The organism is Persicitalea jodogahamensis, assembly GCF_014651615.1.
In the GTDB taxonomy this organism is placed as follows: Bacteria; Bacteroidota; Bacteroidia; order Cytophagales; family Spirosomataceae; genus Persicitalea; species Persicitalea jodogahamensis.
Genome location: NZ_BMXF01000004.1, coordinates 230,685 through 288,355, shown reverse-complemented (window position 1 = coordinate 288,355; position 57,671 = coordinate 230,685). Strand labels below are relative to the sequence as shown.

Below are 57,671 nucleotides of genomic sequence, written 5' to 3'. Positions count from 1 at the left end.
AGAATTGGCCGAGGAAAACCGAACGATGATCTTTTACGAATCACCCCATCGGTTGTTGAAAAGTCTGGCACAACTAGCCGAATACTTCGGCGAAGACCGGCAGGCCAGCGTTTCGCGGGAATTGACCAAACTCTATGAAGAAAACGTCCGTGGAACTTTAACCGAAATAATCACTTACTTTGCTGAAAAGACAGTCAAAGGCGAGATAGTTATTGTAGTTGCCGGAAAAAAATCATAGTTTGAGTACGATAGTATGAGAAGTGCGTTGTTTTGCTCCAATCGGGGTTGTTGCCAATATATCAGCAAGATAAAATCTGCTTTTCTTCTTTTCTTTTTTTTAACTGCTGCGCTTGCCGCCATGGCGCAAGCGCAGCTTAGTCCTCAGGCCAAAGTCAGTCTTATTACCGTGGGTCCGGGAGAGGAGCTTTATTCCAGTTTTGGGCATAGCGCTTTGTGGATTTATGATCCGATTTACCAGCTTGATCGCGCGTACAGCTACGGCACATTCAGTTTTCAGGAGGGGAACTTCTACGTAAAATTCTTGCGGGGTACCCTACCCTACACCATTTCCGTTAATCCGCTGATGCCGCAGTTTTACTATTGGCAGCAGGAAAATCGTAGCGTGAAGGAGCAGGAATTGAACCTTTCGCCAACCGAGAAGCAGCGGTTGTACGAGTTTCTGGAAACAAATCTTCTTCCCCAAAATCGCGAATACCAGTACAAATTTTTCTACGATAACTGTTCCACCCGACTGGCTGATGCACTCAAAGCCGCCACGGGTGACCGCCTGATTTTTCCGGGCTACACGGCCGAAACCAAAAGTTTCCGTCAATGGATTGACAAGTACGCCTACGAGCAAAAGCCATGGTCTGACTTTGGAATGGACTTGGCCATTGGTTCACCAGCCGACGAGGTTGCTACGCCGGAACAAGCCACTTTTTTGCCCGACAATCTCAGTGTGGCATTTGACGCTGCCCAGATTAAGACCGATAGTACCGTTATGCCTTTGGTGGCAGACACCCGTGCCCTATATACCGCTACACCCGAAGCTGACAATGGCTGGCTTACGCCGAAAATTTTCTTCTGGACTTTGGCAATTCTGGTAGCCTTTTACACGGTCTGGCAGATAAAAATGGAGCGTCTCAATTTCCTGCTTGACAAAATCCTCTTTACAATCGTGGGATTGACCGGTTGGCTCATAGTAGCGCTCTGGTTCGGCACGAACCACGGCGTCACTGCCTCAAACTGGGATATCCTTTGGGCATTTCCGCTCTGGGTGCCCATCATTTTCATGTTTTCAAAATATAAAAAACCCGTCTGGCTTTCGTGGTATCTGATCGTCTATGGCGTCCTGTTGCTAAGCGCTACGGGCAATCTGTTGAAACACAACTACGTCTTAATTCCAATTTTACTTATTTTAATATTGAGGGTTTACTATCTGAACAATTCACTGGAAAAAATTCCAACCGCCTAAGGGTGTACCAGACGATTTGTAATTCTGTGGCCAGCAGTCATTTAGTACACTCAATATTCACCTTGCGCCTTTGACGCCTCCCAATAAATGAATCTCGAACTACTTACCCAACAAACGATTGATGTCGTTAAGCGTGCTTCCGCTTTCATTCAGCAGGAAGCTGCTATTTTCAAGCAGGAAAAAGTTGAATATAAAGACGTCAATAATCTGGTGTCCTACGTGGATATGGAGGCAGAAAAAATGCTGGTAGAGGGCCTTAAGGCTATTTTGCCCGAGGCAAGTTTTATTACCGAGGAAGGCACCACCGGGCAGGCACCTGATCTGGATGCACTCAATTGGATTATTGACCCATTGGACGGGACTGCCAACTTTGTCCACGGCCTGCCAATTTATTGTGTCAGTGTTGGGTTGGCACGAGGGAAAGAACCACTATTGGGGGTAATCCACGAACCAAGCCGCGACGAATTGTTTTATGGCTGGCAAGACGGAGGTGCCTGGTGCAATGGGGAACGACTTCGGGTGTCACCGGCCAGCCATCTGGGAGAAAGCCTTTTAGCTACCGGTTTTCCATACTACCTATTCGATAAACACGATCGGTATATGAAGATCCTGGAGACTTTGATGCGCCAAACTCACGGCCTCAGACGATTGGGTGCAGCAGCCGTAGACCTTGCCTACGTGGCTGCCGGACGGTTTGAGGGTTTTTACGAATACAATCTTCAATCATGGGACATGGCAGCGGGGGTGTTGCTAGTGAAAGAAGCAGGGGGAATAGTCACCGATTATTCTGGCTCTGACAACTTTTTATTTGGCGGTGATGTGATAGCAGCCGGTCCTGTTCACGCAGAACTTCTAGAAGTAATCGAAGAATTATTTTAGTATAATTACAAGTAATGTGTACTTTGTACTACTGAATTGGTAAGAACCATTCAAAAAATCAGGACAAATTTGTAAGAAACTATACACCGTATTCATGCCAAGATTGCTAGAACTGAACACTTTTCATTCTGAATCGGGAAATCTGACTGTTTTTGAAAAGCTGATGCCCGGCACTATCAAACGTGTTTTTTATATTTACGGAGCAAGCCACATCCCTCGCGGCGGACACCGCCACCATAAAACCTGGAATGCGTTGATTTGCCTGCACGGCAAGTGTCGGGTATATGTCAACAATGGAAAGGAAGAAAGTCACTTCAGCCTCGACAAGCCCAATTCCTGCCTTATCCTGGAACCCAAAGATTGGCACACGATGGAGGATTTTTCAAACGATGCCATCCTTCTTGTCCTGTCCAACGAATATTATGCTGTAGAGGATTACATCGACGAACCCTACGGAGAGGTGCATTTTGCAGATTCCCCAGTAGACAGTTCTCTCAACCAATGAATTCTTGGGCGGCAAGTACCCCCCCCACTGTTCAGTCGTGTATCCGCATGATTCCTTTCCTAGATTTAAAGCAAATCAACTACCCGCACCAGGCTATGGTCGAAGATGCCGTGCAACGTGTTGTGCGGTCGGGCTGGTATGTGCTGGGGGTAGAGGTTCAGAATTTCGAAAAGGATTTTGCTGCCTTTTGTGGAGCCGATCATTGCATTGGCGTAGGCAATGGATTAGACGCCCTGCAGTTGATCTTGCAGGCATACGATTTCCCCAAGGGCAGCGAGGTCATTGTTCCGGCCAACACCTATATTGCTTCCGTATTGTCAGTGAGTTTTTTGGGGCTGACTCCAATTTGGCTGGAACCTGATCCTGTGACAATGCTCCTCGACCCGTCTCTGATTGAATCGAGGATTACTGAAAAAACGAAGGCAATCATGCCTGTTCACCTCTACGGCAGAAGTTGTGAAATGGATGCTATCGTGCAGATATCCACTAAATATGATTTGAAAGTTATCACCGATGCTGCGCAAGCTCATGGTGCTACGTACCGGGATAGTCGGAGAGCTATTCTTGGAGATGCCTCGGCATTCAGCTTTTATCCTACCAAAAACCTTGGGGCGCTCGGTGATGCGGGGGCAGTGGTAACGTCCGATCCCAATCTTGCTGAAAAAATAAGGCATCTTCGAAATTATGGCTCTCTTAAAAAGTACGTCAATGTATACAAAGGGACCAATAGCCGCCTTGATGAGATTCAGGCAGCGGTTTTGAATGCGAAGCTGCCATTTTTAGCGCCTGAAAATAATAGGCGGTGCCAAATCGCTAAACGCTACCTGAATGAAATAAATCTCCCGGCCCTCACTCTGCCTCCTGCTGACCGGCCGGATGAGGATGTATGGCATTTGTTTGTCGTTCGCCATCCTCAACGGGAAATGTTCATCAATTTTTTAGAGCGCCACGGTATTCAAACGAACGTTCATTACCCGCTTCCCATTCACCACCAAAACGCCTACCGGGAATATCGCCACCATTCATTCCCGATTACGGAACAAATCCATCGGGAAGTGGTCAGTCTGCCGCTAAACCCCGTCTTGTCAGATATTCAGGTAGATCACATCATAGAGGTTGTAAATCAGTATTCTGAAAATAACTAAGCTCTGGCATCAAGGTTTCTGCCTTCCACTTCTTCTAAACAATCCACTGACCATTGACATCTGTCAACTTCCTTTCGGTAATTATTCCCGTTTATAACAGCGAAAACAGCATTGAGCCGCTACTGAATCGGTTGTCGGACGCAATGGTGGATCTCGATTTTGAGGTAATCCTGGTAAATGACGGGAGCAGAGATGATTCCGAAGCCATCTGTATGCGACTGGCTATTGAGCGGCCAGAGGTAAAGTTGCTTTCCTTACGACGGAATTTCGGAGAATTCAACGCTGTAATGTGCGGGCTCAACTATGCCCAGGGGAAATATTGTGTCATGATTGATGATGACTTTCAAAATCCACCCGAAGAGATTCTAAAACTTATTGAAAAAGCGGAGTCGGGCAACTGTGGCGTGGTGTACACATACTATGATAAGAAGGAACACGCAGGGTACCGGAATATTGGTAGCCGACTTGTCAACTGGGTTACCAGCTTTCTCCTGGACAAACCAAAAGAGCTTTACCTTTCGAGCTTCAAGTTGATCAGGCAGGAAGTAGTTCAGGAAATCATTAAATATACCGGGCCATTTCCTTATATCGATGGGCTAATTTTCCGAGTCACCCGCAACATTGGAACGGTCCAGGTGAAGCATAATAAAAGGGAAGCAGGCCGCTCCAACTACACGCCCCGAAAATTGATTTCGCTGTTTCTCAATATCTTATTTTGCTACTCGGCATTACCCATCCGCTTATTTATGCCGATTAGCCTCGGCCTGACCGGGCTGGGTAGTTTACTCCTTATTTTTCTCTTCGGTCAATGGATCCTTGGGCCCGACCCTAAGGGCTGGCAGGTAGTTACAGCCACCCTGATCTTCATTGGAGGCATTCAATGCACTTTACTGAGTGTCCTCGGCGAGTATATAGGAAAGAGTTTTATGGCTCAGAGTGGTCAGCCCCAATATGTTATAAAACACAAGATCGGATGGTAGACAATCGGGCTGAGTACCAAAGAATGCACGACCTGGAAGGTAGTTTGTGGTGGTACCAAATCCTGCATGAGAAAATTTTGCGTCAGATCAACCGCCGGTTTACTCCGGCAGACAATCCCTCTATTCTGGATGCGGCTTGCGGAACCGGAGGGCTACTATCCTATTTGCAAAAACACGGATTTCATGCTATTTGCGGTTTTGACTATTCAAGCCATGGTGTTGCTTTTTCACAAGGCCGCGGCCTTGACGTCTCATTCGGGGATTTGAGAAAAGTAGCTGATTTCAGACCAGGGAGCATGTTTGATGTAGTGATCTGCAACGATGCTCTTTATTTCCTGAATGATCAGGAAATAAAAGTGGCACTCACTGATTTCAAAGCAAAACTTAACCCCGGAGGAATCCTGCTCATTAATATCCATGCCCATGAGGCATTTAGCGGTACGCATGATGTAGCAGTGGGCAGTACCCGACGTTTCGTCCTGTCGGATTTCAGCCGCTATGCCAAGTCGGCAGGGTTACGTATATCGTATCACACTTATTGGCCCTTTATTCTATCCCTTCCCATATGGCTGGTTCGGGAATGGCAAAGGCGACAAATCCGTCGGGGGAAAATAGATATTCAAACACTCGAATCAGACGTCCAATATCCCGGACATTTTCTGAATAGCATCTTGCATTTCATAACAAAAACGGAACAATTCCTGATGCCGCGGGGTCCGTTTGGCAGCTCACTATTCCTGGTGCTACAGGTACCTTAATACTTGTACGTAGGTGCGGGCTTGCCGAAATGATTCCTTAAATTTGTCTATCACCGACCTTCTATTATTATTACCAAACATGGAACTAGAAGCATTAAAATATCCGATCGGCCGTTTCAATTCATCTGAAACGTATTCCCCTGAGGACACCAGGACAAATATTCAAATTATCAGCGCATTACCTTCAAAATTCATCAACCTGCTGGGTGGCTGGACTGAAGAGCAATACGACACACCTTATCGACCTGACGGCTGGACCGTTCGCCAGCTTATTCATCATGTTGCCGACAGCCACATCAATGCTTATGTTCGTTTTCGGCTGGCTTTAACCGAAGACAACCCCACCATCAAACCTTACAAGGAAGACCGCTGGGCCGAACTTCCCGATGCCAAAGCGGCATCCGTAGATTTGTCGCTGCAACTGATGAAAAACGTCCATCTCCGCTGGGTGCTGCTCATGAATTCCATGGACGCCGCCGACATGGCCCGTACCTACACGCATCCCGAATCGGGTCGCTCCATTCCACTCGAAGAGGTTATTGCCTTATACGCCTGGCATAGTGAGCACCATTACCAGCATGCATTTACTCTGGCTGACCGTGAAGGGTGGCGATAGTTAAGTAAACCTTTTTTGTTGGTTCCGGTCGTGATTTATTGGTCACAAACTAATTCCAGTGGTCAATTCTTGCTGGTACGGTTTTGTCATTCAGTATTTCATCAAAGTACGATGATTTAATAATGACATTATGGCTAATTTCAAGGAAATCATAAAATCTGAGCAACCAGTACTGGTTGACTTCTTTGCGGAATGGTGCGGCCCCTGCAAAATGATGAAACCTGTGTTGGAAGAGGTGGCTAAAAAATTGGATGGTAAAGCCCGTATTCTTAAAGTGGATGTGGACAAGAACCAAAAAGCCGCCGCACAATACAAAATTCAGGGTGTCCCAACCTTAATCCTTTTTCAGGGAGGGAAAATTAAGTGGCGTCAGTCTGGTTTCATTGATGCCAGGAAGCTAAATAGTGTGATTGAAAAATATACAAAGCAGGATAATTGATTCATTTTTAAAACCTCTACTGTTCCTCCTATAAAAATGAATAAGCTGTATAGCATCTTTACCAACACTTGTCCGAAATGCAATGTGGGCTCTTTTTTTAAGACCAATAATCCCTATGACCTGAAAAATTTCGATAAGCTCAATGCTCACTGTGAGTACTGCGGTGAGTCTTTCAAGCGTGAGCCTGGCTTTTACATCGGGGCCATGTACATCAGTTATGCGCTAACCGTTGCCATGACTGTTACGGCGTTTGTGGGTTTTGTTCTGATTTTTAATTTCCAAATAGAGTATGTGTTAGCCGGATTGATCCTGGCCATACTACTGCTGTTACCAATCCTTTTTCGCAGTGCCCGGATTATCTGGATCAACATCTTTGTGAAGTACAGTCCTGAAAAAGCCGAAATGGCGCGGCAAATGAAGAGCGCCGAAAAAGCTTCTTAACTTTCAGCACTTTCCATTAAATCGTAGGGAAGAAACTCGTCCACATTCTGACCATAGCGATGCAGGTCACGAATAATGCTGGAGCTGATCGGAGCCAAATGCGGTGAGGTAATCAGGAATACGGTCTCAATTTCTTCGTATACGAAGCGGTTGACTTGCGAGATACCGTTTTCATATTCAAAATCAGTTGTATTTCGCAATCCCCGGAGTAGAAAACGTGCTCCCAATTCTCGGGCCACACGAGCCGTCAGGTCATCGTAAGCGATCACTTTAACACTGTCATAGTCCGAAAAACACGCCTCGATGTGAAACTTCATGGTTTCCAGCGGAAAGTAGCGCTTTTTGTTGACGTTATTGCCTATCCCGATAATAACCTGATCAAACAGTGCCAGCGAACGCAATACAATATCTTCATGCCCTTTCGTGAAAGGATCAAAGGAACCAGGAAAGAGGGCAATTCTCATGGAGTTTTGTTTTATGTTTTGTTGTCCCTATTTATCCAACAAAGCTTGATCAGGAAACAAAAAGCACTTCTACGATTGAACCAGGTAGGTGTTTAGCAGAGCGAAGTAACGATGTTCGGGTATGTCTTCGAAGCTTTCCACATAAGTCAGGGTAGTTGGTTTTATGCCAAAGCGAAGAGAGGGCAGGAATTTTGCCAACTCGATATAAATGTCTGAGTAAGGCGTGATCTCACCGTACAGCTTTACTTTCACCTCATCTGGCAGAACCTCCAGTTGATTCATGCTGAAAAGTACCAGGTAGGTCAGCTCCAACGGATTTTGGTAAGGAAACCGATTACAAAATCTGAGTTGCTTATTGTCGGAATATATCAACGTGAAGTGGTTTTCCTCCATGTGGATCGTTAGCAGTTTCTTTTCCTCGTACTCGCTATGGCTCACCACAGTACCTATTACCAACGGGCTGCTAAGGTGGTAAAATTCAATATGCTGAAGGGGAAAGAGTCCCAATAGCCAGTCGGACCACTTATTTGGGATCGTGAACACAGTTTGGGCGTTGACATAAGGCACCAAATGGGAAAGTACCCGGTCTTTTTCGGACGTTTCATGCCCGGTTGCCATTTGCAAATAGTCGCCGGCGTACTCGCGGCGATACAGCGAAACCGGAACCATGGTAAAATCGTGGGTATTGACCGCAACCCGCACATCCTTCCACTGATCGGACAACAAGTGTGGATGCTCAAGGGCGATGGTTTTTAATTTATCGAGGTACTCTTCTTCGTTTAGAAAAGTATCGAATGCATAGTCTTCCAACCATAGGCAACGCATCGTATCCGACTGAATGAAACAAAAACGGAACCTGGATTCATCGATTTCGATGCAGAGCGTACAGTTGGCAATGCTACTGGCTTCAAAGTCCGGATCGGCCACTTTTACAGTGGGCCGAAGGGACTTTTCGACGTCTTTAAGCATTGGCAAGTCAGCACTCATAGTTACGCGTTGGTGGTCATTTCACTTGACAGGTACCCCCTCAGGGTAAAAATATCATCCAAAGAATCACAGTAGTGGAATAATCGGTGGACTTCGTTTTGGGGGTAGGATTTGATTTGTTCAAAAGTCATCAGCTCAACCTCCGTGATAATCTGTGTACCGTCCACCATTTCAGGATCATATCCTAATTTTATATCTCCCCCCAGAATCTGTACCTGAAAGAACAGTTCCATGGCGTGGAGCGGGGGGTGCATGAATTCACTGACAAACATCAGATCCCCCGCCTCAACAGCGAGCCCCGTTTCTTCCAGAAATTCCCGTACCAGCGCTTGATGCGCTGTCTCGGAAAAATGGATTCCACCGCCAGGGGGACACCAGAACGTATCGGTGACGCCGATTCCCCGGTGCCTGACCATCAGGATTTTTTCATCGATCACGCAAATCCCGCAAACCCTCGTCCGCAGGCGGTTTCCATAAAGTCGGAGTACTTCTTCCCTTGCCTTATCCACTTTAATTTTGGTAGTTGGGCTGCAAAGATAGACAAGTCCGGCGCAATGCGGAGTGCCTGTTTAATAAGGATTGCCTGTAATGTAGCTTTCAAGCGAACGAATGTGAGCCCTTTGCTCCCGAATGATCATCGTAACAATGTCATTGATGGAAATGATACCCACCAGCTCGCCATCCTTCGTGACCGGCAAATGCCGGATGTGCTTATCGGACATTATGCCCATGCATTCCTGCAGATTTTGCTCCGTCTCGACGGTAATCACTTTGCTGGTCATCACATCCTTAATGAGAGTATCTTTCGACGCACGCCCCTTAAGAATGCCCTTACGTGCGTAGTCGCGCTCCGAAAATATTCCCACCATCCTGCCGTTCTCCATTACCAGCACCGCGCCAATGTTCTTTATTTCCATTATTTCCAGCGCGTCATAGACGGTCTGCTCGGGTCCTACCGACCATATTTTGTCGATTTCCTTGCCAGCCAGGATTTGGTGTACTTGCATAATGCGTCAGGTTGAAAGTTAGGAGTTGTTTTTTCGAACTAATATAATGGTAAGATTCCATTAAGTCCAGATTTTCGGGTTTATACCGTTAATTTAGGCGCAAATTTCCCTATGCGCTTTCAATAATCCATATGTCTACCACAGATGACCTGCTGCCTTCCGAACTGCTAATCAAGCGTTTCCCTTTTCGACCCACTACCAGTCAGGCGCGTTTTTTTGAGAAAATGAATGACTTTCTGGTCGAAGAAGAAGGACTGGAACGATACAGGGATGCCTTCGTACTCAAAGGGTACGCTGGAACAGGCAAAACAACGATCATTAGCGCGATCATAAAATCAGCCCGCAAGTTTGGTTTAAAAGCAGTCCTTTTGGCTCCGACCGGACGGGCAGCCAAGGTGATGTCCAGCTATTCCAAGCGGAAAGCCCTGACGATTCATAAGAAAATATACCGTCAGACTTCCGATGCATATTCAGGAGCCTTCGCATTTGAGCGTCAGGAAAACTACCACGAAGACACGCTGTTTATCGTCGATGAGGCATCCATGATTAGTGACGATGCCGACTTTGGTAATCGTAGCTTGCTTTCCGACTTAGTCGACTACATCTATGCTAACCCAGGCAACAAACTTATGCTGGTGGGTGATATTGCCCAATTACCCCCTGTTCGCAAGGAAATAAGCCCGGCGTTGGACAAGAACTACCTGGAAAAAAACTACTACCTGTCAGTTTCGGAAGAAGAACTCACGGAGGTGATGCGTCAGGGTGAGGAATCAGGCATCTTGTCCAATGCGACCGATCTACGAAACCAATTAGCGGCAGAAACTCCCGAAATTAAGATCTCAACAAGAAGTTTCACGGACATCTACCGCATGACGGGGGAGAAACTGGAAGACGGGCTCCGTTACGCCTACGACAAGCATGGGGTGGAGAATACAATCATCATCACACGCTCCAACAAAGCGGCCGTGAACTACAATGAATACATCCGTCGCACAATCAATTTCAGCGAAGACGAACTTGATGCCGGTGATCGCCTGATGGTAGTTCGCAACAACTACACAGTACTTGACGAAGACTCTCCGGTGGGATTTATCGCAAATGGCGACTTTGTAGAATTGCTTAAACTGAAACGCACCGAAGAGATACACGGGCTGCGTTTTGCCGACGCTATCCTGCGGCTAACCGACTACGATGACCAACCTGAATTCGAGGCCAAAATCATGCTCGATACGCTGCACTCCTCCTCCCCTGCCCTCACGCAGGAAGAGAACAAGATGCTTTACGAGAGTGTGATGCAGGATTATTTTTTTATAAAATCAAAAAAAGAGCGCACCGAGGCATTGCGGAAGGACCCCTATCTCAATGCCCTTCAGGTTAAGTTTGCTTACGCACTGACCTGCCACAAATCCCAGGGTGGGCAATGGAGCGCTGTATTTGTTGATCAGGGTTATCTGCCCCAGGACCAAATAAATAGTGAGTTTATCCGCTGGCTGTATACGGCTATGACCCGCGCCACGGATGAATTGTTCTTAATGAACTTTCACGCCAACTTCTTCGCCTGATCCTTTTGACTCACGGCGCGTCTTTTTGTCGAAAAGCTTGACAAAATCCGGGCTTTCGGTATGCATCCACTTGTCCCAGAAGGTAAAGTACAATCCGTAATTGTACCGGAACTGCGAATGGTGCAGGCTGTGATGCGTGGCCCCGATCCACCAGCGCCCAAACCAGTGCCGTTGGAAATCGCGCGGGTAAAGTTCGGTGTTCAGGTGATTAACGGCGCTTGTAAAAGTCATGATCGTCAGCACGATACCAATCGCATAGACGTGTAAAGGCATAAAGAAAGTCAGCGCGGGAATAAAGAGGGCTTGAAAAGTACTCTCGATCGGATGAAAGGAAAATGAAGTCCAGGCAGAGGTTGTGATGCTATCGTGGTGCACTTTATGAACCAGCCTATAAACTTTGGGGCGATGCATCCAGCGGTGCAACCAGTAGTAGTACGTTTCGTGCAAAAACAGCACGATCAGAATACTGACTGGAAACCACGCCAGCGGATATGTGTCCCAATCCAGGTAAATTTGGGTGTATCCTTTTTGCCAGGCCACAATCATGAGCGTTCCGGCTATGGCGAACATAATTGAGGTCACAAACGACCATCCGATCTCTACCATATCCTGCCTGGAACGCCGGGGGCGGATTTGAACTTCACGATGGGCTAGTTTATGCTTGTACGCCCCTTTTACCAACAGATTAAATACCAATGCTGTGCCGACATAGCGACCAAATATCCCCAAAAAAATAAACAGCGCCGTAATCAAAAATGTCGATGGCGAAGTGAAGTCAATATCAGGAGTCATAGCTGATTTACTGGACGGGATTTAATGTCAAAAACTTGTTGTTTCCTCCCTTCAATTTAGCGGACAATACTCTGACAAGTACTTTTTCTATTTTCCGTTTTTGTGACAAAGGTAGTTGGTACACTATACGCTTGCGCGTAGTATATTCTCTACCGAACGATAAGGGTAAGGTATCCATTACTGAACCGTTATCTGAATCTACAAGCGTGAATTCCAAAGATAAGCTGTCTTTATACACACACTGCATATTTGAGGGGAGTCGGACTTCCAGCGACACCGTTACCTCATTTTCATTCTGCGTGTACTTTCCCCTCGTCAGAGAAACTAGATTCGTCGAAGTCAGATTCTCAATCATCGTCACGTTCTCGGTGCTATGGCTGCGACTCGCCACGCCGATTCCGGCAAGTCGTTGATTCACATAAGCCACGTCCCGATCGCAGACCAACGTATCGAGTTGCCATAGGCTGTATTGATTGCCCCGGTCGCCAATATTTAAAGCGGGAATGTAATAGTAAAGATCGGTATAAAAATTCAGCAGCGAGGTAGTTTTGTAGTTATTGGAAACAATCATTCTTTTTCCGGCTATCCGACTGACCTCTTTGCCTAGATTCCGGCTTCCATGAAAATCCCAGACGCGGTCTTTCTTCACATCGACCAGTGGATAAATCAAATGTATTTTAAGCAGGAGTAAAATTCCAGCGAACACCCAGGCCAAAGTACGGTAGGTCGGGTACCATCGGGCCATTTCTACGCTCCGATACCCCAGGTATAGGAGCGGAAAAATACAGAAGATGGTCCAGTTAGGTTCAATGTGTTGCCCTTTGGAGGTGACCAGAAAAAAGAAAGCCAGTGTTCCGTACAAGTTCCACTGTAAAGCCTTTTCCCAGACATTTGCCGGCTTGTAGCGAAATGAAGCTATTAGTAAAGCAACAGAAACCAGCCCACCGTGGTAAGGGATGTTCCCAAAAAGGTATTCAAGGGTTTGGCCAATGTTGTACGAAGTACCCCGATCTATCAGGTGGTACTGCAGCGACGGAAAATTGTTGGTCGCTTGCCACCAGATATGGGGCAGGAAAAATACCAAGGCCAAAATTCCGGCCAGGTAGAACCGGTAATTCGTCAACAGTTTGGGGTTGCTGAGAATTACAAAAATGATCACCAATGCTCCGTGGTACTTGCAGTAGAGCATAAGTGCCGCTGTCGTACCCAGGATCGCCCATCGGTACCAATCCCGGCTTTCAAGAAATTTTCGGTAGGCCAGCAGAAACAGGATGGCGAAGAAGAAGAATGGGGTATCGGGCAGAGCCACAAAGCCCGACAAATGGAAAGTAAGAAAAGAAAATAGGGTCAGGCAAAAAATCAGTGTATCCTTCGGCTTTACTACTGCATAGATGATCGTCAAAATTCCGGTCATTAGCAGGATGTTCACCAGCCTGACCGCCAGTTCGGTTTTTCCTAAAAAACTACCCAACCAGATCATCACTGCCACGCCCGGCGGATGATCGAAATAGCCCCAGGCCGGGAATTGCGAATACATCCAGTAGTAAGCCTCATCAAAATAAAGCTCCGTATGCGTGGCCGTGAATACACTTTGAAGAAACCAGAAAACAATAAAAATTAAAAAACCAAAGCGATCAGCGCGTATGATATTGAACGTTGTATTATTCATGATTTTTAGCTCAAACCGCAGCTGCCCGACGGAGCCTGTCGTTTATGGCTCTGCCTAAGTCCTTTTCGGGTAAGATCTCCGCCCTGATTTCCTGAACGTGACTGGCATCCAACTTTCTCAGGTAGTCAAACAGGTGTTGGGCCGCTTCCAAAAAATCGCCTGTTTCAGACAGGTAAAGGCAATTTTCTCCCTCAATACGCTCATGCCCTTTGTCAAAAAACAAATAGCCTACATTCTTGTCGTTTCCAGGCTCAGTCATTTCGGCCTTGGTGCACAAGAACAGTGGCTTTTGGGGCGCGTAATGACTTTTCAGCATTCCCGGGGCCAGAGGATTGGAGCTGGAATGCAATGATTTTTCAACTTTGCCAATTTTTGATTCTATATCTTCCAACCTTAAGCCGCCCAATCTCAATACTTTTGGTGTAGAGGATTCGAAGGAAACAATAGTGGATTCGATTCCGACCCGGCACTCTCCTCCATCCAGTATGTAGGCGATCTTACTCCCCAATTGCTGTTCTACGTGTTGAGCAGTAGTGGGGCTGATGTATCCAAATGGATTTGCACTCGGAGCGGCCAAAGGGAATTCCAGTGACTGGAGCAATGCTAAGGTCAGCGGGTGCCGGGGAACACGCACTGCCACGGTCGGCAGGCCGGATGTGACCAGTTCGGGTATGATTGACTTTTTGGGCAAAAGCAGCGTCAATGGCCCCGGCCAAAAGGCCTCAGCCAATTCTCTCGCTTTTTCAGGAATTTCCGTGACATATTCTGCCACAGCATCCAGCGATTTCACATGAACGATGAGGGGATCGAAGGTGGGGCGGTTCTTTGCCGCGAAAATACCTGCCACTGCCTGAATGTCGAGAGCATTAGCCGCCAAACCATACACCGTTTCGGTTGGGATTGCCACCAGTTGCCCGTCGTTCAGCAACAGCCCTGCTTTTTCTACGTTTGAACCTATAATTGACACAACACTTTCTTTTTTTTGCAAAGATAAGAGGTCATTCAGTAGTAAATAGGCTCTGTTTACTTATATTTAAAGGTCAAAATCAAACCCTGTAAAAACCAGTTCATCCATGAGTTTTCAAATAAAAGAACCGCCAACCGAGTTTGATGTCGTAATCGTCGGTTCAGGCGCGGGCGGCGGTATGGCGGCCTACCAGTTAGCCAAAGCCGGGGCAAAGGTTGCTTTGCTCGAAGCGGGCGGCTACTATGATCCCGCCGACCCCAAGTATATCACCCAATTGAAATGGCCTTATGAGTCACCACGCCGTGGGGCCAGCACACCCTTTCGGAACTTTGGCGATTTTGATGCCGCCTGGGGTGGATGGGAAATCGCCGGGGAGCCCTACACCCGCAAAAGAGGTACTGAGTTTGATTGGTTCAGATCACGGATGATGGGTGGACGGACCAACCACTGGGGCCGTATTTCGCTTCGGTTTGGTCCCGACGATTTTCGCCGGAAGAGCATCGATGGCCTGGGCGAGGACTGGCCGATCGACTACAAAACGGTAGCCCCATATTACGATCAGGTAGATAAGCTCATCGGTGTTTTCGGTGAAGCAAACGGACTGCCTAACGACCCAGACAGCATTTTCCTGCCCGCACCCAAGCCGCGCCTTCACGAGTTGATGCTCAAAGAGTCCGCCAAAAAATCGGGTGTACCCATCTATCCCAACCGTTTGTCAATCCTGACCAAACCCGTCAACAACGAGCGTGGATCATGTTTCTATTGCAGTCAGTGTAACCGCGGATGTCAGGCGTATGCTGACTTTTCGGCGTCGTCGGTACTGGTGATTCCGGCGGTAAAAACCGGCAACGTTACGCTCACTACCAACGCCATGGTTCGTGAAGTACTCACTGACCCGAATACAGGCATGGCTACGGGAGTGTCTTACGTCGATCGAGAAAAACTTACGGAGCACGTTGTCAAGGGCAAGGTGGTTGTTTTGGCAGCAAGCGCCTGCGAATCAGCCCGTTTGTTACTTAACTCCAAATCTACCCGCCATCCCAATGGTTTGGCAAATTCCAGTGATGTAGTTGGTAAGTACCTGCACGATTCCACCGGAGCTTCTCGGGGTGCTTTTATTCCTAAACTCATGGATCGGAAGCGCTATAACGAAGATGGCGTCGGCGGCGCACACATTTACTCACCCTGGTGGCTTGACAATAAGAAGCTGGACTTCCCGCGCGGCTACCACATCGAGTATGGTGGCGGAATGGGTATGCCGGGCTATGGTTTCGGTTGGGGGATGGAAAACACTAACGGAAAGTACCCCGGCCCGGACGGAAAAATGAAAGAGGCCGGTGGATACGGCGCATCGCTTAAAGACGACTACCGTCGTTTTTATGGTGCTTACATCGGTATGTCAGGTCGTGGCGAGGCAGTTGCTTCCGCGGACAACTATTGTGAGATCGACCCAACTACGGTGGACAAGTTCGGGATTCCGGTATTGCGGTTCAGCTACAAATGGTCAGACTACGAAATCAAGCAGGCCAAGCACATGCAGGATACCTTTGAGCAAATCATTGATGCCATGGGTGGTGTGGCTTCCGGCAATAAGCCTGGGGCCGACAGTAACTATGGGTTGGCCGCACCGGGACGAATCATTCACGAGGTGGGTACGACCCGCATGGGCAGTGATCCCAAGACCTCAGCCCTGAATGCTTTCAATCAGGCGCACGACGCCAAAAACGTATTTGTCGTTGATGGCGGTGCTTTCGTTTCGCAGGCAGACAAAAACCCCACCTGGACTATCTTAGCCTTGTCGTGGCGTGCCTCAGATTACATCATTGATCAAGTCAAGAAGAAGAATATTTAATCGGCTGCCGGCTCTTACAATTTTTTTGAGCAGCAGTCTTGCTCCATTTCGACTGCCGATTTATCTTTTTCTTATCCAACCACTAGGGTAGTTTGATCAGGAGCGAATAGTAAAATAACTACAATTAAAGGCTGTTAGTCAATTGCTGATAGCCCAAAGCCCCAAAATTATGAAACGCAGAGACTCATTAAAAGCGCTTACCCTGAGCTCGTTCGGGGTGGCGGCTCTCAATCCGCAGGAAGTACTGGCCGAGCGTCGGGAACTGGACAAGGCTATGAATACGCCCCCCGCAGAGGTGGGGTTTGGACGTACGAAAGAGGAGGCCGAACACGATGCCAAGCTTATGGCGGAAAAGTATTTCACCGATAAGGAACTGGCTACGCTAGCTGTGTTGTCGGACATTATCATTCCCAAGGATAGCAAGTCAGGCAGCGCGTCGGAATCGGGTGTGCCGCAGTTTATAGAATTCATGGTGAAAGATCAGCCTTATTGGCAGACTCCTTTCCGGGGAGGTTTGCAGTGGTTGGACCGGGAATCGGCCAAGCGCTTTGGTGGCAAAGTTTTCACTGCCTTGAGTAAGGAGCAGCGTTTACAGATTGTGGATGATATCGCATACCCTGAAAAGGCCAAGCCAGAAATGAGCCAGGGGGTATCTTTTTTCAATACCATGCGCAACTTTACAGCTACAGGATTCTTTTCGAGCAAGATAGGAATTGAAGATATTGGGTACATGGGCAATCGCCCCAATGTTTGGGACGGCGTCCCTGCTGATGTTCTTGCCAAGTATAAGGTGAGTTACGACAAATAGCAACTCACTGATAATCAGTAACTACAAAGCGTGGATGTAAATATCCCCGCTTTTTTTATTTATTTTGGGATAGAAATAATTTTGGTGAGCGGATGGAGCGAGGAAGAAATAAAGTGTTTACAGCACTCAGTCTGCTTTTCATTGGGCTTGTTTTCCTTCTGGGTGAATTGAAAGCACAATGCCCGGATACCATTCCCCCGCAAGCCAGGCTGGTCAATTGCAGCGGATCGACGGTAAAGCTAATCTTCGCAGAAACCCAGTCTGCAATCTACGAGTCACATTGGATTTCGTGGGGAGATGGCACTATACAACAGTCATTTCCCCGTTTGAAATCGGTAAGTCACACCTACCCTGATTCGTCTCCCCGATCTATTAGGGTTTGGGGTACTTCCAATATTTGCAAAAGCAACGAGCGTCTTCTCCGATACGAGCCGGGATCCGTTACGACAGCTAAGCCAAGCATTTCCGATTTCAGAATGCTTGCCATATCAAGCGGCGAACTGGCAATTAAAAATCCATCTACCATCGAACTTCTGCTCTACCGAAAGACGGGCAGTGGTGATTGGGAAAGTACCGGCCGCACTATTTCGAAAGCTGATCAGCAGCTCGAGGTAGTTGTAGATTCACTGGCATCAACCTGCTTTCGGCTCGAATCCACCGATACTTGTCTGGTTGAAAGTACCAGATCTGAGCCGGTCTGTTCAGGTACTCTGAAAATGATAAGCCATTCGGAATCCAATGGCTTAGTCTGGAAAACCATGGTTTTGGCACCAAATACCAAGCTGACTATTAGGAAAGACAATAATTCCTGGAAAGATATTACGTCCCAGGGAGAGAGTGGGACCCTGGATGATGAAGATCTCAATTGCGGTCGGGAACACTGTTATCAACTGCTTCTGGTTACGCCAAACAGTACTTTTTCATCTTTACCTGTCTGCCGGCTTACCCCTGCTTCCGTGTGTGGCGGGGGAGCCCCAATTTTCATTCCTGATGCCTTTTCACCAAATGGTGATGGTATCAACGATCTCCTTGAAATTAAAGGAGAGGTGACTACAGGCTATGAGCTGACCGTATTCAACGCATGGGGAACCGTAGTTTTCCATACGGTTGATTCTGCCCAAAGTTGGGATGGGAAATTAAACGGATCTATTCTTCCACCTGGCTCCTATCCTTACCGAATAAAGATTGGTAAAGAAGATTCTGTATTCATCAAAACTGGCTCGGTGTTAATGATAGACTAAAAAGGCTCCCAGGAAACATTCCTGGGAGCCTTTTTAGTCTATTATCAGCAAATGATTTAAGCTAAAACTCCTTCGTATAAAGCCTCGCGTTGCGCTTTCACGTAGTCATCCTTGATGAACTCATCATAAGTCATCAGCTTATCGATCATACCTTTCGGTCCGACTTCGATGACCCGGTTAGCAACAGTCTGTATGAACTGGTGGTCATGTGAGTAAAACAATACATTACCGGGAAAATCCATTAGGCCATTGTTGAGGGCAGTAATGGATTCCAGATCAAGGTGGTTGGTAGGATCATCCATAACCAGAACATTAGATCCTGAAAGCATCATCCTCGACAACATGCATCGAACTTTCTCTCCCCCCGAAAGTACCCCGGCTTTTTTCAAAGATTCCTCGCCGCTGAACAACATGCGGCCCAGGAAGCCCCGAATAAAGCTTTCGTCCTTCTCGTCAGAATACTGGCGCAGCCAATCCACCAGATTGAGGTCTACGTCAAAAAATTCGTTGGGGTCTTTCGGAAAATAACTTTTGGTAATTGTCACTCCCCACGTGAAAGTGCCGGAATCAGCCTTGTCTTCACCCATCAGGATGTCAAATAAGGTACTTACCGATTGCATGTTTCGGCCCACAAAGGCAACCTTGTCGTCTTTATTTACCGCAAAACTGAGGTCTTCAAACAGGATGCTGCCATCTTCAGCACGCTTGGTAAGTCCCTCCACGCGCAAAATCTGGTCACCCACTTCGCGGTCAGGTTTGAAGGCCACGTAGGGGTACTTACGGGATGATGGCTTAATATCATCCACAGTAATTTTTTCCAATAGCTTCTGCCGGGAGGTAGCTTGCTTGGACTTGGAGGCGTTGGCGCTGAAACGACGGATAAATTCCTCCAATTCCTTACGCTTATCTTCTGCTTTTTTATTAGCGTCCTGCTTCTGCTTCATCGCCAGTTGGCTCGACTCATACCAGAAAGAGTAGTTTCCGGTGTAAAGCTGCACCTTACTGAAATCGATGTCCACCACGTGGGTTGTAACCTGGTCGAGGAAGTGACGGTCGTGGGATACCACGATTACGGTGTTCTTGAAGTCGGCCAGAAAATTCTCCAACCACATCACTGTATCAACGTCGAGGTTGTTGGTAGGCTCGTCAAGCAGCAGTACGTCAGGATTTCCGAAAAGTGCCTGCGCCAGCAACACCCGGACCTTATCACTTCCGTTAAGATCGCGCATCATGGTTTGATGCAAATCTTCGGGTATGGCCAGGCCACTTAAAAGTTGTGCCGCTTCCGTTTCGGCTTCCCAACCGTTCAAATCTGCAAATTCGGCTTCAAGGTCGCCTGCTTTCACACCATCCTCATCAGTGAAGTCCTCCTTAGCGTAGATAGCGTCGCGCTCCTTCATCACCTCATACAGGCGCTTGTGACCAAGAATTACGGCATCCATTACCGTGTAGTCGTCATAGGCGAACTGATCCTGGGTGAGCACGGCGAGCCGTTCGCCGGGGTTCAGGCTGACGGTGCCCGTCTGCGCTTCGATTTCGCCGGAGAGTATTTTCAGAAAGGTTGATTTTCCTGCTCCATTGGCTCCGATGACACCGTAGCAGTTACCGGGAGCAAATTTTATATTTACTTCGTCAAAAAGAATCCGTTTGCCGTACCGTAGCGATACGTTTTGAACTGTAAGCATTTATAAATTGAATTTTTTTATGATTTTCAAACGCAAATTTACTAAAAAACTATCCGACAAATAAACAGCTATACAGGATTCTGGTTCCGTAAATCAAGTATTATCACCTAAATAAAAAAACAGGCCGATTTTGTCGGCCTGTTTTTACAAAAGATAGTATTTAGCACTAATCAGGGAATCACGCGAATGGTGTGGCATCCACGTTCCACGCTGATGCGGCCCATTTGCTTCGCCAGTGCTGGTGTACCGCCCTTGGTTACAGACCAGAACTCGATGCCACCTGTACGGCTACCGTAATCCAGGTACTCGTACACTGCAACGGCTACGTTTGAGCCATCTTTATCAAATACCACACTTTGGGGCAAAATTCCGGGAAAAGGATAATCTGCAACTTTAGTCAGAGCACCATCGGCGAGACTGAACAATGTCAGCGAGCTCGAAGAGCCAGCGCCGTCTTCTGTCCAGGGCATTGCGCTTTTACCAGAATTGGCAGCCACCACCATAGTCCCATCAGGGCTGATAGCGAACGCTCCGGGATTGATGCCCACAGGAGTGCTGCTGTTCAATTTATGCTCACCACCGGTCAGGGAAAACTCAACCACGTGCAAAGCGCCTTCACCGGTAGCCTTGCCCATAGCTCCTTTGTTATCCATTACATAGTAGTACTTTCCGTCTTCGGAGAATCTTCCTACTGTCGGTGAATCACCCACTTTCAAAGGAGTACCCAATTTTTCGATGTTCTTCAATTTGCCACCGTCACGAAGTACTTTGTATAAAGCCACTTCCTTAGTTGCCTCTAGCGTTACGGCCAGGAAGTTGCCCGTTGGGTGCCAGCTCAAATCGATTATACTGTTTGTGCTGTCCAATTCTGAAGGGAGAGCAAGGAAACGAGTAGGCTTTCCGGAGTCATCCGTTTCAAGGAAGACCAATTCTTTGCCAGCATCGCGCGTTGAAACCATCAACTCATTATTCTTGAAAATGTCGATGGCTGTAGGGTTTTTACCTACTGCAAAGCCAAAATTCACTTTCGGTTTTGCAAAATTGACTATATCGACAACATACAGTTTCTGACCAACGGGAAAACCCTTCATGGCGTCTGGATAGTCATTCACGGTTTCACCGGGAGCACCGCGAGACTCCAGCACGAATGCAAGGCCGCCCGTTTTGGGCACTGCCATGCTTTTGGAATAAGTAAGCGTAGAGTTTGGAACGACGATTTCGCCTATTGAGGCACCGCCTCGAACAAGCGGGAATTTAATGGAGGTGAGTTTATCCTTGACCGTATTGTCACGCAGGAGTTTGCCATCTACCAGAGCAGAGGCCGCCATATCCGCATCGGAAATAGCTACCATGCCCCGGGCATTGAATGATATGGACGGTGATTGGGCCGAAGCAGGGAAGGCTCCCATTGCTGCCAGCCCGGCAAACAAAACTAATTTTTTCATTCTTCGGTAAGTCATTATGTGATTAATGGTACTAAATAAAGTTTTTTTTGGTATTAATTCTTCCAAAAGAAACCTTGTGACCGAAAAACGACCACAAGGTTTAGAATCTTATTCGCAATATAGGGCAAATTAAAGAATTTGCCAAAGTTAATCGAACTTCATATCCCAGCGTTCCTTCTCCAAAATCGTCCTTCCTTCACTCATCCAGCTGGGCATTGGAGCGGCTTTCAGGTAGTGGTCAAAAAATTGGTACATCCTTAGGCTAAGGTCTTTCATATTGGGCCTTTTAGTCAGGTTATGGTCTTCGTCGTTATAGACCAGCATCCATACGGGTTTGTTCAAACGCCGCAGAGCGGTGAAAAATTCTATTCCCTGATACCACGGCACAGAACCATCCGCGTCGTTGTGCATCATCAAAACCGGTGTTTGTACACGGTCGGCGTAAAAAAGAGGAGAATTCTCAATATAATAAAGCGGTTTTTCCCAGAGAGTACCGCCAATACGACTTTGCGTCTTTTCGTATTGGAACATTCGGCTCATGCCAGTTCCCCACCGGATTCCGCCGTAGGCACTCGTCATGTTGGCCACAATGGCCCCAGCCATGGCAGCCTTGAACAAATTGGTCTGGGTGATGAGGTAGGCCGTTTGGTAGCCTCCCCAGCTTTGCCCCTGAATGCCGATATTGTTCCGATCCACAAAGCCTTTGTCCACCAGATCCAGCACGCCCGACACAATGCAATCATAGGCATTCTTTCCAGGTGTTCCGTTGCCATAGACGATATCGGGCACAAATACCAGGTAATCGTTGGAGACGCAGTAGGGAATGTTGATCGTTGAGCGACTCGGGGCAGGAGCACGGAAGGCATAAAGGGACGTGGCGTTTCTTTCGTAATAGTACACCAGCATGGGGTATTTGCGGCTGGGGTCGAAGTTTTCAGGTTTGAAAAGCAACCCTTCCAGATTTACTCCCTGACTCGAAACCCAGCTAACTTGCTCTGCACTCCCCCATTTGATTCCATCGGTTTGGGCGAAAAGGTTGGTAAGCGGTTGTGGGTTTTTCCAATCCCTCACATAGTACAGTTCATTGGGATGAGCGAAATTCCCTTTTTCGAAAACATACACCTTTGCATTCTTCGCTTTCTTGAAAGAGTTTGGGCTAAAATAATAAGGCTCCTTGACCATAATCGCCGGTTCACTGCCTGACTTCCAGGAAAGCAGACCGGTCTCCTTGTCGCCCTCCCACTGCCCCCAGAGAAAGTTCTCCTGTGAGAGATCGATAGCCGGGTCATCATCTTTTTCCCGCATTTCAAGAAATTTAAGGCGAACCTTCTCCTTGCGCCCATATCCCATGGTAAGATTTACCGGCTTTTCCTTTAATGTAGGGTCGATTTTCCAGATATCGTAGCGGTCATAAATCAGTACGTATTTGTCGTCCTTTGTCCAGCCCGCGATACCGTACGCGTCAGGGGTGTCGGGCGTGTCGTGCTCTTCGTCGTGAAATGCTACGTTGAGACCCTCGGTTAATTTTCTAAGGGTAGTTGCCGAATGATCGTGCAACTTCCAGAGCGTATCCCGCTCATCGAACCAAATTGCGTACTTGCCAGCTGGTGACGCTTCGGATTGCCCCAATACATCTCGGGCGATGAGCGAATTTTTACCTGTCGATGCCTCAATCCAATATAAGTCTGAGTGGCCGGGCTCCCAGGAGCTTGACCTCTGATAGGGCTCGAAAGATTTACCAAGCAAAAAGGACTGATTGTCCCGGTAGTTAATAGTAACGAATGCCATTTCCTCATTCGCCAGCGGTATCACTTTCCGGCTGTTCACATCATAGTACGTCCAGTAATCCTTTTCAAGCATCTCCTTACGCTGTTTGTCCTGCATAGGTTGCAGCCTGGTGTCCGTATAACTCCAGACATCCACACGGGATAGTTCCTCGTCGAGCATAGTGGTGTCTTTCAGCGAAGGTTTTCCCACCGGAGCGGCTCCGAAGTATAGGCGTCTGCCATCATCGGAAAACCTGGGCTTTTGAAATTCGGATGGTGCCCAATACTGGGGCAACCCTTTCGTAACGGTATCGGCAACTACCACATTACTTTTTTTGCCTAAATCCCGAAACACCAGGGCAAATCTTCTTACGTCCGCTTTGGCGGAATCCGGAGAACTCATCCAGACCGCCTGCTCACCTTTTTTATCCAAAGAAAGGTTCTTGTATACCTCGACCTTCGAACTTGTGTCAAGAGTTTGAATTTTTTTACTGGCAAACATATACTCGAACACTCCCCGGTAAACAGCTGTGTCCTTGGACATCTGTCTGGTGAAGATCACACGATTCCCCTGATCAGACAAGGCATACTCATCTACATTTTCAAAGGATACGGAGTCGCTGCCAGCCATGTTCAGAAGGGTCAGGAGATCGCCTTTGAGCTTTTTGAGCTTTCTGTCCTTAGCTTTCTTATCAGTCTCATCCTTATTTACAGTTGTGTCTTTTTTTGCCTCAGGCATTTTAGTAGCCATGGCTAACCACAGCCCCGACTCGTCAGGAATAGAGAAGGATACCAAGTCGCCGTACGTCTTTTGGTTGCCAGTAGCCAGGTTGAGTATAACCAGGCTGTCCTTTGGCATTTTCTCTTTTTTTGTTTTTGCCTTTTTGGCTTGGCGTACCGTTTCGAGTTGTGGCTTTACTTTGGCTACTAAAAACTTGGCATCGGCAGAAAATCTGGCATCATAACCACGGGGAATCACAATTTTTCGAGCAGCCGCTGGATTTTTCACTAAAAGCTGACCATCGCCTTCCTGCGGATTCACCTCGTAAGACACCCATTCACCATCTTTGGACAAGGTAGTTTGCCTGACGCTTTTCCAGGAATCGTAGTCGTCGGCATTGAGCGGTCGTTTGGTGTTTTGAGACCAGGCAGCCGAACAGGCAATAAATAGAACGTAAAGAGTTAGGTAGATTATCCTCATTGAAATAAAACGATTTTATTAAGCCTAAAAATAGAAAAACCCCGATGGCTTTCGCTATCGGGGTTATAAATTTCCTGGGTAAATTATCAGGCAGCTGACAGGGATTTCACGTACTTGTCAAGCTTCGACTTCTGGTTGTTAGCCTTGTTCTTATGAATAACATTCTTTTTGGCCAACCGATCCAACATGGATGAAACCGTTTTGTACACCTCACGTGCGGCTTCTGGATCAGATGTATCGCGCAATTTGCGAATGTAGGTACGGGTGGTTTTGTGTTGGTAGCGATTTCTCAAACGCTTGGTTTCGTTGGCGCGAATTCTCTTTAATGCCGATTTATGGTTTGCCATTTGGTCTTGATGTTGTTGCTTTTCTTAAAAACGTTTGCAAAAGTAAGTAGAAAAAAAGTCAACGACAAGCCTTTACCTCATTTCAATAAAACTACCTATGTTCCTTGGACCCAAATACACTATCAATCAGCTCATTGCCATGAAAATTTTCTATCAAAATCAACTATGTTTTTCATCAATCAGCATTCAGATAGTCGGCCAGACGGGTTTCAAGCTCATTGGTTGAAATATTACCGATGAGTTTTCCTTCCACGGCAAGCGATATCCTCCCTGTTTGTTCGGATACGACCAACACAACTGCATCGGTAGCCTCGCTCATGCCCAGAGCTGCGCGGTGACGAAACCCAATACTGGGTGGAACATCAATCCCATCCGCAACGGGCAGAATACAGCGGGCAGCGGCAATGCGGCCATCGGACACGATGGTAGCTCCTTCATGAAGCGCACTGTATTGATTGAAAATGGAGATGAGCAAATTCCGCGAAATAGTGGCGTCAAGTACCTCACCCGTCTGGACAAATTTTTCCAGGTCATCATTCTTTTTGATAACGACGATTGCCCCGTTGAAATCGGCAGCAATATTCCGGACGGCGTCGGCAATTTTCTTTAAATGCTGCGCCTGCCCCTCCGAATCCGATTTACCAAAAAAAGTGTTGAATAATCTGTTGTTTGAAAATGCAGTGGACTTCCCTATCATCAAAAGAAAACGGCGGATTTCTTGTTGGAAAATCACGATGAGGGCTATGGCACCAACGCCCATGAAATACTGTAAGATGGTCGTCAGCAATTCAAGCCTCAGCCCTTTCACGATCAGATAAAAAACGTAGACAAAAATGCAGCCTAAGAATACGCGACTGGCGATACTGCCTTTAACAAGGTAATATACCTGGTAAAGCAAGAACGCGACCAGGGTAATATCGAGCAAATCGGTCCACTCAACCGTCAAGAAACCAATACGCATAATTTTTCAAATCAAAATTTTGCGAATCTAGCTAAATTTCAATTCCGCAGTGTGGTTAACTTCCATAGCTTTATAGTTTCGACAGCTTCTTTTACATCGTGAACCCTGAGAATGTTTGCGCCTTTTTGAAGTGCCGTCATGTTCAGGGCGGTAGTGCCATTTAATGATTCATCAGCGGTAGTCTCTAAACTACGCCAGATCATCGATTTGCGGGAAAGTCCTATTAACAGGGCGGCATCCAAATTCTGAAAATATTCCAGATTATTCAGTAGCTCGAAATTCTGTGGGACATTTTTGGCAAAGCCAAATCCCGGATCAACGATCACATCGGCCACGCCCAGTGAATTCAGCTTATCCAACTTAGCAGCAATTTCTTGCACCACATCCCGGATTAGGTTATTGTACCGATTTTGTTTGACCATGGTCTGCGGCGTTCCGCGCATATGCATCAGCACATAGGGTACTCCCGATTCAGCGACAACTCCGAACATTCCTTCGTCAAGATTCCCACCCGAGACGTCATTGATGATAGATGCTCCCGCCATCACCGCCTTTCTGGCAACCTCGGCCCGAAAAGTATCGACCGAAATAATCAGGCTGGGGAAACTCTGGGAAAGCGCTTCGATTGCTCCGAGCACACGATCACTCTCCTCCAATTCTGACACTTCCGCTGCGCCAGGACGGGTTGAGTAGCCTCCCACATCCAGGATCTTTGCACCATCCGCGATCATCTGGCCGGCTGCTTGAAGCAATTTGTCCTGATTGGCTTCGAATCGGCTACCTTCATAAAACGAATCCGGCGTAAGGTTGATAATTCCCATTACCACAGGCGTGCTGAAATCCAGCAATCGCCCAGCAACTTTGATCGTTTTCTTCTTAAATTGCGACGCTAATAAGGTTCCTGGCTGTTGTAAGTCTACCATTGGCTCTACGCTTGGTACTTTAAATCTTCCATTTCTTCCTCTCCGGCATTGAAATCAACTGAAATCGAATACGAGGAGATCATGAATTATTGCCGTGATCTTTTTGCCAAAAAAAACAAGGATTATGGCACATCGTGGCGAATTCTGCGGCTGCCCTCCATTACGGATCAAATATACATTAAGGCTCAACGCATCCGTACTATACAAGATAAAGGTAGTCAAAAAGTGGAGGACGGAATCACAGAAGAGTTCATTGGTATCATCAACTACTGCGTGATGGCGCTCATTCAAATTGCTCTGAAAAACGCCAACCATGAACTAGGACACGAAAAGCTTTCCACGATGTACGAAGAGCAGGTAAGCGAAGTAAAGGAATTGCTTTTTAACAAAAATCATGATTACGGCGAAGCCTGGCGTGACATGCGAGTCAGTTCAATGACAGACATTATTCTGATGAAACTATTAAGGATTAAGCAAATAGAGGATAATCAAGGAATCACGCTGGTCTCAGAAGGAGTCAAATCCGGGTATCAGGACATGATTAATTATGCCGTGTTTTGTTTAATCAAATCCAATGGGTTGCACACCAATTAGAGGTGGTGTAATCAGATTTCTCAAAAGTTGATTAACAAATTTCTGAATTTTTGTGCGTATTGGAGTCCGGTATTCACTAATTCACTCAATCACTAATTCAAAATTAATGAAGCTTGCTGCCCAAATTGCCAAAGTCATCGTTGGCGTACTTTTTATTTTTTCAGGGCTGATCAAACTGAATGATCCCGTCGGTACTGAAATCAAGCTGGAAGAGTATTTCGAAGTTTTTGCGCAGGATTTGCCCGCCCTGCATGATTTTTTCATCGGGCTCATTCCGTTTGCTCTCTATTTTTCGGTGATTCTGTGCGTGGCGGAGGTGGTACTTGGCGTTGCCCTGCTGGTAAGTTACAAGCCTAAAACCACCTCCTGGTTACTACTCATCACGATCATATGCTTTACATTCCTGACATTTTATTCCGCTTATTTCAACCGCGTCACGGACTGTGGTTGTTTTGGGGACGCTATCAAATTGAAGCCCTGGACGTCTTTTGGAAAAGATGTGTTTTTACTGGCGCTGATTTTATTCCTTGTCTACCACAGAAAGAAGTTTCGTGCCATGCCCACGGGCATGATTGTCGCCGTGGCGACGGTGGCCTCGGTAGGTGTGGCTTTTTACGCAATCCGGCATCTGCCGATCATCGACCTCTTGCCATACCGGGTAGGCGCCAGCATTCCAGAGCAGATGAAGCCTTCCGAAGAAATGAAATACAAATATGTCTTTGAGAAGGACGGGAAAGAGGTTGAATTCGAGAAGTTTCCGAGCGACACAACCTTGAAATTCAAGGAAATGGTGTTGCTGAATGAAAGCGCAAAGCCCAAGATCACCGACTACCGTGCCTGGAACGATGAAGGAGATTTTACGCAGCAAACGTTCGAAGGAAACAAACTATTTATCATCGTTAAGAACCTCAACGATATTAATATTGCCGCCTTCCCTGAAATTAGAAAACTGGTCACCGACCTGAAAGGCAAAGCAGTAGAACCGATTATTCTGACTTCGGCAAGTAGTGACGAAATGAACGAGTTTCTGAAAACCCAGCAACTCACTCTCCCCTACTACTATGCCGACGCAACCGTACTGAAAACAATTTCCCGCTCCAATCCAGGCATCTGGTTGTTGCAGAACGGGGTCGTGAAAGGCAAGTGGCATTTCAATGATACTCCCGATGCGCAGGTCGTTTTGAGTAAGCTATGAAAAACGTTTTTCTGGTCGGAATGCCTTCCTCGGGCAAATCAACACTGGGAAGAAGGTTGGCAAGAGCCTTGAACTACCGGTTCGTCGATCTGGATAAATTGATTGTTAAAGATCAGAACAAAACGATTCCGCAAATTTTCTCCACACACGGTGAAGACTATTTTCGGGAAGTGGAAAGGAGAGTCCTGCAGGAAATAGGTCCAGAACAAGCCACTGTTATCGCGACCGGCGGTGGAGCCCCCTGCTTCTTCGACAATATGCAATTCATTAAAAATAATGGCGTGAGCGTTTTTCTGGACGTAGAGCCCTCTGAACTTGCTGCGCGCATCATCCATCATAATCGGGATGACCGTCCACTCTTATCGGGCGTTACCGATCTGGAAACAGAACTTAAAGCAAAGCTGGCAGGGCGATTTCCGTTCTACGCACAGGCTGACATTACCATCTCCAACAAGACCAGCATTCAGGAAATAATCGAGTTGATCAACCAGCATGCATAGAAAAGGTCGCAGCGAATGTTTGCACATTACACTACGACCTCTAATAATTTTCAACTCAATTTTAGAAAAAAGTACCCAGCGTGATAAGCAGGTTGATCGATTGGCTGGTGATTCTGGCAGAGGCATAGTCGCTCTGGTTGTTCAGGACATAGGGCGTGTAGGCTGCCTTGGCGGTATTATAAATCCCCGTGACATCGGCAAAGAATCGCTCATTCCGAAATCCTATGCCACCCGAAAGTAGTAGCTTGCTGCGATCAATATCATCCAGTTTCACCCGGTAAGGATCTCCCAGATAGGCCAGTCCGGCTCTGGCACGAAAAGTACCGGCACGGTATTCACCGCCTACCCGTACATTGACCCCACCCGTGTAAGTGTCCTCAATTTCTCTTTTGTTGTCCTGCCGAAAAGTGGAATTGTCCGCTGCGTTCAAAGTACCCGTGCTCACGCGCATTCCCCGGTAACCTACATATTCGACAGTGCCTGTCAAAAATCCGCTTTGGCCAAAGAAGTACGTAACTCCTCCAGACGCACGAAGCGGACTCTGGATGGTATATTCAAAATCATTGGGCTGCAAGCCCACGGTGGTCACATCAGGAACGAAGAAAACAGTCTGGCCGTTGGCATCGGTTTGAGGTATTCCGATGATGTCTGCCTGTACCAATTCATTAAAGGTTTCTTTCACATTCATGAATGTAGGGGATGTAATGGATGCACCAATTTGCAGCTGCGGAGTAGCTTTGTAGATGATCCCTATCGTGGCATTAATGCCATTACCCGTAACGTTGAGGTCCTCTGTATGAGTGGAACCCCTGATCACAGTGGCATTCGCATACTGGTCGGACAGAGTTGAATTATAATCGTACCTTATACGATTGAAGCCGATTGAGGCACCCACGTAAATCTTATCGTTATAATTACCGGCATAGGCGAAAGTCCACTGCGAGTGGGCGCCGGTGGATTCAAAACTACCTACTTGGTCCGTGGGATTGTTTCTTTCGTACCGCACATACGGGGGACCAACTGCAGTAGTGGGATTAATCATGTATAACTGGTAGTACGCCCCGGGTAAGGTAAAAGCTTGCCGGCTATTCACGTCAAATTCCTGATCCAGCGATTCTGCCGAAATATTCCTGCGGTTTGCGTCGTCTACCGCGGCATCGACAAACGCTGATCGCTCATTGCGGCCGGAGTACGAAAACAAGTTCTGAAACGATTGCTGCCGTGTGTAGGAAATACCAATCGAACTGCGTTTCCAGTTGCTGTTGTAACGATTGGGACTCCCCGCAATAATCAACGAAGCCTGGGTAAGGTTAGGATTTGTCTTACCATCCGATTGTACCCGACCCAGGTAGGTACTTTCAGTGTTGAGGTTTCTAAACGAAGGGCTGAGACTGAGCTCGGAGCGGTTGTAAAAACCCAGTCCGGCGGGATTGCCGCTAATAGTACTTGCGTCGCCGCCAAGAGCGGCGTGGTTGCCTCCAACACCCTGAAACCGGGCGGTACCCGTTTGATTGATTTCAGAAAAGCGAAAAGCGTCAGCCGCGTATTGACCCCGGGAGGGGAAGGCCAGCAGCAGCGCAGCGCCAGCCAGCAGACTTAATTTAATGATGTTCATTTTATGGGTTGGCTAATAATGAAAAACTGAAGTACTTGTTTAACGAAAGACCCCGCAAAATAGATCGTTTGCAGGGTCTTAAATTATTTCAAAAATCATACCGGAAAGATCATCTTGGTCCCCGCGATCGCGAAGAGCTTGAAGAACTGCTCGATGAAGAACTTGGCGTACTCACACTACCTCGGCTACTGGACCCGCTGTTGTAGGTGGGCGTCGACGTCGACCGGCTTGGGGTTTGATAGGTAGATCGGGCCGGTGCCTGATAGGTCGAGTTACTGTTGCCATAGCCACGGCTCGAATTATAATTGGGGCTGCTCTGATAGGTGCGCGAGGAGCGGCTGCTGCTACCAGAATTATAAGTGCTTGTTGAACTCGACCGCGGAGACGAATAGTAAGGGGTTTCACTGGTAGTCGAGCTACTTCTGGAACTCCGATTCGTGTAGGTACCCGTCCGACCGGCGGATGTACCATCTCCGTTGTAATAGGTCCCGCTACTATTGGCGCGGGGACGGGCATAATAGCTGTCAGAGGTGGTAGTAGTACCGCGCGAAGGAGCGCTGTATGCTTCACGACCACCGCTATTCCGTGAAGTCCGGGCAGTATTTGAGAAGCTGTTGTTGTAGCTTCCATTGCTGCGAGCCGTGCTGGAACGAGGTCCGTAGCTCCGTGTGGCGTTACCGTTGTCGTAATTATTTACAACCAGCACGCGATTTCCAAAGCTACCATAGTAAGGATTGAATGCATTGTAGCCTCCGAATCCACCAAAACCCCAGGGACTTCCCCAACTATTGTATCCTCCGTAGCCAAATGGGCTCATGCCGTACCCATAGGCCATACTTCCGTAACCAAATGGGCTATATCCAATAGGATCATATCCGTATGAACCAAACCCTGAGTACCCCCAGGGATTGTAGCCCCATGAATTGTACCCCATTCCGTACCGATTGAAGGGACTATAGCCGAATCGTAGTGAATTGTTGATTCCCATCTGGAAGCCCATGCTGAAGGCTGAGCCAGCCATTGGCCAGTATGAGCCGTAGTTGTTGAACATGTAATTGGAACCGAACCCGTTGTTCCGACCCGCGTAGTATCCTTCGCGGAATCCGGCATCATAGCCTACCCCATCTGAAACGCGTCTTTGAGCATTCCGTGAGGATAGATACGATTCGTCATAGTAGTCAGCATTTCCGTTTTGATTTCCGGGATCGTAGTCACCGGACTGATAGTCGGGATTGATGTTGCGGCTTTCTCTTGTGTTTACATCGCTTTGAGAAACTGCTACACCCGACGGGCCTCCGTAGAGATCATCATAAGCAGCACCGGAGCGCGAGGTAAGTTGGCTGGAGGAACATCCCCACAACCCAAGAAGAGCAACCACCGAAAGGTAAGTAAGTTTGTTAATGGCTGTCATGGCAAAAAGGTTAATTATATAGATACTATAAATACTACAATTTTCATTCCGTAGCTATAAAAACGTCGCATTGGCTTGGTTGAATACAAATATAGCATAAAAAACTATCTTTGCAACCTCAAATTCGACAATTACCTGACAATAAGTCACCTGTTTAGTTTAATTAAAAAGTACAATGAGCAAAGGATTACCCACCCGTAGCGAAAACTACTCCGAATGGTACAATGAATTGGTCAAAAGGGCTGATTTAGCCGAAAATTCTCCCGTGAGGGGCTGCATGGTCATCAAGCCGTACGGTTTCTCAATTTGGGAAAAAATGCAGCGGGCCCTGGACGATATGTTCAAAGACACGGGACACTCCAACGCCTATTTTCCCCTTTTCATACCAAAGTCTTTCCTAAGCAAAGAAGCTGATCATGTGGAAGGCTTTGCCAAGGAGTGTGCCGTAGTGACCCACTATCGTTTGAAGAATGATCCAAACGGTGGCGGAGTAATCGTTGACCCGGATGCCAAACTCGAAGAGGAACTGATTGTCAGACCCACCTCCGAAACTGTGATTTGGAGTACCTATAAAAACTGGATTCAATCTTACCGCGATCTCCCGCTCCTGATCAACCAATGGGCCAACGTAGTGAGGTGGGAAATGCGGACCCGTATCTTTCTTCGTACCTCCGAGTTCCTCTGGCAGGAAGGCCATACGGCTCATGCGACTCAGGCAGAGGCGATCGCCGAGACAGAGCAGATGCTGGATGTGTACGCTACTTTCGCCGAGGAGTGGATGGCCTTACCCGTGTTGCGCGGAATCAAAACGCCTAACGAGCGTTTTGCCGGCGCGGTGGAGACTTATTGTATCGAAGCCCTCATGCAGGACAATAAAGCCCTGCAAGCTGGCACGTCACATTTTCTGGGTCAGAATTTTGCCAAAGCATTCGACGTAAAGTTTCAGGATAAGGAAGGAGGACTTGAATATGTTTGGGGGACATCCTGGGGAACCAGTACAAGGCTCATGGGTGCACTCATCATGGCTCATTCTGACGACAGCGGTCTGGTTTTGCCCCCCAAACTGGCTCCGATTCAGGTGGTGATTGTGCCTATTTACCGCGATGAAGAGCAACTCGCCAAGATTTCTGATCGCGTTAATGGTCTGGTGAAAGAGTTAAGAAAGAAGGGCATCAGTGTCAAATTTGATGACAGCGATGCTTACAAACCAGGGTATAAATTCGCCGAGTACGAGCTTCGCGGTGTTCCGGTTCGTCTGGCAATGGGCATGCGGGATTTTGAAAACGGTACCGTGGAGGTGGCTCGTCGAGACACTAAAACTAAGGAAACCCTTCCCTTCGATGGCATCGTGGATCACATCGCGAATTTGCTTGAAGAAATCCAGCAATCGATTTTCAATAAAGCGCTTGCTTATCGCGAGGCTAATTCTTTCCGGGCTGATAGCTACGAGGAATTCAAAACTACCCTGGACGAAAAGGGAGGTTTTATATACGCTCACTGGGATGGCACCGCAGAAACGGAGGATAAGATCAAAGAAGAAACCAAGGCAACGATCCGCTGCATTCCACTTGATGCGCCCGAGGAAGAAGGTACATGCATTTATTCTGGCAAACCTTCATCGCGCAGGGTCGTCTTCGCCCGGGCCTATTAATGGCAAAATGAACGATTTTAGGGAGAGCCTCTGTTTCAACTTCTCAGTTTTATTTTATTCAAAAAACATTTCAAGATGAGTAAGGCAAAATCCGGAGACACCGTACAAGTACATTATAAAGGCACTCTGACCGACGGACAATTGTTCGATTCTTCGGCCGGGCGTGATCCGCTTTCTTTCCAATTGGGTACCGGTCAGGTCATTAAAGGGTTTGACGACGGAGTAACGGGCATGGAAGTAGGTGAAAAGAAAACCATCAATATCCCCAGCGCGGAAGCATACGGTCCGGTAAATGAGGACCTGGTGATAAATTTCGACCGCGCCCAAATCCCATCCGACATTCCACTGGAACCGGGCGTAACGCTGAATATGCACCAGGAAGGCAATGGACAGGTCGTTCCCGTTGTGGTAAAAGAAGTAGCTGAGAACCATGTTTTGTTAGATGCCAATCACCCTCTGGCCGGCCAGGATCTTACTTTCGAGTTGGAATTGGTAGGGATCCAGTAACAGGATAAACCACACTTTTATGTTACGCCTGTTCTTACGAACGACGTAGTATATGGCGAGTAACCGCATTCGCGGCTCACGGAAAATTCCGTGAGCCGCTTTTTTTTGCTGTTTTTTCTCATTTTTCCAAGCCCTGAAACAGCAAGGCCAAGTCACGAAATCCTCAAAGATGATATCCTTCAAAAATCGTCGGCAAATTATTCATTTGAAGGCCTGCCGGACACCTCCTTCCTCTAATGCGTTTTAATTATTAAGGTATTATTAAAAAATTTACAATAAAATAAGATCCCAATAAGAGTATAATTTCAAGGTCCTGCATTTAGTATACTATTTACTCTAAACCATAGCGCTAAATCACTAAGACAAATGTCATTAAAACACTTAAAATTAAATACTTAGTAAAAATCCTACCTTTAATTATCACCTAACTTCAATTTCTATGAAACACAATTCTCCCCCGCCGGGTAAGCGTCCAACTCTCAGAGTTGGCATGCTGACTCCCACCGCATTCATGTTATTAATGGGAGTGACCATGGGTAGTCCTGACGCAGAAGCCCACATGGTAAACCCAATGCCTAATTTGAGCGAAAACACTATACTCGCTGAAAAAACGATTCAGGGAAAGGTGACTGACTCAGCCACTGGCCAGGGCCTTCCTGGTGTCAACGTAGTAGTGAAAGGCACAAGCCAGGGTACGACCACGAATGAACAGGGAAACTACACCATGACTGTAACCGATAATGCAGCCGTTATCGTTTTCAGCTTTGTGGGGTACCTGAGTCAGGAAGTGCAGGTCGGAAACCGCACTACCATTGACCTGGCAATGGAAGCTGACACCAAAGTACTCAGCGAGGTCGTCGTGATTGGGTATGGTACGGCCAAAAAGTCGGATCTGACAGGTGCGGTTGGTTCGGTGAAAGAGGCTGAACTGCAAGAACGCCCCGCCCCCTCACTCAACCAAATGATGTCCGGTAGAATGCCAGGCGTCCAGGTCAACACCAACTCGGGGCGCCCCGGTGGCCGCACTACGGTGAGGATTCGCGGATTCAGCTCGATCAACTCCTCCAACAACCCCCTTTATGTCGTAGATGGTGTATTTCTACCGCAGAGTACGGGCGACCAGTTCAGCAATGCCATCGATTTTATCAATCCCAATGACATTGTGTCCGTAGAAGTCCTGAAAGACGCTTCGTCAACGGCTATTTACGGCGCAAGGGGTGCCAATGGTGTTATTCTGGTGACCACCCGGAAAGGGAAAGCGGGCGAGAGCCGGGTAACTTACGACAGTCAGTTCAGCGTCAACACCATAGGCCCCAACCGGCCACGGGTATTAAACGCTAAAGAGTATCTGGCCGTAGAGGATTTGTCGTACCAGAACATCCAGAAGTACGATCCGGTCGGCTGGGCCTCCGGTAAGTACGCCAACCTGGACCCAGCCAAAAAGCGGATTGACCCACGCCTGTTCGATGCGCAGGGAAATCCGTTGTATGACGCTGACCGCATGAAAGACATTACCCAGAACAAACTTTCACAGAACCATCAGTTAGGTTTCAGTGGGGGCAGCGAGCGCACACAGTACTCACTTTCAGTGGGCTATCGTGATGATCAGGGGCTTTTCAAGACCTCCTATATGAAACGGTATTCAGGCCGGTTCACGATTGACGACCAGGTGAAGAAATGGCTGAAATTAAGCGGTACGTTAAGCTACAACAATCAGGCGGAGAACATTGTCGATCAGAACGATCAGGTTGCCCGCCGGATGGTGGAAGACTTCCCGTTCATGCCGGCCAAGTTTCCTGACGGCACCTACGCCAACAACCGCGACTATCCGAACGCAGAGGGTACTTTTAACGCATTGCACCAGTTAGAAGGTCGGAAGTACATCCAAAACACTCAAACTACCCTGGGTAGTTTGGCCGCTACGCTCACTCTGGCACCTGGCCTCCAGTTCAAGAGTATTTTGGGTACCAATATTCAAACGCAAGAGATTAATCGATCCACTACGCGCACGCTCAACATTGGCGGCAACGGAGATGCCGGGGTGAGTAATCGAAAGGAGACATTCTGGTCGTTTGAGAACTTGCTGAGTTATAACAAGCAGTTTGGGCCGGACCATTCGTTTGACGGATTGCTTGGTATATCGTGGCAGGAAACCAACGTATTTTCGATCAATGCCAACATCAACAACTTCGCTACCGACTACTTCGGCTTTAATAACCTCGGTGCCGGAGCTACCAACCCCGGTGTGGGTTCCAACGCGTTCCGATTTGCGTTCAACTCGTACTTTGGGCGTGTTAACTATGGCTACAAAAACCGTTATCTGTTTACGGCAACGGGTCGGGCCGATGGCTCGAGTAAATTCGGTGAGAACAACAAGTTCGCGTTTTTTCCCTCGGCTGCAGTGGCCTGGCGCGTTTCGGAGGAATCCTTCCTAGCCGACAATCCCGTCATCTCGAATCTGAAAATTCGTAGCAGCTACGGCCTGACCGGCAACTCCGAAATTCCATCGTACTCTTCGCTGTCCTTATTGAGTTCCACCTATGCCACGATTTACAACGATATCCGCGTAAGTGGAACGGGCATCAACCGATTGGCCAACCCTGACCTTCGTTGGGAAAAAACCGCGCAAACAGACGTCGGTTTGGAGTTAGGCCTGTTTAAGGGCCGGATATCCATCGAAGCAGATTATTACTACCGCCTGACCACTGACATGCTTCTGGATGCTCCCGTACCGCAGTCGAGCGGATACGCCACCATTCGTCGGAATGTGGGGTCAATGGAAAACAAAGGATTTGAGTTTGGGCTGAACACTATAAATATCAACCGCCCGAATTTTACCTGGAGTACCAACTTTAACCTCTCGCTGAACCGCAACAAAGTACTGTCATTGGCTACGCCGTCCGATATTTTCAACGTGGGTGGTCCAAACTTTACTAACCCGACCAACATTATCCGGGTAGGCGAGCCAGTGGGTTCTTTCTGGGGGCTGACGCGCCTGGGTGTCTGGAGCGAGGCGGAGCGCGAGGAAGCGGCAAAGTTCACAAGCTACCGGAACGGCCTGACCATCTTGCCTGGCGATATCAAGTACCTGGATGTGAACGGCGACTACGCGATCACCGATGCTGACCGCAGCATCATCGGAAACGGCAGTCCGAAGGGCTGGGGTGCCCTGAACAACAGCCTGAAATTCGGAAATTTCGACGCCACGCTCGAGCTACAGTTTATGTATGGCAATCAGGTGATGCTGATGAACCTGCACCCCAGCGAAGATCGGCAGGCCCTGGCAAACAGCTATACCTCCGTGCTCGATGCCTGGACACCTACTAACCAGGACACACAAATAGCCGAGATTCGCGAAACCCGTGCGGGTTATGTTACGAATGTCGACACGCAATGGATCAAAAACGGCTCATTCCTGCGCGGTAGAAATGCCCTATTTGGCTATACATTCCCTACCGAGTTGACCAATCGATTGAAAATGAACCGGCTGCGGATTTATGTCTCGGCCCAAAACTTCTTCCTGCTGGTAGAGGACCCGATTGTGGGTGACCCGGAAGTGACACCCACCAACCAGGGCGGTGGCAACAGTGCTTTCTCGCAGGGTATGATCTGGCACAACTACCCAAAGCCGACGACCTATCTGTTCGGCATTCAACTGAGCCTGTAATCTTTAATCGTACTTAACACATTGATTTCAATTATGAGACATACCTATTTAAAACACCTTGGCCGGGCACTGCTTTGCGGCATTGTCCTGACCGGACCGATGGGGTGCACCGACTTCCTGGACGAACAGGCTCCTTCCAACCTGACTCCCGATAACTTTTATACTATTCCCGACCACGCAGAAGCAGCGCTGGCGGCCGTGTACGCCGATCTGCGATTCATGGGCGGTGGTGCCGGGATTTTTTCCAGCAACTGGCAATTGCTGGAAGCCATGACCGGTACCTCCACCACGGAAACGGCGCAGAACTCCGACCTCAATAACCTGTACAGTCTGTCACTCGACGCTAATACCATCCATGTGACCAACTACTGGAATGGGCTTTACCGGGTGATTGCCAACGCCAACCAGGTACTCGATAAAGTACCTAGCATTACGCCCATGCCCGAAGCACAGAAAACCAAAATTCTGGGTGAAGCGCGTTTTCTGCGGGCCTCTGCTTATTTCACAGCAGTTCGGCTTTGGGGCGATGTTCCACTGATTACTGCCCCACAATCGGCTTCATCAGAAAATTTTCTGCCCTCACGGGCATCCAAAGAAGATGTGTACAAGCTGATTGTCGAAGATCTTACTGCGGCCGAGAATGCGGGACTAGCCTGGATGGACGTAACGGGTCGGGTCAATAAAGCGGCGGTGAAAGCACAACTGGCTGAGGTTTATTTGACTATGGCTGGTTTTCCGCTCAATAAAGGAGCGTCGCACTACAAGTTAGCCGCCGATAAAGCGCTGGAAGTGATTACGTACGCCAACGCGAATCCAGCGGTGATCAATTTGTTCACGAACTACTACGATGTACACAGCGAAACCACCGAAAACCGGCTAGAACATATCTTCATGATCCAGTACAACACTTTAGTGGCTGGCAACCCAATGGATAACTTCTACCCCAACTTCAAGCCCGTTACGTTCAACGGACCGGGCGGAACGGGAAGTTCGGTGCCTACGACGACTTTTTATAATTCGTACGAAAAAGGCGACCTGCGGGCGAAAAATCAGGAGGGGTACTTTTACACGAGCTACTTTACCAACGGTAGTGGAGCCCCCTTCGATCTGGGCGCGCCATATGTGTTCAAGCATTTTAACCAAACTTCGGCGGGCAAAGCGGGCGTAGCTGGCACTCGCCAGAATAACTTAAACGTACCCCAAATCCGTTATGCTCAGGTACTTTTGACCTACGCTGAAGCACAAAACGAACTTGGTGCGCCCACCCAAGCTGCTTACGACGCCTTGAAGCGGATTCGTGACCGGGCTACCCTGACCACCCCCGCCCTTGGTACATTCTCCCAGGCAAGTTTCCGCGAAGCCGTCTGGCGTGAGCGCTGGCACGAACTCGCCTACGAGCAGATCACCTGGTTCGACATGGTCCGTTTGCGGAAGGTATACAACGAAAAGACCAATGGCTTCGACAGCTTTGTGGGCCACATCAACCCCAGTTCCAACCAGGCTTTGCAGGAGAAGCATCTGTTGCTACCCCTACCCCGGCAGGAGATGCTCAACAATCCGAATTTGAAGACACAGAACCCAGGGTACTGATTTGATTAGTTGCGATTATTGAGAAATAAAAAGCTGCTCACAAATTCGTGAGCAGCTTTTTTATTTCGAATTGTCGATGTTCCCTACCCTTAAATCATATTTCCCGCTCACCAGTCAACCGGCAGGTATGTTAAGATCAATAACAGTTCATTATCTTTATTCTGAAAGTCGTTTTTTTGTTCAGTTGGTTTATGAAAGGAAAGGACAATGTGTGCTGACATACATTGTGAAAGCTATCAATCACCATTAGAATATTGTGGTCGACTTGGAGAAAGATTTGGACAAAAAGTACCTGTATTGAATGTTCGGATGAGATTAATTACCTTACAGTGATTTAATTGAAAGTCAAACTACCCTGATTATGACCAACAAAAGTTCCACACTGCTTCTGATCGTTTTGCTTGCCGTTGCCGCATCATCCTGTTCTACTTTGGATATAAAGGAAATCAAATCGTTGGATCGGATTGCCTTTGAACCATTGCGATTAGACCCCAGTCTCGAACCAAATAACCTGAGGATTGACGCACACCGGCAAACGACAACTACGTACGCGAACAACACAACACAAACGTCTCCTGTCCCGAACGACCCTTTGGGATTCGACCTGGGAAATGGTCTTTTTTACGACTTAAATGAAAACTTTTCGCTCAGGGTTGACAATTTGCTTGACTTTGCAGGAGCAGATTATTACTCCTTGAAAAATATAAAGAATCCACAGGCTAACCAGGGCATCAGGACCTATACCTTCGAGAATGACACCCTGTTCAGAGCCAATTCGGAGAATCGACGCTCCCGGTACTTACATCACCTGGCGGGTCCATCCGACAGTGTTTCCTATATGAATGGAAACAACTTGAAGTATGTGATCGTCCGGCATGATTCCTCGCTTGCTTGCCGGAACAAACGAAAAGTTAAGAAAGAGATAATCAACCTGGGAGACGGCCGCTTCCTACTCCAGTCTGGCAGAAGGCAATTTGATTTTGCCCAGAATTCCAACGGGATCAATTTACGCTCGCATTACCTGGTCGAATTGGCTGATGCAAACAGAGTTATGAATGTTTATCGCTTCAATTTGAATGGCCGCAAAAAGATCCTGTTTTCTATGATAAGAAACCGTAACACACTGTATGTCTTCAATAAAAACTACCGGGGGAGTAAAATCGTGTTTGAAAATCAGGGGCTTTCTGTATTCGGGAATAAAAACCTGGCGGAAAAATTTGAATTGTCTTTAACGGAGGGCCAATATGACCAGAACTTAGTACCTTAAGCAACGGCAACCGTTTTGGATAACAGTGCCATACAACTTCTGAATCACAGGCAAAATAAAAGCGCAGAACCCGCCTAAATTGCGAGCCCTGCGCTACAAGTTTCAGGTACCTGGACCCGAATTACTACTTCTTGGCTTTTGCGTCCAAAGAATTGATGTACTTCGCCAGCACCAGTGCATCTTCCTTTGGCACCTGGGTCATAGGAGCCATCGGCGGGTAGCCGGGCCAGTTTTCGGGAACCGGCTTGTATATCAATTCCACGATTTTAGCATCAGTATATTTTTTCTTGGAAACGTCAGTATAGGCAGGCCCCACCAGGCGGGCGTCCACGCGGTGACACGCGCTACACGTGTACTTGTTCATCAATGCTGTGATATTCTCAGGTACTTTCACCTGTGCGTTGGCAGTATCAATGCTGGTCACTAAGGCAAAGGCAGCTCCGAAGAACATTCCAATTTTCTTTTTCATCTTTTTGGATTCTATTGATTTAATATTTTGACAAATTCTTTTTCACACTGGCAAAAGTATGAAAGTGGATGAATTTACGGGTTATTCTCAGAAATATTTTCCTCATCCTCTTCCATCGTCCATTCAACCCGAAGTACCCGGCTATTAACGCCGATATTCTCGAAAAAGTGTTGCCAGTGCAGCTGCTGCGACGAAAGATGGTCGGTTGGGGACTTTACTTCCACTATATCGTATTCATCATCCTTCCAGATCAACAGGTCGGGAAATCCCCGGGTGTTTTCACGAAGGTGTTTAGCCATTTCCAACAGGATCGCACCAAGCTGAGCTGGCTCAAGGTACCGAATTAAACGTAGCACGAGTTCAAGCTGCCCCTCGAACCAGGCCACCAGCACGTTGGCTGTACCAAATTTTTCGATGTACGTTTCTTTCACCAGCGTACTATAAGATTCCCGGTCAGTCAATTCCGATAATCTGTTTTTCAACAAGGACTCTCTTTTTATGTAAAAGTCCGGAAGAAAAAAGTCAGACGGTACACGCTGCAATGGATGATGAATGGCCCGGACGTTGGTATCGTAGATAATATCCCAGAAAACCAGTCCGAACAAGGCCCGCCAGGGCTCATTTTCACTGAACGCGGCCTCATAACCTAGTTCCCTAAAGTACTCCATCACTCCCAACTCCACCCGGTACCGAAACGAAATAGGCACGGGGACAGCATCGGCATCCTTCAATGCCTTGGTCGTACGGCGCACTACCCTTTTCTTTTTGTTCTTGATTTTTTCACGATAATCAAGGCCAAAAAATCGTTCGTCGGCATTCTGGGGGTGAGCAATCATGTCTTCACACAGGGCCAGTGCCTCTTCCACATCGCCAACCCGCTGCAGCAGCCGGGCCCGCCGCTCACGGGAGGGGGCGTGGTCGGTAAGCTGGTACACCGCCAAGGCCTGTTCAGGCATTTTTTTGCGTTCGAGCCAAGCGCCTACCCGCAGGACAAGTCGTCGGTACGAAGGTTCAGCCACCGCGCTCAGTTCCCCCACCAGCCCACCCTGCCAGTTCATGAACCAGTCGTATATCTCTTCGGGAGGTAGTTCATCCTTCAGCTCATGGAAAGTTTCGCCCGTAAGCGAAATCATCAACTTGTCTTCCACGTCTTTCCGCGTCTCGAAACGAACCGAAAAATTATCCTCCTGAAAGGACTGGTATTGGACGTGGCCCAGGTCGCGGATAACGAACTCGGACATATCATTGTGGCGATTCCCAAAAAACAGGAAGCGCATCATCATGGCTTCCACTTCGTAACAAACCTTAACAACCGGTTCCAGAGCATCGAGGCCCTCGATCAATTCTTTGGGCTCATATTCATGCATCAGCCAGCGGACCAGGTCCGGTTTGCGGATGCTTCTGGCGGGAGGCACTGCCGGATCGAGGGCTTGGGTCAATAGCAGTAATTCTGGTTTGGTAAAGAGATCGACCACTTCGTCCGTACGGGCGGCATGGTTTTCCCCCAAGCCCTCGATAAATCCGGATTCGATCAGTTCGGTCAGGGCGGCCGGAATATCGGTTAACTCGGCATAGGAAAGCGCGTTGACTTTAAAAAAGGAGCCCCGTCGGTTGGTGAATCGTACAAACAGGCATTGGGCATCTTCCGAGAGCCTATCGAATGCATCCAGAAATTGACGTTCCGAATCGATTAGGATGGCATCGTAAAGTTTCTTGACAAATTCCAACACAAACCGGTAGTTGTCAAGGTAGTATTTAGGGGGAAGGTCGGGTGGCGTTTCCAAAATGAAGTGAACGAATCAGCAAATGGTGAAATACGGTATGGATAGTACTTAACAAAATGACACATGGAATGGTCCCCCGAAAATGAACGGGATGCCATCTTCATAGAATTGACCTGTGATAGAAAATAACCATGCTAATAGAAAAATAAAACTTAATAATTGCACTTTACCAATTACAAATGCCTGATTTATAGCGGTATTCTAGCATTTTATCAAGAATAACTCTACATTTGTTATTGGTATAAATTAACCCAAACTCCCTTATGAAAACACTGGACAGCTACGATTTTTCGGGTAAAAAAGCCCTGGTTCGCGTTGACTTCAACGTGCCTCTCAACGATAAGTTTGAAATCACCGACGATACCCGCATCAAAGCCACCGTACCGACTATCGAGAAGATCCTTAACAGCGGCGGCTCCTGCATTTTGATGTCGCACCTGGGGCGACCCAAAGACGGGCCAACCGAAAAATATTCCCTGAGACACCTGGTGAATCCGCTTTCCCTTGTTTTTGGCCGTACTGTAAAATTCGCCGATAACGCCGTAGGGGATCAGGCTACCGAAATGGCGGCGGATCTCAAGCCAGGCGAGATTCTGTTACTGGAAAATCTGCGTTTCCATAAGGAGGAAGAAAAAGGCGACGAAGCCTTTGCCCAAAAACTGGCAAAACTGGGTGACGTATGGGTGATGGACGCTTTCGGTACGGCCCACCGCGCTCACGCCTCAACAGCAGTCATAGGCAAGTTCTTTAAAGATAAAGTCTGCGGGTACGTGATGCAAGCCGAACTGGACAACGCACAACGCCTGCTCGAAAACTCGGAGCGACCTTTCACGGCCATTATGGGTGGTGCCAAAATCTCCGATAAAATCCTCATTATCGAGAAACTGATCGACCGGGTAGATAACCTTATCATCGGGGGGGGCATGTCCTACACATTCTCCAAAGCCAAAGGTGGCAACATCGGTCAGTCGCTGCTGGAAGCCGACAAGCAGGACCTTACGCTGGAACTAATGGAAAAAGCCAAGAAAAACGGGGTGAATTTGGTTCTGCCCGTTGATACCGTCATTGCCGATGATTTCAGTAACGATGCAGAGCGGAAAACCGTAAAAGCCGGACAGATTCCTGACGACTGGCAGGGACTGGACATTGGGCCCGAAACCCGTGAGCTTTTTGCCGATATTATCAGCAAATCCAAAACCGTGCTGTGGAACGGACCAATGGGGGTTTTCGAGTTCTCGAACTTTGCCAAAGGTACCAATGCAATTGCCAAAGCTGTGGTTAAAGCCACGGAGGAAAACGATGCCTTCTCGCTTATTGGTGGTGGCGACTCGGCCTCAGCCGTAAACAATGCGGGTTATGGCGACCGTGTGAGTTATGTATCGACAGGCGGCGGTGCTTTGCTGGAATACATGGAAGGGAAGGTACTTCCAGGAGTAGCTGCACTCGAAGCATAAATCGCTCGGGATATAGTCTAGGCAGGCTTGTTTAATTAGGGACTCCCGTGAACAGGTTAATTTATTTCCCATAAAACAGGCAGCATTTTTCGAAATGCTGCCTGTTTTATGATCTGGTAGTGGTCAAAGTTTGCTCCAAACTTCCTTCCAAAAAAACATGAACGCACAAACCAGTGGTTCTCAGACCAGGCGTTACCGGATGGATAAACTACCCTACCCTACTGACTTTTAAATTTAAAATGGTCCGATGGGCTATGACAGGCCTGCATCAAGCCCAGTAAGTCCTGAGCAATTTCGGGGTACTTTTCCGCGACATTATTGCTCTCGGCAATATCCTCCTCTAAATTATACAGCTCGACGGGCGAGCCGTGAAAGTTCTTGTGCAGATTCAGCCGGACGGCTTTCCATTTGCCTTTCCGAAGAGCCTGCCTGCCATCCATTTCATAAAATTCCCAATACAGGTAGTGATGAGCCGGTTGCGCTTTTCCAAGCAATTCCGGCAGGAATGAGATGCCGTCAATTTCGCCCGGCGCTTTGGTATCCGAAATTTCGGCTAACGTGGGCATAACGTCCCAGAATGCACCGACAAAATGGGAAACAGATCCGGGTTTGATTTTACCCGGCCAGCGCGCGATCATGGGTGTCCTGATCCCTCCCTCGTACAAATCTCGCTTTTTACCGCGCAGGGGTCCGGATGCTTTAAAAAATTCAAGCGTTCCGCCACTGCCGTGGGCTCCGTTATCGCTTGTGAAGAAAACCAAAGTGTTATCATCGATACCAAGCTCCTTCAACAGGTCCATGATACGGCCCACATCCTTATCCATACGGCTAATCATGGCGGCCTGCGTTTTCAGTTTTTCGTCCCAGTTTTCATTTTCATAAATACCCAGGTCAGGTACTTCAAAAGGTCCGTGTGGTATGGTGAAAGGGACGTACATGAAAAAGGTAGTGTCTTTGTTGGCTTTTATGAAGTCGAGTGCTTTCTCTGCAAGTACGTCATGGGAGTAAGTTTTTCCACCAGGTTGTCGGGTATTGCCTTGCTGCCAGAATTTCTGGCCGAAATTTCCTTCCAGATAATAAGGATAGTAGCTATGGGCATGGCGTTGGCAATTGTAGCCGAAGAAATCATCGACTCCGTGGCGGTCGGGAGCTCCGGAAGACTCCGCCCTGCCCATGGCCCACTTGCCGTATACCGAAGTGGCATACCCTTGCCGTTTCAGAATTTCAAAAATAGTCGTTTCGTCCTCGGGAATAGGTAGTTGTCCAAGGTAGGAGTCCCAATGACCCACCTCATAATTTCCCCGTACGTACGCATTCCCATTATGCTTTCCTGTAAGAAGGGAGCAACGTGAAGGCGCACACACCGTAGCACCAGCGTAAAAATCGGTGAACCGCATACCCTCTTTCGCCAGTTGGTCGATTCTGGGGGTTTTTATCCTCTCCTGTCCATAACAGCCAAGGTCCCCGTACCCCAAATCATCAGCCATAATGAAAATAATGTTCGGCTGCGGGTTTTCCGCAGCTTCTGATCTGCCATATAGGGTGGTGAGGCAAATCACCACTAGATTGAAAAAATAGCGAACACTCATGTTTCAAGCTTTAGTTACGAGTTATCTATTGATTGCTAGGGAAACAAAAGAGCGGCAGCAGGTTCTCCTACTGCCGCTCTCCGGCATCTCCTTATCTATTTGGACTATTTGGTTTGATTAAGGCTCGCGATAAGAAACAGACAATCTAATTTATAAAGTAGTGAGGTATTGCCTCATTTACTAGCTCATTCGATCGATAATGTGCTCACCGACGCGAATGGCGTTAGCGATAATCGTGAGCGACGGGTTCACGGCGCCACACGACACGAAGAAGCTGCCGTCGACCACGTACAGATTATCGATTTCGTGGGTCTTACAGTTCAGATCGAGCACCGAAGTTTTGGGGTCCGGGCCAAACCGCATCGTTCCGTTTTGGTGTGCAACCCCAGCCAGCGGAATCGTTTTACCCAGATAGAATTGATGGTCCAGTATGGTATCGCAAACTTCGCATTCCTGAAGTACCGCTTTCCACCTGCTTTGCAGGCGCTGGAACGCCTCTTCATTATTGGGGGTGTAGTTGATTATCTTTTTTCCTTTTTTCAGCTCGATCCGGTTATTTGGATCGGGTAAATCCTCGCTGGTAAGCCACCAATCGATGGTATGACCGGCAATTTCTTCCAGCACAAAACCGGGAGCAAGTTTGGGAGCATCCGCTGCCAGCATGTGTTTGTTGGATTTGCCCATGAGCTGCACGTGTCCCATCGGATACTCGTACTCTTTATCGCCAAAATAAAAATCCGCAACGGCCATTGTTTTCTGAAATACCGTGGGGTTTTCGTGACGGCTCAAGGCCATGATGGCAGCATTCTGGTGCTTCATGAAATTTCGGCCAAGCTGATCCGACTGGTTAGCCAATCCGTTCGGGTGTTTGTCGTTGGCAGATTGCAAAAATAGCAGCGAGCTGTTGATAGCGCCGCAGGCCACCACAACCACGTCAGCCGAAAATTCCTGCTTCACCCCATTTACTTCCACTTCCACCGACTTGATTTCGTTCCCTGACGCACTTGTAATCAATCGCGTAGCCTGGGCGTTTGTCAGGAGTGTTACCTGCGCCCTGCCCATTGCGGGTCGCACGCAGTTGATATCGGCGTCGGCCTTGGCGTGAATGAGGCAGGGGAAACCGTCACAGGTATCACAGCGGATACACTCGCTATTCAGTCGGTTGGCCTCATTCAACCGCAACCCCATGGGCAGGTAGGAAGGCTGATACCCAAGCGCCTTCATTCTTTCGTATAAATCCTGTATGACGGGCTCATGGCTGATGGGCGGATTTGGATAATCTTCACTCATGTATGGCTCCGTCGGATCAAGGCCTCTCTGGCCGTGCACATTAAAGAGCTTTTCGGCTTTGGTGTAGTATGGCTCAAAATCGGCATACGTCAGAGGCCACTCGGGCGAAACTCCGCCCGAGTGCTGCGTCCGCTTGAAATCCTGCTCCCGCAGCCGGAACATGGCTGCTCCGTATACTTTCGTATTTCCGCCTACCCAATACCCCATTTCGGGTTGAAATTTCTCGCCCTTGTCGTCGTAAAAATCCTCCGCGTTGTGGTAACGGCCCTTTTGAAAAACTTCTACTGCGTCCCAGTTTTCTTTCTCACGCAGCATGAAAGTTCCGCGTTCAAGTACCAATATTCGTTTGCCAGAGTGTTTTAAAGTGTCCAGCACCGCACCTCCTCCGGCGCCGGTTCCAATAATGATGATGTCAAATTTGTGGTTCAAATCTTTGGTGTTATTCAGTGAATATAGCAGCAGGTTTGCCGATCAGCTAAACCTGACCATAAAGTGCGATGTGTGAAGTTTTAAATGCTTAAAAACCGGGAGTTAATTTTTCGCAAATCATCGCCGCGTGACCATCCATGTCCCTGGCGATGAATCCACGATAACGATCTCCTTTCCAGTCTGAAAATGCGGCAATTTCTGTCGATACTACCTCGTACCCTTTTTCTCCAATCCGCTCGACTATCGCCCGCAATTCGTCAACCTCGATGACTGTGTGCCAATGAATCAAATCGTGCGGATGGGTACTTTTGGGGAATGGCCTTCCAGTATCTGGGTTTATAAAATCCAAAAACTCCACGCCCATCCCCTGGCCGGATGCCAGCCTGGTTATCAATTGCCGTGCCCCTTTGACCTGATTCAGCATTTCCTGTTGCGGCCCGTAGTTTTCTGTCTGAGATTCGGCAGCAAATCCCAGATTCTGATAAAAGGGAACCCCATCGGCAGTATTCCGCACTACAATGGCGGTATGATCGATTCCAAGAAATAAACCCTCCTTGGCACCATGCCATTTTGAGGCACCCTTGCCGGTGGGAAAATGAATCAATTCCAATACATGACCATCGGGATCTTTAAAATAATAGGCAGATATTCCAGCAGCATCCAGGTAGCTAGGCAGAGTTTGTGGCGTGGGCGAGATGTTTTCGATATCGAACATTTTTAAATGCTCCCACGCAGTTTCCATATCAGCCACCACAATGGCCAAATGCTGAAACCACAGGTCATTGCTTGCCGAATCAGATGGAATCTCTCCGGTAGTTGCAGATGCCTGAAATTCCATCAACTCAATGATTTCGTCGCCCAGCGACATCACGGCAAATTCCACGCTGAGCTTTTGCCCCTCGTTGACCATGCCAAACAGCCGGTTTGCCGCCGGACTTTTAATAGCGTAACTTCCAACGTGCGTAAAATTCAGCACCTTACTGTAAAACTCAACGGAACGAGCCAGGTCTTTTACAGTAATGGCAACGCGCGATATCATATCTTCGAAAGTATAATCTGGTAAGTAGCATTCAGAAAATCTCTGAATAATACCCACGATTGCAGAAAATTGTTTTCCGGTATCGGAGAAAAGGCCATGCTCAGTAGGCCAACGCAACCTGCGGAAGCACCTGCTTCGTACTAAGAAAGACTAAACAAAATTCAACCCAAATCATGCGCATATTTTTCTTGTTGGGAGCCATGGCTTTTTCATCGTTTTCGTTTGCACAGTCCTGGACACCAACAGCGGCCCGCACTGCCTTCACGGCAAAAATGTTTGGCGTAAAAGTGGCAGGTACTTTTACAGGGTTCAAAGGGAACATCACCTTTGACCCTGCCAATCCTGGTCAGTCCCATATTTCAGGAAGCGTAGAGGCGGCTACCGTGGATACCGGCAACTCATTGAGGGATGGCCATCTCCGCGAAAAGGAAGATTTTTTTCAGGCCAGCAAGTACCCTCGTATCAGCCTGAAATCAACCAAGATAGAGAAGACAGGTTCGGGCTTTCTGGGTACTTTTGATTTTACGCTGAAAAACGTAACGAGATCGCTCAAAATTCCATTCACTTTCCAGTCATTCGGATCTAAGGCACTATTGGAGGGGTCGGTAAAACTGGATCGCACCGATTGGAACTTCGGGGGCAATACCCTGGGAATGTCAGACGATGTTCAGCTGGATTTGAAGGTAACTTTGAAGCAATAAGTAGCGATTGAGTTGATCCATGGATTTGGTTAAAACCTTAACTACCGAATCGCGAGCATTTTCATAACAAAAAATCCGTCCCTCAACAAGGGGCGGATTTCCATATTCTTAACCTAAACTAATCGTATGAGGATTAGTGCTTTTCGCGCCTCGGGGCGCAACTTCTTTTAATTCGATTTGACCCTCTGTTGTAGGTCATCCGCTCCGGTGTTTCTTTGGCGGGCGCCTTTCACATTTTGATTGCCAAAGTTGTAGGTAAATGTCAACCGTATCTGGCGGCTTGGCCAGGTAGAGCGGACCCTGAGGTCGATATCCTGGAATTGTGCCCTTCCGCTAAATTTATTCATCCAGAAAATGTCACTCACGTTCAGGCGGAAGGTGCCTTTTTTCTCCCAGACACTTTTTTGCAAGCCCAGGTTGATCATGCCTTGTGGATTGGAAACAAAGAATCCGTACACACTCGGACTGTTGTACCAACCGGAGAGTTCGGCTGACCAATTGTTTTTCATCTTAAATTGGTTGCTCGCGTAGATATTGTAGTTCAACTGGTTGACGTCATACAGCGCATCGCCATAAAAGGTCTTGTAACGATTGTACGATCCGGTGAGGTTAGCTTGCAAAGTCCACCATTTGGCAATCGGAATGGGCAGCGAAACGGTGAGGTTGACGTTGTCCTGGGTGTCGAGGTTCTCGGTGGTGACAAATGTTTTATTTTCTGACGGGATCTGGCGTGGTACTTCGCGGGCGATCAGGTCGTTAATGCGGCTGTACGAAATGCTGGTGTTAATAAATGACTTATAGACGTGCGTTACTTGCAAAGCGTGGGTGTACTGCGGCCGCAGATTGGGATTCCCGCGCTCAAACGTATAGGGATCGAGGTAAAACTCGAAAGGGTTCAATGACTGGTAGTCGGGACGGTCGATGCGGCGGCTGTAGGAAAAGTTCAGCACGTTGCTGCTGTCCAGTTGCTGGGAAAGAAACACGCTCGGAAAAAGATTCAGGTAGTTGCGGTCACGTACATCATTCAACGTTACCGAGTTGCCTATCGAGTGTGTATGCTCGGCCCGAAATCCCAATTGATAGGTCGTTTTCTCGCTCAGTTTGCCTCCGTAGTTCACATAAACCGCATTGATGTTCTCGGTGTATTTGAATCGGTTGGTACGCGTCGGATCGATCACCCAGACATCTTGTTTTACTTCAAAAGTCAGGTCATTGTCCGACTTCACGTAGCTGCTTTTAAGGCCTGTCTCAAATTTTCCCTTCCCCAGCTTCTGCACGTAATCCAGCTTCACTACCCCAATGTTAATAGTCGAAGGCATATCATTCCTGACCAGGTCCGGCGAGCCATCCAGCGTTCCATCCGGCTTGAAATAGGTGGTGTTGAGGTTATTGAAACTTTGACCCCCATAATGCACATAGTCGGCGTCAAAGGTTAGTTCCTTGCCTTTGTCGTCAAATTTATGCTTTACGTTCAGGTTGGTCGTGACGTTATTTGTTTTCTGGCCGTTGGTGGACTGGGTCAAAAATGAGCGTATCAAATTAAAATCGCCGTCCAGAATTCGGCTGTTGTTGATACCCTCGGGCTGCGACCAGTCGTTGAAAAATGCCGAAGCCAGTACCCCCAGCGTGGTTTTGTCTGTCAGGCTATAATCCATTCCAGTCCGGATGCTGTAATTCTGGTAGTTGGAGCGGCGCTTATTATTCTGGTCGAAAATCGTGACCTCACCCTCAAAAGGTATGGTGCGGTAAATGTCGTTGGTATTGACATGGCCGCCGGAATACACACTACCGTTACCGAAGATATTTATTTTGCCCTGTCGGTGGTTGAGAGCCAGCGATGCATTGCCGCGCCCTACCGATCCATCGGGCATATACCCCCCACCAACGGTGAAGTTGCCGTTTGTGCCGTAATTTTTGTTTTTCTTGAATACGATATTGATGATGCCGGAATTTCCTGCTGCATCGTACTTGGCCGAAGGATTCGTGATAAGCTCGATCTTCTCGATGTTGTCGCTGGGCGTATTGCGCAGCAAATTCATCAGTTCAGTTTGGGAAAGAAAGCTTCGCTTGCCGTCGATCTGCACCAGTACACCGTCTTTGCCGCGTAGTTTCAGGGCATCGTTCTGCTGATCTACAACTACCCCAGGCGCTCGTTCAAGTACTTCCAGAGCGGTGGCCCCAGCTGAGACAATGCTGTTTTCAACGTTTACGACGGTGCGATCAATCTGTTGCTCGATGAAAGGCTTTTGGGCCACCACTCTCACTTCATCAAGAAGTTCTACACTGGTGGTCAGTTTTACGGGCGAAAGTTTTACTTCTGAATTAGCTACCGTAAAGACTGGGCTGTAAACTTTCTGATATCCGACCATCGAAACAAGTGTCAGGTAGCGGCCGGCTTCGATGGACTCAAAGGCAAATTTTCCGTCGGCATCGGAAGTCATACCTTTGGCAAGGGTGGAGTCTTTGGCTTTGAGTAAGAGTACATTGACAAAGGGAAAGGGGACGTTTTTTTCGTCCAGCACCGAGCCGGACACAAGGCCCCGGTTCGTATTTTGCGCCCATAATGGGGCTGATACCAGTAGCAGGGCTACCAGTTTGGTAAAAAATTTCATGGCTAATGATAGTTTAAGTTCCCACCCGAAAATCCTCGTGTGCACCGGGGTTTCGTGGCGTTTTCGATGGGTCAAAGGTAGGTACTATGCATTGCATAGAACCTTTTAATACACAAGTGGGCGAAAGATTGGATAAACGGATTAATCTTGCCCCTGCCTGCGCTGCCTTCTCACCTAATGGATGCGAAACCCACCCGGAAAGTTGCATGGAGTGAAAATAAATCGGGAAACAATTCGGAGTTGGTGGGAATGCAGCTATTGGCTACCCTTATTTTTCAATCAGTTCCTCAACCAGTTTTTTGGCGATTTTTTTGGCTGAGGCAGGATTCTGGCCCGTGACAAGGCGCTCGTCCATTTCAATGTACTGAGTGAATGGAATCATGGTTTTTGTAAAGTGTGCGCCGTTTTCACGCAGTTGGTCTTCCAAAGAAAAAGGAACCTCGCTTGCCATACTTGATAAGGTTTCTTCCAGATTGGAAAATGCCGTCAGGTACTTGTCGTCGATCAATCGACTTCCCTCCGAAAGCCGGACATTAAGCAGGGCGGAAACCCCGTGGGCTACGGCGGCCACTGTACCGAAATTCTCGTAAATAACCTTGGTGAGTTCCTGCAATTCGGCATTGTCAGGAAAATCCCACATCGTACCGTGGCCGCCCGCAAAATAAATCAGGCGGTAGTTTTTTGCTTCTACATCGGAAGGTTTCAGGGAAGTTTCCAGCCGCTGCCTGAAAGCCTCGTCTCCGTAGTACTTCTCATTGGACTCATCCTTCAGATCCAGGCTACGCTCGTCGATAGGAATGGCACCACCGAGCGGACTGACCAGATCATACATGATCCGGTGTCTATCAAGTACCTCACAAAAATGCGTCAACTCGCTCAACCAAAGCCCTGTTTTATTAGGCTTGTTGGGAAATGTAACGTGATTGGTACAGACGATCAGAGCTTTCATGGCGGTTTTGGGGTTTTGAGAAATGGGCTGCTGCAGCCGAAAAGTAGGGAAAATATCGAATCAGACAAAAAGAGAGAATTTCAAGTGGTATCAAAGGTAGAGCAGGTACTTCTCGCGCATTCCCCATGATTGAAGACTGATTTACCAGAATTCCAACTTTTTCATTTTTCAGGTAGTTAAGGTAGTTCCCTGTCTGGTTGGCGCCCGTTATGGGTTATCTTTCTGATGTGAGGCCACTGTCCTGCCGAATGGCAGCCCTGGTGTCGATGTAGTAGTTCTTATTTGTAAGAGCCTTTGTCAATAACGGACCTGAAAAGACACACAGAACGACGTCACGAGCAAAATAGCATACCTCATACTTCCCATATCATAATGAATAAAGCCCCCCGGAAAACCATCGTCCTTCTAGCCAGTATTCTACTGCTTCAATTACTGGCAGCCCCTTTTACCTTTTCCCAAAGTACCGAAAATATTTTCGTTTACGGTGACGCTCTCCCTGACGCGCCCGAACTTTCGGCACGGGGCGAATTTAAAATCGGAGTTCGTACGCTCGATTTTGTAAATAAAAATCAAGTTGACATTCTTAAGACCAAAGAAAACGCCAATGCCCGCTACGACCGGGCTCTGAAGGTGGAAGTATGGTACCCGGCAGCTCTGACCGCAGGGCAGCAGGAAATTGTCACCTATGAGGAAGTCATGGGAACCTCCAATGATCCGAAGCGACCACTGATTCCGTTTACGTTCAAAGGTCGGGCTACGCGCGATGCTGCCCCAAGTACAACTTCGGGCACTTTTCCGTTAATCGTGGTTTCCCACGGGTACGTAGGCTCACGGCTTCTGCTGACTTACCTGACCGAGAATCTGGCATCGAAGGGCTATGTGGTCGTGGCCATCGACCACGCCGAATCGACTTTCCGCGATGCGGCAGGATTTACCAGCACGCTCCTTAACCGTTCAAAGGATATTCTCTTCGTTCTCAACCAGATGGCCGACCTTGGAAAGCCGGGCAGTAAAAACTTCCTTTCCGGACTTCTCGATGCAAACAGTATTGGCCTGATTGGCTACTCGATGGGAGGATATGGGGTATTGAACGTAGCCGGGGCGGGTTATAGCGAAGGTTTTGCCAAGGCTTTTGGCGGTATGTCGGGAGGTAGCAATGCTATCGAGGTTAGAACGACCCGCAACGCCGAATATGAAAACTCACTGGACCCGCGTATCAAAGCTGTAGTAGCCTTTGCTCCCTGGGGTATGGAGCGGGGGGTTTGGGATACCGAAAGCCTGAAAGGACTGAAAGTACCCACATTTTTCGTGGCGGGTAGCCAGGACGATGTTTCAGGCTACGAAAAAGGCATTAAAGCCATCTACACGGGCGCGGTTAACGCTGAGCGGTATTTACTCACTTACGAAAATGCCCGACATAACGTAGCCCCTAACCCACCACCGGCCGAAGCCTTGCGGCCGGGACTACCCTTCGACGAATACTACCGGTATGCCGAGCCCGCCTGGGACGAGCGGCGGATCAACAACATCAATCAGCACTTTGTGACGGCATTCATGGGAAAGTACTTGAAAGGTAAGGACCTCGACAAGTACCTCGACCTGCCTAAGAATTCCAATGAGAAAACCTGGACTGGCTTCAAGGCCCGCAGTTCTACGGGAATGCAACTCCTGCACGAAGCTGCCAGGTAGTGTACCGGGGGTGAGCACTGATAAGGGCTGAAATTCATTTGATCTTCGGCATGTCGTTGCCCGTCATGATCTCAGGAGCCACCATCACCCGGCTGTGGGGATCGGCGTTTTCCAGGTTCAGAACGCCCCGGGGGCATACCGCCGAGCAGATACCGCAGCCCACACAGGAGGCCCGGACAATGTCCTGCCCTTTTTGCGCATAGGCCCGCACATCGATGCCCATTTCGCAATAAGTCGAACAATTGCCGCACGATATGCATTGTCCGCCGTTGGTGGTAATGCGAAAGCGTGATTTGAAGCGCTGCACCAGGCCCAAGTAAGCTGCCAAAGGACAGCCGAAGCGACACCATACGCGGTTACCCATCAGGGGATAAAACCCAACGCCGACGATACCCGAGAATAGGGCGCCAATCCAGAATCCGTAGGCAGCCCGCACTGAATAACTACTGACGGGTCCGATATTGGACTGGCCCGTGAAATACGTATACAGCACGAAAGCCGTCATGATAATGGCAAAAGCCAGCACACCATGTACCATGTATCGTTCAATCTTCCACGCTCGCATTGACTTATCGGATAATTGGCGGTGCGGATCGCCGAGCGTTTCGGCAAGGCCGCCGCAACCGCATACCCAGGAACAATACCAGCGTTTTCCGTAGAGGTAGGTAAATATGGGTACGGCCAATACGAACAGTGCAATTCCCCAGACAAGCATAAATAGTCCCAGGGTACCATTGCTCAGCAATTCGTTCAGGTTAAAATCAAAGAAAAAATCGTAATCCAGCGGCCACATGTTCTTGAAATCAAAATAGGGCTGGTTAAGGCGCACCAGAATTTCGGGAATAATAAAGGCGAAGGAAGTCTGGAAAAACATGACCGACACCGACCGGATTTGCTCATAGGGAGAGTGCCGGTACTTGATAATCATACGAATGCCCATAATCAGGATGCATAGCGTATAGAGAAACCCGTACAAAAACCATTGTGACGCCGGGCCGCCATTGAGTGCCTCACTGATCGGATCAACCAAAAGTACCCAGTTGACAATGTATTGCGGGTAAAAGTAGAGAACCACGTAAAATGCAATCAGAAAAGTACCCAGAAGGATGCCGATCCATCCGCGGGAAGTGGCCGGGTGGTGGTATATGTGGTCATTCTTGATGCCGGGAAGCAGGCGGTTGTTGGGAAATATATACATCAAAGCCCCAACAATAGCCAATCCAAAACTCAACCAAAACCACAAAAACGTGTGTTCAGTAATCGGCCCTTCGGAAGAGGCCTTGGTTACTATAAAGGCGTAATTGTCATAAATAACCTGGTCATCTTTTTCCGCTTTCCGTAACTCCTCATTGACTTCCTCCTGGATTTTGCTAAAATCATTGCTGAATTCAAAAGCCGTTGAATAGCTTTTGCCGAACATTGGCTCAGCCTTCGCTTTCAGAAGATCGTAGTGTTCTTTTTTGACATTGACCGTATCGCTTAGGATGCCCTCCGTCAGAGTATATTTCCCTAAACTTAGGGTAGCTACCCAAATGGTAAAACCTATTACAAACAGGGTAAGGCCAATTTTTTGAATATTATTCATCAATTTCTGATTTGTTGAATTCCGGAATTGAATGGCCCGGATATGATTCGCTATTCCAGGCACCAGGATTACTATACCACAAGAAACTACCCCCACACGCGCTCCCAGAAGGGCGCTTTGCCGCCAAGTTTCACGTTATGTTTCGGGCTATGCTTATTAAATGCAGCAACGATTGATTTTTCGTGACGTTGGAAAAATTCGGGATCAAAATGGGCGTCCCGAAAGTGCGAGAGAACGTAGCCGATACTTTTCTTGCCTTTGATCCATTTTTCGCAGACCTCGTGTCGCAGCCTCATTCCAAAATTATTGATTCCGGTCAATGTATTGTTATCCTCCCGGTAGTTCAGTCTCAAAGCAATCTTACCGCCAGGATGCTCCCAGTAAAAACTCTTTATGCCCTCCGGGGCTTCGGCGGGCACCTGACCGTATGTCTGGTACTCTATGTCCATAAATTTGGCTGAGTTGAAAAACACACCTGGTTGGTAAGGAGTCCTGGTCTGGCAAATACTCCGGGCTACGGTTTCGCCCATGATACGGCCCGTGTACCAAATCTGCTCGACCGATTTACGATCTTCCAGGGGGTTTCGATGCTGTACGCAATCACCGATCGCATACACATCCGGAATATTCGTTTCCAAAAATTCGTTGACCAGAATCCCCTTGTCGGTTTCAAGGGCAGTATCGCTAAATTGCTTGACATTGGGATGTACCCCGACTGCCAGCCCAACGAACTGACAATCGATTTGTTCGCCATTCTTGGTTGTTACACTGGTTACCCGTAGGGCTGCCTCGCGGTTATTGTCGTCATGAATGGCCTCCAGTTCAGTTTCGAGGCGTAAATCCACGCCATGTTCCCGGATGTGCCGCCCGATCATTTCGGCCTCCTCTTTCGGCAAAACGCCATTCCAATAGGCCTCTTCCCGGACAAGCATGGTCACACGGATGTCCCGGGTCAGGAGCATCTCGGCCATTTCGATTCCTATAAGCCCGCCACCCACGATCACTGCCCGGTCGATGCCTTCCGTGTTAGCCTCCATGGCTTCCAGGTCCTGAAAGCTGTAAAAACCCTGGACGCCCTCCAAATCCTGCCCCGGCCAACCAAAGGCATTGCTCTCTGAGCCTACGCCCAGAATCAGGATGTCATAGGTAAGTTCGGTGGGTACATTGGTA

49 protein-coding genes (2 of these 49 cut by a window edge) are annotated in these 57,671 nt (G+C 48.0%); 25 read left to right on the top strand and 24 right to left on the bottom strand.

All coding sequences use genetic code 11. The annotated features are described in order from the left end of the window. From rsmI to IE117_RS19510, 10 genes are all read left to right on the top strand, one after another. Positions 1–238, top strand: partial view of a 16S rRNA (cytidine(1402)-2'-O)-methyltransferase gene (rsmI, locus tag IE117_RS19555; protein ID WP_189566297.1) — the final stretch only. The gene continues 434 nt to the left of window position 1, outside the view; the window shows 238 of its 672 coding nt (coding positions 435–672); the start codon falls outside the window, past its left edge; it ends in the stop codon at positions 236–238. A gap of 120 nt (positions 239–358) precedes the next feature. Next, positions 359–1,474, top strand: a complete 1,116-nt coding sequence (locus IE117_RS19550; protein ID WP_229581171.1) for a lipoprotein N-acyltransferase Lnb domain-containing protein — start codon at positions 359–361, stop codon at positions 1,472–1,474. Positions 1,475–1,561: 87 nt separating this feature from the next. Beyond that, positions 1,562–2,353, top strand: a complete 792-nt coding sequence (locus IE117_RS19545) for an inositol monophosphatase family protein (RefSeq protein ID WP_189566293.1) — start codon at positions 1,562–1,564, stop codon at positions 2,351–2,353. A gap of 94 nt (positions 2,354–2,447) precedes the next feature. Next, complete coding sequence (locus IE117_RS19540) at positions 2,448–2,858, top strand: sugar 3,4-ketoisomerase (protein WP_189566291.1); 411 nt, start codon at positions 2,448–2,450, stop codon at positions 2,856–2,858. A gap of 95 nt (positions 2,859–2,953) precedes the next feature. Further along, positions 2,954–4,003: a DegT/DnrJ/EryC1/StrS family aminotransferase gene (locus IE117_RS19535; protein WP_308439294.1), complete on the top strand. Its 1,050-nt coding sequence runs from the start codon at positions 2,954–2,956 to the stop codon at positions 4,001–4,003. A gap of 53 nt (positions 4,004–4,056) precedes the next feature. Continuing rightward, the gene (locus tag IE117_RS19530; RefSeq protein ID WP_189566289.1) at positions 4,057–4,983 is read left to right on the top strand and encodes a glycosyltransferase family 2 protein; all 927 of its coding nucleotides are present in this window, start codon (positions 4,057–4,059) and stop codon (positions 4,981–4,983) included. Beyond that, complete coding sequence (locus IE117_RS19525; protein ID WP_189566287.1) at positions 4,977–5,741, top strand: class I SAM-dependent methyltransferase; 765 nt, start codon at positions 4,977–4,979, stop codon at positions 5,739–5,741. Before IE117_RS19530 ends, IE117_RS19525 begins: the two co-directional genes overlap by 7 nt. Positions 5,742–5,820: 79 nt before the next feature. Next, a complete protein-coding gene (locus tag IE117_RS19520) occupies positions 5,821–6,357 on the top strand; it encodes a YfiT family bacillithiol transferase (RefSeq protein WP_189566286.1) in 537 nt (178 codons plus the stop codon). 130 nt (positions 6,358–6,487) lie between these two features. After that, positions 6,488–6,796 carry a thioredoxin gene (trxA, locus tag IE117_RS19515; RefSeq protein WP_189566284.1) on the top strand — a complete coding sequence of 103 codons (309 nt, stop codon included), beginning with the start codon at positions 6,488–6,490 and terminating at the stop codon, positions 6,794–6,796. Positions 6,797–6,832: 36 nt separating this feature from the next. Continuing rightward, positions 6,833–7,237, top strand: a complete 405-nt coding sequence (locus tag IE117_RS19510; protein WP_189566282.1) for a DUF983 domain-containing protein — start codon at positions 6,833–6,835, stop codon at positions 7,235–7,237. Here the strand turns inward: IE117_RS19510 and coaD are convergent. The 4 genes from coaD to IE117_RS19490 all read right to left on the bottom strand — a co-directional run bounded on the left by coaD (position 7,234) and on the right by IE117_RS19490 (position 9,695). Beyond that, positions 7,234–7,701: a pantetheine-phosphate adenylyltransferase gene (gene coaD / locus IE117_RS19505; RefSeq protein WP_189566280.1), complete on the bottom strand. Its 468-nt coding sequence runs from the start codon at positions 7,699–7,701 to the stop codon at positions 7,234–7,236. The genes IE117_RS19510 and coaD overlap by 4 nt on opposite strands. A 69-nt stretch (positions 7,702–7,770) precedes the next feature. Further along, complete coding sequence (locus IE117_RS19500; RefSeq protein ID WP_189566278.1) at positions 7,771–8,670, bottom strand: DUF3822 family protein; 900 nt, start codon at positions 8,668–8,670, stop codon at positions 7,771–7,773. Positions 8,671–8,690: 20 nt separating this feature from the next. Then, positions 8,691–9,197, bottom strand: coding sequence for an NUDIX domain-containing protein (locus IE117_RS19495; RefSeq protein ID WP_189566276.1), 507 nt, complete (start codon positions 9,195–9,197; stop codon positions 8,691–8,693). A 60-nt stretch (positions 9,198–9,257) separates the two neighbouring features. Then, on the bottom strand, positions 9,258–9,695 hold the full coding sequence (locus IE117_RS19490) for a CBS domain-containing protein (RefSeq protein ID WP_189566274.1): 438 nt from the start codon (positions 9,693–9,695) through the stop codon (positions 9,258–9,260). A 131-nt stretch (positions 9,696–9,826) separates the two neighbouring features. On the opposite strand from IE117_RS19490, the gene IE117_RS19485 reads away from it, so the two are divergent. After that, positions 9,827–11,257: an AAA family ATPase gene (locus IE117_RS19485; RefSeq protein WP_189566272.1), complete on the top strand. Its 1,431-nt coding sequence runs from the start codon at positions 9,827–9,829 to the stop codon at positions 11,255–11,257. Here the strand turns inward: IE117_RS19485 and IE117_RS19480 are convergent. The 3 genes from IE117_RS19480 to IE117_RS19470 are packed head-to-tail and all read right to left on the bottom strand — an operon-like array spanning position 11,225 to position 14,685. Next, positions 11,225–12,049: a sterol desaturase family protein gene (locus IE117_RS19480; protein WP_189566270.1), complete on the bottom strand. Its 825-nt coding sequence runs from the start codon at positions 12,047–12,049 to the stop codon at positions 11,225–11,227. The two genes, IE117_RS19485 and IE117_RS19480, sit on opposite strands and share 33 nt — an antisense overlap. A gap of 7 nt (positions 12,050–12,056) precedes the next feature. Beyond that, entirely contained in the window at positions 12,057–13,718 is a 1,662-nt protein-coding gene (locus tag IE117_RS19475) for an ArnT family glycosyltransferase (protein WP_189566264.1), read from the bottom strand. A 10-nt stretch (positions 13,719–13,728) separates the two neighbouring features. Then, positions 13,729–14,685 carry an L-threonylcarbamoyladenylate synthase gene (locus IE117_RS19470; RefSeq protein ID WP_189566262.1) on the bottom strand — a complete coding sequence of 319 codons (957 nt, stop codon included), beginning with the start codon at positions 14,683–14,685 and terminating at the stop codon, positions 13,729–13,731. 106 nt (positions 14,686–14,791) lie between these two features. On the opposite strand from IE117_RS19470, the gene IE117_RS19465 reads away from it, so the two are divergent. From IE117_RS19465 to IE117_RS19455, 3 genes are all read left to right on the top strand, one after another. Then, positions 14,792–16,537, top strand: coding sequence for a GMC oxidoreductase (locus IE117_RS19465; RefSeq protein ID WP_189566260.1), 1,746 nt, complete (start codon positions 14,792–14,794; stop codon positions 16,535–16,537). A 169-nt stretch (positions 16,538–16,706) separates the two neighbouring features. Further along, positions 16,707–17,345 carry a gluconate 2-dehydrogenase subunit 3 family protein gene (locus IE117_RS19460; RefSeq protein ID WP_189566258.1) on the top strand — a complete coding sequence of 213 codons (639 nt, stop codon included), beginning with the start codon at positions 16,707–16,709 and terminating at the stop codon, positions 17,343–17,345. Positions 17,346–17,821: 476 nt separating this feature from the next. Then, entirely contained in the window at positions 17,822–18,586 is a 765-nt protein-coding gene (locus IE117_RS19455; RefSeq protein WP_189566256.1) for a T9SS type B sorting domain-containing protein, read from the top strand. A gap of 56 nt (positions 18,587–18,642) precedes the next feature. On the opposite strand, the gene IE117_RS19450 is transcribed toward IE117_RS19455, so the two are convergent. From IE117_RS19450 to folP, 6 genes are all read right to left on the bottom strand, one after another. After that, positions 18,643–20,271, bottom strand: coding sequence for an ABC-F family ATP-binding cassette domain-containing protein (locus IE117_RS19450; protein ID WP_189566254.1), 1,629 nt, complete (start codon positions 20,269–20,271; stop codon positions 18,643–18,645). Between the two features lie 170 nt (positions 20,272–20,441). Continuing rightward, positions 20,442–21,716 (bottom strand): beta-propeller fold lactonase family protein, encoded by a 1,275-nt coding sequence (locus tag IE117_RS19445; RefSeq protein ID WP_189566252.1) that lies wholly within the window; start codon positions 21,714–21,716, stop codon positions 20,442–20,444. Between the two features lie 147 nt (positions 21,717–21,863). Beyond that, complete coding sequence (locus IE117_RS19440; protein ID WP_189566250.1) at positions 21,864–24,683, bottom strand: alpha/beta hydrolase family protein; 2,820 nt, start codon at positions 24,681–24,683, stop codon at positions 21,864–21,866. Positions 24,684–24,769: 86 nt separating this feature from the next. Then, the gene (gene rpsT / locus IE117_RS19435) at positions 24,770–25,030 is read right to left on the bottom strand and encodes a 30S ribosomal protein S20 (RefSeq protein ID WP_189566249.1); all 261 of its coding nucleotides are present in this window, start codon (positions 25,028–25,030) and stop codon (positions 24,770–24,772) included. Positions 25,031–25,205: 175 nt separating this feature from the next. Beyond that, positions 25,206–25,991 (bottom strand): diadenylate cyclase CdaA, encoded by a 786-nt coding sequence (cdaA, locus tag IE117_RS19430; RefSeq protein ID WP_189566247.1) that lies wholly within the window; start codon positions 25,989–25,991, stop codon positions 25,206–25,208. Positions 25,992–26,029: 38 nt separating this feature from the next. Continuing rightward, positions 26,030–26,914 carry a dihydropteroate synthase gene (folP, locus tag IE117_RS19425; protein WP_189566245.1) on the bottom strand — a complete coding sequence of 295 codons (885 nt, stop codon included), beginning with the start codon at positions 26,912–26,914 and terminating at the stop codon, positions 26,030–26,032. 48 nt (positions 26,915–26,962) lie between these two features. On the opposite strand from folP, the gene IE117_RS19420 reads away from it, so the two are divergent. From IE117_RS19420 to IE117_RS19410, 3 genes are all read left to right on the top strand, one after another. Further along, positions 26,963–27,508, top strand: coding sequence for a DUF1599 domain-containing protein (locus tag IE117_RS19420; protein WP_189566243.1), 546 nt, complete (start codon positions 26,963–26,965; stop codon positions 27,506–27,508). A gap of 106 nt (positions 27,509–27,614) precedes the next feature. Beyond that, positions 27,615–28,703, top strand: a complete 1,089-nt coding sequence (locus tag IE117_RS19415; protein ID WP_189566241.1) for a BT_3928 family protein — start codon at positions 27,615–27,617, stop codon at positions 28,701–28,703. Next, on the top strand, positions 28,700–29,203 hold the full coding sequence (locus IE117_RS19410; RefSeq protein ID WP_189566239.1) for a shikimate kinase: 504 nt from the start codon (positions 28,700–28,702) through the stop codon (positions 29,201–29,203). The genes IE117_RS19415 and IE117_RS19410 overlap by 4 nt, the downstream gene beginning before the upstream one ends. A gap of 61 nt (positions 29,204–29,264) precedes the next feature. On the opposite strand, the gene IE117_RS19405 is transcribed toward IE117_RS19410, so the two are convergent. Together IE117_RS19405 and IE117_RS19400 are read right to left on the bottom strand one after the other, a co-directional pair. Further along, positions 29,265–30,818 carry an OmpP1/FadL family transporter gene (locus tag IE117_RS19405; RefSeq protein ID WP_189566238.1) on the bottom strand — a complete coding sequence of 518 codons (1,554 nt, stop codon included), beginning with the start codon at positions 30,816–30,818 and terminating at the stop codon, positions 29,265–29,267. Between the two features lie 109 nt (positions 30,819–30,927). Continuing rightward, positions 30,928–32,229 (bottom strand): hypothetical protein, encoded by a 1,302-nt coding sequence (locus IE117_RS19400; protein WP_189566236.1) that lies wholly within the window; start codon positions 32,227–32,229, stop codon positions 30,928–30,930. A 175-nt stretch (positions 32,230–32,404) separates the two neighbouring features. On the opposite strand from IE117_RS19400, the gene proS reads away from it, so the two are divergent. From proS to IE117_RS19375, 5 genes are all read left to right on the top strand, one after another. After that, on the top strand, positions 32,405–33,880 hold the full coding sequence (proS, locus tag IE117_RS19395) for a proline--tRNA ligase (RefSeq protein ID WP_189566234.1): 1,476 nt from the start codon (positions 32,405–32,407) through the stop codon (positions 33,878–33,880). Between the two features lie 75 nt (positions 33,881–33,955). Beyond that, entirely contained in the window at positions 33,956–34,387 is a 432-nt protein-coding gene (locus tag IE117_RS19390) for an FKBP-type peptidyl-prolyl cis-trans isomerase (RefSeq protein ID WP_189566232.1), read from the top strand. Between the two features lie 559 nt (positions 34,388–34,946). Next, entirely contained in the window at positions 34,947–38,054 is a 3,108-nt protein-coding gene (locus tag IE117_RS19385; protein ID WP_374757975.1) for a SusC/RagA family TonB-linked outer membrane protein, read from the top strand. 33 nt (positions 38,055–38,087) lie between these two features. Further along, entirely contained in the window at positions 38,088–39,644 is a 1,557-nt protein-coding gene (locus IE117_RS19380; protein ID WP_189566230.1) for a RagB/SusD family nutrient uptake outer membrane protein, read from the top strand. A 361-nt stretch (positions 39,645–40,005) separates the two neighbouring features. Continuing rightward, on the top strand, positions 40,006–40,911 hold the full coding sequence (locus IE117_RS19375; RefSeq protein WP_189566228.1) for a hypothetical protein: 906 nt from the start codon (positions 40,006–40,008) through the stop codon (positions 40,909–40,911). A gap of 124 nt (positions 40,912–41,035) precedes the next feature. On the opposite strand, the gene IE117_RS19370 is transcribed toward IE117_RS19375, so the two are convergent. Next, positions 41,036–41,380, bottom strand: coding sequence for a c-type cytochrome (locus IE117_RS19370; protein WP_189566226.1), 345 nt, complete (start codon positions 41,378–41,380; stop codon positions 41,036–41,038). A gap of 74 nt (positions 41,381–41,454) precedes the next feature. Next, positions 41,455–43,164 carry a VRR-NUC domain-containing protein gene (locus tag IE117_RS19365; protein WP_229581168.1) on the bottom strand — a complete coding sequence of 570 codons (1,710 nt, stop codon included), beginning with the start codon at positions 43,162–43,164 and terminating at the stop codon, positions 41,455–41,457. Between the two features lie 263 nt (positions 43,165–43,427). Here IE117_RS19365 and IE117_RS19360 point away from each other — a divergent pair, with 263 nt between their 5' ends. Beyond that, positions 43,428–44,618 (top strand): phosphoglycerate kinase, encoded by a 1,191-nt coding sequence (locus tag IE117_RS19360; RefSeq protein ID WP_189566225.1) that lies wholly within the window; start codon positions 43,428–43,430, stop codon positions 44,616–44,618. A gap of 218 nt (positions 44,619–44,836) precedes the next feature. Here the strand turns inward: IE117_RS19360 and IE117_RS19355 are convergent, their stop codons facing one another. The 3 genes from IE117_RS19355 to IE117_RS19345 form a co-directional block, all read right to left on the bottom strand. Continuing rightward, on the bottom strand, positions 44,837–46,207 hold the full coding sequence (locus tag IE117_RS19355; RefSeq protein ID WP_189566223.1) for an arylsulfatase: 1,371 nt from the start codon (positions 46,205–46,207) through the stop codon (positions 44,837–44,839). Between the two features lie 180 nt (positions 46,208–46,387). Next, positions 46,388–47,926 carry a GMC oxidoreductase gene (locus IE117_RS19350; protein ID WP_189566221.1) on the bottom strand — a complete coding sequence of 513 codons (1,539 nt, stop codon included), beginning with the start codon at positions 47,924–47,926 and terminating at the stop codon, positions 46,388–46,390. An 88-nt stretch (positions 47,927–48,014) separates the two neighbouring features. Further along, positions 48,015–48,965, bottom strand: a complete 951-nt coding sequence (locus IE117_RS19345; protein ID WP_189566219.1) for a VOC family protein — start codon at positions 48,963–48,965, stop codon at positions 48,015–48,017. Between the two features lie 173 nt (positions 48,966–49,138). Between IE117_RS19345 and IE117_RS19340 the strand changes: the two genes are divergently transcribed. Further along, positions 49,139–49,666, top strand: a complete 528-nt coding sequence (locus IE117_RS19340; RefSeq protein WP_189566217.1) for a YceI family protein — start codon at positions 49,139–49,141, stop codon at positions 49,664–49,666. A 167-nt stretch (positions 49,667–49,833) separates the two neighbouring features. Here the strand turns inward: IE117_RS19340 and IE117_RS19335 are convergent, their stop codons facing one another. Together IE117_RS19335 and IE117_RS19330 are read right to left on the bottom strand one after the other, a co-directional pair. Continuing rightward, positions 49,834–52,278 (bottom strand): TonB-dependent receptor, encoded by a 2,445-nt coding sequence (locus tag IE117_RS19335; protein WP_189566215.1) that lies wholly within the window; start codon positions 52,276–52,278, stop codon positions 49,834–49,836. 268 nt (positions 52,279–52,546) lie between these two features. Then, positions 52,547–53,227: a type 1 glutamine amidotransferase domain-containing protein gene (locus tag IE117_RS19330; RefSeq protein WP_189566213.1), complete on the bottom strand. Its 681-nt coding sequence runs from the start codon at positions 53,225–53,227 to the stop codon at positions 52,547–52,549. Between the two features lie 372 nt (positions 53,228–53,599). On the opposite strand from IE117_RS19330, the gene IE117_RS19325 reads away from it, so the two are divergent. Beyond that, a complete protein-coding gene (locus IE117_RS19325; RefSeq protein ID WP_189566211.1) occupies positions 53,600–54,916 on the top strand; it encodes an alpha/beta hydrolase family protein in 1,317 nt (438 codons plus the stop codon). A 34-nt stretch (positions 54,917–54,950) separates the two neighbouring features. Here the strand turns inward: IE117_RS19325 and IE117_RS19320 are convergent, their stop codons facing one another. Further along, positions 54,951–56,501: a 4Fe-4S binding protein gene (locus IE117_RS19320; RefSeq protein WP_189566209.1), complete on the bottom strand. Its 1,551-nt coding sequence runs from the start codon at positions 56,499–56,501 to the stop codon at positions 54,951–54,953. 86 nt (positions 56,502–56,587) lie between these two features. Next, positions 56,588–57,671: the 3' portion of an NAD(P)/FAD-dependent oxidoreductase gene (locus IE117_RS19315; protein WP_189566207.1), read on the bottom strand. The gene runs 275 nt beyond the window's last position; 1,084 of the gene's 1,359 nt are visible here — the last part of the coding sequence; its start codon lies beyond the right edge, outside the window; it ends in the stop codon at positions 56,588–56,590.

Bases quoted from the DNA above. Each gene is read 5' to 3' on its own strand.
- IE117_RS19550 (WP_229581171.1), top strand. From the start codon at position 359: ATGGCGCAAGCGCAGCTTAGTCCTCAGGCCAAAGTCAGTCTTATTACC.
- IE117_RS19545 (WP_189566293.1), top strand. From the start codon at position 1,562: ATGAATCTCGAACTACTTACCCAACAAACGATTGATGTCGTTAAGCGT.
- IE117_RS19540 (WP_189566291.1), top strand. From the start codon at position 2,448: ATGCCAAGATTGCTAGAACTGAACACTTTTCATTCTGAATCGGGAAAT.
- IE117_RS19535 (WP_308439294.1), top strand. From the start codon at position 2,954: ATGGTCGAAGATGCCGTGCAACGTGTTGTGCGGTCGGGCTGGTATGTG.
- IE117_RS19525 (WP_189566287.1), top strand. From the start codon at position 4,977: ATGGTAGACAATCGGGCTGAGTACCAAAGAATGCACGACCTGGAAGGT.
- IE117_RS19520 (WP_189566286.1), top strand. From the start codon at position 5,821: ATGGAACTAGAAGCATTAAAATATCCGATCGGCCGTTTCAATTCATCT.
- trxA (WP_189566284.1), top strand. From the start codon at position 6,488: ATGGCTAATTTCAAGGAAATCATAAAATCTGAGCAACCAGTACTGGTT.
- IE117_RS19510 (WP_189566282.1), top strand. From the start codon at position 6,833: ATGAATAAGCTGTATAGCATCTTTACCAACACTTGTCCGAAATGCAAT.
- coaD (WP_189566280.1), bottom strand. From the start codon at position 7,701: ATGAGAATTGCCCTCTTTCCTGGTTCCTTTGATCCTTTCACGAAAGGG.
- IE117_RS19500 (WP_189566278.1), bottom strand. From the start codon at position 8,670: ATGCTTAAAGACGTCGAAAAGTCCCTTCGGCCCACTGTAAAAGTGGCC.
- IE117_RS19490 (WP_189566274.1), bottom strand. From the start codon at position 9,695: ATGCAAGTACACCAAATCCTGGCTGGCAAGGAAATCGACAAAATATGG.
- IE117_RS19485 (WP_189566272.1), top strand. From the start codon at position 9,827: ATGTCTACCACAGATGACCTGCTGCCTTCCGAACTGCTAATCAAGCGT.
- IE117_RS19480 (WP_189566270.1), bottom strand. From the start codon at position 12,049: ATGACTCCTGATATTGACTTCACTTCGCCATCGACATTTTTGATTACG.
- IE117_RS19475 (WP_189566264.1), bottom strand. From the start codon at position 13,718: ATGAATAATACAACGTTCAATATCATACGCGCTGATCGCTTTGGTTTT.
- IE117_RS19465 (WP_189566260.1), top strand. From the start codon at position 14,792: ATGAGTTTTCAAATAAAAGAACCGCCAACCGAGTTTGATGTCGTAATC.
- IE117_RS19460 (WP_189566258.1), top strand. From the start codon at position 16,707: ATGAAACGCAGAGACTCATTAAAAGCGCTTACCCTGAGCTCGTTCGGG.
- IE117_RS19455 (WP_189566256.1), top strand. From the start codon at position 17,822: ATGCTTGCCATATCAAGCGGCGAACTGGCAATTAAAAATCCATCTACC.
- IE117_RS19450 (WP_189566254.1), bottom strand. From the start codon at position 20,271: ATGCTTACAGTTCAAAACGTATCGCTACGGTACGGCAAACGGATTCTT.
- IE117_RS19445 (WP_189566252.1), bottom strand. From the start codon at position 21,716: ATGAAAAAATTAGTTTTGTTTGCCGGGCTGGCAGCAATGGGAGCCTTC.
- IE117_RS19440 (WP_189566250.1), bottom strand. From the start codon at position 24,683: ATGAGGATAATCTACCTAACTCTTTACGTTCTATTTATTGCCTGTTCG.
- rpsT (WP_189566249.1), bottom strand. From the start codon at position 25,030: ATGGCAAACCATAAATCGGCATTAAAGAGAATTCGCGCCAACGAAACC.
- cdaA (WP_189566247.1), bottom strand. From the start codon at position 25,991: ATGCGTATTGGTTTCTTGACGGTTGAGTGGACCGATTTGCTCGATATT.
- folP (WP_189566245.1), bottom strand. From the start codon at position 26,914: ATGGTAGACTTACAACAGCCAGGAACCTTATTAGCGTCGCAATTTAAG.
- IE117_RS19415 (WP_189566241.1), top strand. From the start codon at position 27,615: ATGAAGCTTGCTGCCCAAATTGCCAAAGTCATCGTTGGCGTACTTTTT.
- IE117_RS19410 (WP_189566239.1), top strand. From the start codon at position 28,700: ATGAAAAACGTTTTTCTGGTCGGAATGCCTTCCTCGGGCAAATCAACA.
- IE117_RS19405 (WP_189566238.1), bottom strand. From the start codon at position 30,818: ATGAACATCATTAAATTAAGTCTGCTGGCTGGCGCTGCGCTGCTGCTG.
- IE117_RS19400 (WP_189566236.1), bottom strand. From the start codon at position 32,229: ATGACAGCCATTAACAAACTTACTTACCTTTCGGTGGTTGCTCTTCTT.
- proS (WP_189566234.1), top strand. From the start codon at position 32,405: ATGAGCAAAGGATTACCCACCCGTAGCGAAAACTACTCCGAATGGTAC.
- IE117_RS19390 (WP_189566232.1), top strand. From the start codon at position 33,956: ATGAGTAAGGCAAAATCCGGAGACACCGTACAAGTACATTATAAAGGC.
- IE117_RS19385 (WP_374757975.1), top strand. From the start codon at position 34,947: ATGGTAAACCCAATGCCTAATTTGAGCGAAAACACTATACTCGCTGAA.
- IE117_RS19380 (WP_189566230.1), top strand. From the start codon at position 38,088: ATGAGACATACCTATTTAAAACACCTTGGCCGGGCACTGCTTTGCGGC.
- IE117_RS19375 (WP_189566228.1), top strand. From the start codon at position 40,006: ATGACCAACAAAAGTTCCACACTGCTTCTGATCGTTTTGCTTGCCGTT.
- IE117_RS19370 (WP_189566226.1), bottom strand. From the start codon at position 41,380: ATGAAAAAGAAAATTGGAATGTTCTTCGGAGCTGCCTTTGCCTTAGTG.
- IE117_RS19360 (WP_189566225.1), top strand. From the start codon at position 43,428: ATGAAAACACTGGACAGCTACGATTTTTCGGGTAAAAAAGCCCTGGTT.
- IE117_RS19355 (WP_189566223.1), bottom strand. From the start codon at position 46,207: ATGAGTGTTCGCTATTTTTTCAATCTAGTGGTGATTTGCCTCACCACC.
- IE117_RS19345 (WP_189566219.1), bottom strand. From the start codon at position 48,965: ATGATATCGCGCGTTGCCATTACTGTAAAAGACCTGGCTCGTTCCGTT.
- IE117_RS19340 (WP_189566217.1), top strand. From the start codon at position 49,139: ATGCGCATATTTTTCTTGTTGGGAGCCATGGCTTTTTCATCGTTTTCG.
- IE117_RS19335 (WP_189566215.1), bottom strand. From the start codon at position 52,278: ATGAAATTTTTTACCAAACTGGTAGCCCTGCTACTGGTATCAGCCCCA.
- IE117_RS19330 (WP_189566213.1), bottom strand. From the start codon at position 53,227: ATGAAAGCTCTGATCGTCTGTACCAATCACGTTACATTTCCCAACAAG.
- IE117_RS19325 (WP_189566211.1), top strand. From the start codon at position 53,600: ATGAATAAAGCCCCCCGGAAAACCATCGTCCTTCTAGCCAGTATTCTA.
- IE117_RS19320 (WP_189566209.1), bottom strand. From the start codon at position 56,501: ATGAATAATATTCAAAAAATTGGCCTTACCCTGTTTGTAATAGGTTTT.